This is a genomic window from Nocardioides jensenii JCM 1364 = NBRC 14755 (genome assembly GCF_001552535.1).
GTDB classification, from domain to species: Bacteria; Actinomycetota; Actinomycetes; order Propionibacteriales; family Nocardioidaceae; genus Nocardioides; species Nocardioides jensenii.
Genome location: NZ_BCRJ01000003.1, coordinates 1 through 54,025 on the forward strand (window position 1 = coordinate 1; position 54,025 = coordinate 54,025).

Annotated in this window: 61 protein-coding genes, 1 other RNA gene and 1 riboswitch (1 of these 63 cut by a window edge); of the genes, 21 read left to right on the forward strand and 41 right to left on the reverse strand. The window is 69.3% G+C overall.

The window, feature by feature from the left end:
* The 3 genes from NJ4_RS00670 to NJ4_RS00680 all read right to left on the reverse strand — a co-directional run.
* Positions 1-787 (reverse strand): SGNH/GDSL hydrolase family protein (locus NJ4_RS00670; protein ID WP_157550530.1); only part of this gene is annotated, 787 nt, incomplete at its 3' end.
* A gap of 154 nt (positions 788-941) precedes the next feature.
* The gene (locus NJ4_RS00675; protein WP_067428658.1) at positions 942-1,733 is read right to left on the reverse strand and encodes an ABC transporter permease; all 792 of its coding nucleotides are present in this window, start codon (positions 1,731-1,733) and stop codon (positions 942-944) included.
* Positions 1,730-2,635 carry an ABC transporter ATP-binding protein gene (locus tag NJ4_RS00680; RefSeq protein WP_067428661.1) on the reverse strand — a complete coding sequence of 302 codons (906 nt, stop codon included), beginning with the start codon at positions 2,633-2,635 and terminating at the stop codon, positions 1,730-1,732. Before NJ4_RS00680 ends, NJ4_RS00675 begins: the two co-directional genes overlap by 4 nt.
* A 130-nt stretch (positions 2,636-2,765) precedes the next feature.
* On the opposite strand from NJ4_RS00680, the gene NJ4_RS00685 reads away from it, so the two are divergent.
* Both NJ4_RS00685 and NJ4_RS00690 read left to right on the forward strand, forming a co-directional pair.
* Entirely contained in the window at positions 2,766-3,926 is a 1,161-nt protein-coding gene (locus tag NJ4_RS00685; RefSeq protein WP_067428664.1) for a sensor histidine kinase, read from the forward strand.
* Positions 3,923-4,573: a response regulator gene (locus NJ4_RS00690; RefSeq protein WP_217996705.1), complete on the forward strand. Its 651-nt coding sequence runs from the start codon at positions 3,923-3,925 to the stop codon at positions 4,571-4,573. The genes NJ4_RS00685 and NJ4_RS00690 overlap by 4 nt, the downstream gene beginning before the upstream one ends.
* A gap of 6 nt (positions 4,574-4,579) precedes the next feature.
* Here NJ4_RS00690 and NJ4_RS00695 read toward each other — a convergent pair whose 3' ends face one another.
* The gene (locus NJ4_RS00695) at positions 4,580-5,338 is read right to left on the reverse strand and encodes an MBL fold metallo-hydrolase (RefSeq protein ID WP_067428668.1); all 759 of its coding nucleotides are present in this window, start codon (positions 5,336-5,338) and stop codon (positions 4,580-4,582) included.
* Entirely contained in the window at positions 5,335-6,135 is an 801-nt protein-coding gene (murI, locus tag NJ4_RS00700) for a glutamate racemase (protein ID WP_067428671.1), read from the reverse strand. The genes NJ4_RS00695 and murI overlap by 4 nt, the downstream gene beginning before the upstream one ends.
* 93 nt (positions 6,136-6,228) lie before the next feature.
* Between murI and NJ4_RS00705 the strand changes: the two genes are divergently transcribed.
* Complete coding sequence (locus tag NJ4_RS00705; RefSeq protein ID WP_067428673.1) at positions 6,229-7,281, forward strand: alkaline phosphatase family protein; 1,053 nt, start codon at positions 6,229-6,231, stop codon at positions 7,279-7,281.
* 5 nt (positions 7,282-7,286) lie between these two features.
* On the opposite strand, the gene NJ4_RS00710 is transcribed toward NJ4_RS00705, so the two are convergent.
* The 3 genes from NJ4_RS00710 to NJ4_RS00720 are packed head-to-tail and all read right to left on the reverse strand — an operon-like array spanning position 7,287 to position 8,987.
* Entirely contained in the window at positions 7,287-8,249 is a 963-nt protein-coding gene (locus NJ4_RS00710; RefSeq protein ID WP_067428676.1) for a PLP-dependent cysteine synthase family protein, read from the reverse strand.
* On the reverse strand, positions 8,246-8,518 hold the full coding sequence (locus NJ4_RS00715) for a MoaD/ThiS family protein (protein ID WP_067428678.1): 273 nt from the start codon (positions 8,516-8,518) through the stop codon (positions 8,246-8,248). Before NJ4_RS00715 ends, NJ4_RS00710 begins: the two co-directional genes overlap by 4 nt.
* Before the next feature lie 16 nt (positions 8,519-8,534).
* The gene (locus NJ4_RS00720) at positions 8,535-8,987 is read right to left on the reverse strand and encodes a Mov34/MPN/PAD-1 family protein (RefSeq protein ID WP_067428681.1); all 453 of its coding nucleotides are present in this window, start codon (positions 8,985-8,987) and stop codon (positions 8,535-8,537) included.
* Positions 8,988-9,084: 97 nt separating this feature from the next.
* Between NJ4_RS00720 and gdhA the strand changes: the two genes are divergently transcribed.
* Positions 9,085-10,431: an NADP-specific glutamate dehydrogenase gene (gdhA, locus tag NJ4_RS00725; RefSeq protein WP_067428684.1), complete on the forward strand. Its 1,347-nt coding sequence runs from the start codon at positions 9,085-9,087 to the stop codon at positions 10,429-10,431.
* A 131-nt stretch (positions 10,432-10,562) separates the two neighbouring features.
* Here gdhA and NJ4_RS00730 read toward each other — a convergent pair whose 3' ends face one another.
* Together NJ4_RS00730 and clpS are read right to left on the reverse strand one after the other, a co-directional pair.
* Positions 10,563-11,147, reverse strand: coding sequence for a DUF2017 domain-containing protein (locus NJ4_RS00730; RefSeq protein ID WP_067428687.1), 585 nt, complete (start codon positions 11,145-11,147; stop codon positions 10,563-10,565).
* Positions 11,148-11,154: 7 nt separating this feature from the next.
* Positions 11,155-11,460, reverse strand: a complete 306-nt coding sequence (clpS, locus tag NJ4_RS00735) for an ATP-dependent Clp protease adapter ClpS (RefSeq protein WP_067428690.1) — start codon at positions 11,458-11,460, stop codon at positions 11,155-11,157.
* Between the two features lie 17 nt (positions 11,461-11,477).
* Between clpS and NJ4_RS00740 the strand changes: the two genes are divergently transcribed.
* Positions 11,478-12,797 carry a nicotinate phosphoribosyltransferase gene (locus tag NJ4_RS00740; protein WP_407668030.1) on the forward strand — a complete coding sequence of 440 codons (1,320 nt, stop codon included), beginning with the start codon at positions 11,478-11,480 and terminating at the stop codon, positions 12,795-12,797.
* Positions 12,798-12,930: 133 nt separating this feature from the next.
* On the forward strand, positions 12,931-16,674 hold the full coding sequence (locus tag NJ4_RS00745; protein WP_067428694.1) for a S8 family peptidase: 3,744 nt from the start codon (positions 12,931-12,933) through the stop codon (positions 16,672-16,674).
* Here the strand turns inward: NJ4_RS00745 and NJ4_RS00750 are convergent.
* On the reverse strand, positions 16,667-17,701 hold the full coding sequence (locus NJ4_RS00750; RefSeq protein WP_067428696.1) for a helix-turn-helix domain-containing protein: 1,035 nt from the start codon (positions 17,699-17,701) through the stop codon (positions 16,667-16,669). The genes NJ4_RS00745 and NJ4_RS00750 overlap by 8 nt on opposite strands.
* A gap of 73 nt (positions 17,702-17,774) precedes the next feature.
* On the opposite strand from NJ4_RS00750, the gene NJ4_RS00755 reads away from it, so the two are divergent.
* Positions 17,775-18,350: a nicotinamidase gene (locus NJ4_RS00755; protein ID WP_067429338.1), complete on the forward strand. Its 576-nt coding sequence runs from the start codon at positions 17,775-17,777 to the stop codon at positions 18,348-18,350.
* Here NJ4_RS00755 and NJ4_RS00760 read toward each other — a convergent pair whose 3' ends face one another.
* Entirely contained in the window at positions 18,351-19,145 is a 795-nt protein-coding gene (locus tag NJ4_RS00760) for an enoyl-CoA hydratase-related protein (RefSeq protein ID WP_157550531.1), read from the reverse strand.
* A 143-nt stretch (positions 19,146-19,288) separates the two neighbouring features.
* Here NJ4_RS00760 and NJ4_RS00765 point away from each other — a divergent pair, with 143 nt between their 5' ends.
* Both NJ4_RS00765 and NJ4_RS00770 read left to right on the forward strand, forming a co-directional pair.
* Entirely contained in the window at positions 19,289-19,816 is a 528-nt protein-coding gene (locus NJ4_RS00765) for an ArsR/SmtB family transcription factor (RefSeq protein WP_067428698.1), read from the forward strand.
* Positions 19,813-21,045, forward strand: a complete 1,233-nt coding sequence (locus NJ4_RS00770) for an MFS transporter (RefSeq protein WP_067428701.1) — start codon at positions 19,813-19,815, stop codon at positions 21,043-21,045. The genes NJ4_RS00765 and NJ4_RS00770 overlap by 4 nt, the downstream gene beginning before the upstream one ends.
* Here NJ4_RS00770 and NJ4_RS00775 read toward each other — a convergent pair.
* Together NJ4_RS00775 and NJ4_RS00780 are read right to left on the reverse strand one after the other, a co-directional pair.
* Positions 21,038-22,348 (reverse strand): calcium-binding protein, encoded by a 1,311-nt coding sequence (locus NJ4_RS00775; RefSeq protein WP_067428704.1) that lies wholly within the window; start codon positions 22,346-22,348, stop codon positions 21,038-21,040. The two genes, NJ4_RS00770 and NJ4_RS00775, sit on opposite strands and share 8 nt — an antisense overlap.
* Positions 22,349-22,433: 85 nt before the next feature.
* Positions 22,434-22,964 carry a DUF1697 domain-containing protein gene (locus NJ4_RS00780; RefSeq protein WP_067428708.1) on the reverse strand — a complete coding sequence of 177 codons (531 nt, stop codon included), beginning with the start codon at positions 22,962-22,964 and terminating at the stop codon, positions 22,434-22,436.
* A 28-nt stretch (positions 22,965-22,992) separates the two neighbouring features.
* Between NJ4_RS00780 and NJ4_RS00785 the strand changes: the two genes are divergently transcribed.
* Positions 22,993-23,760 carry a PI-PLC domain-containing protein gene (locus NJ4_RS00785; RefSeq protein WP_067428711.1) on the forward strand — a complete coding sequence of 256 codons (768 nt, stop codon included), beginning with the start codon at positions 22,993-22,995 and terminating at the stop codon, positions 23,758-23,760.
* Here NJ4_RS00785 and NJ4_RS00790 read toward each other — a convergent pair.
* Both NJ4_RS00790 and NJ4_RS00795 read right to left on the reverse strand, forming a co-directional pair.
* Complete coding sequence (locus tag NJ4_RS00790; protein ID WP_067428714.1) at positions 23,714-25,147, reverse strand: glycosyltransferase family 39 protein; 1,434 nt, start codon at positions 25,145-25,147, stop codon at positions 23,714-23,716. The genes NJ4_RS00785 and NJ4_RS00790 overlap by 47 nt on opposite strands.
* A 10-nt stretch (positions 25,148-25,157) precedes the next feature.
* Positions 25,158-26,051, reverse strand: coding sequence for an AurF N-oxygenase family protein (locus NJ4_RS00795; protein ID WP_067428718.1), 894 nt, complete (start codon positions 26,049-26,051; stop codon positions 25,158-25,160).
* A gap of 72 nt (positions 26,052-26,123) precedes the next feature.
* Between NJ4_RS00795 and NJ4_RS00800 the strand changes: the two genes are divergently transcribed.
* The 5 genes from NJ4_RS00800 (at position 26,124) to NJ4_RS00820 (ending at position 29,552) form a co-directional block, all read left to right on the forward strand.
* Positions 26,124-26,831, forward strand: a complete 708-nt coding sequence (locus tag NJ4_RS00800) for a TetR/AcrR family transcriptional regulator (RefSeq protein ID WP_067428721.1) — start codon at positions 26,124-26,126, stop codon at positions 26,829-26,831.
* Positions 26,828-27,127 carry a DUF4873 domain-containing protein gene (locus NJ4_RS00805; RefSeq protein WP_067428724.1) on the forward strand — a complete coding sequence of 100 codons (300 nt, stop codon included), beginning with the start codon at positions 26,828-26,830 and terminating at the stop codon, positions 27,125-27,127. The genes NJ4_RS00800 and NJ4_RS00805 overlap by 4 nt, the downstream gene beginning before the upstream one ends.
* A gap of 54 nt (positions 27,128-27,181) precedes the next feature.
* Positions 27,182-27,631 carry a MarR family winged helix-turn-helix transcriptional regulator gene (locus tag NJ4_RS00810; RefSeq protein ID WP_067428726.1) on the forward strand — a complete coding sequence of 150 codons (450 nt, stop codon included), beginning with the start codon at positions 27,182-27,184 and terminating at the stop codon, positions 27,629-27,631.
* A complete protein-coding gene (locus tag NJ4_RS00815; protein ID WP_082748049.1) occupies positions 27,628-28,875 on the forward strand; it encodes an MFS transporter in 1,248 nt (415 codons plus the stop codon). Before NJ4_RS00810 ends, NJ4_RS00815 begins: the two co-directional genes overlap by 4 nt.
* A 77-nt stretch (positions 28,876-28,952) precedes the next feature.
* Positions 28,953-29,552 carry an RDD family protein gene (locus NJ4_RS00820; RefSeq protein WP_067428728.1) on the forward strand — a complete coding sequence of 200 codons (600 nt, stop codon included), beginning with the start codon at positions 28,953-28,955 and terminating at the stop codon, positions 29,550-29,552.
* Here NJ4_RS00820 and NJ4_RS00825 read toward each other — a convergent pair.
* Complete coding sequence (locus tag NJ4_RS00825) at positions 29,461-30,693, reverse strand: multidrug effflux MFS transporter (RefSeq protein WP_217996707.1); 1,233 nt, start codon at positions 30,691-30,693, stop codon at positions 29,461-29,463. The genes NJ4_RS00820 and NJ4_RS00825 overlap by 92 nt on opposite strands.
* 37 nt (positions 30,694-30,730) lie before the next feature.
* Complete coding sequence (gene hppD / locus NJ4_RS00830) at positions 30,731-31,948, reverse strand: 4-hydroxyphenylpyruvate dioxygenase (RefSeq protein WP_067428731.1); 1,218 nt, start codon at positions 31,946-31,948, stop codon at positions 30,731-30,733.
* A gap of 80 nt (positions 31,949-32,028) precedes the next feature.
* Between hppD and NJ4_RS00835 the strand changes: the two genes are divergently transcribed.
* Positions 32,029-32,538, forward strand: coding sequence for an Lrp/AsnC family transcriptional regulator (locus NJ4_RS00835; protein ID WP_067428733.1), 510 nt, complete (start codon positions 32,029-32,031; stop codon positions 32,536-32,538).
* A 6-nt stretch (positions 32,539-32,544) separates the two neighbouring features.
* On the opposite strand, the gene NJ4_RS00840 is transcribed toward NJ4_RS00835, so the two are convergent.
* The 5 genes from NJ4_RS00840 to NJ4_RS00860 all read right to left on the reverse strand — a co-directional run bounded on the left by NJ4_RS00840 (position 32,545) and on the right by NJ4_RS00860 (position 36,549).
* A complete protein-coding gene (locus NJ4_RS00840; protein ID WP_067428735.1) occupies positions 32,545-33,180 on the reverse strand; it encodes an IclR family transcriptional regulator in 636 nt (211 codons plus the stop codon).
* A 74-nt stretch (positions 33,181-33,254) separates the two neighbouring features.
* On the reverse strand, positions 33,255-35,066 hold the full coding sequence (locus NJ4_RS00845; protein ID WP_067428739.1) for a DEAD/DEAH box helicase: 1,812 nt from the start codon (positions 35,064-35,066) through the stop codon (positions 33,255-33,257).
* Complete coding sequence (locus tag NJ4_RS00850; protein ID WP_067429353.1) at positions 35,063-35,311, reverse strand: DUF3039 domain-containing protein; 249 nt, start codon at positions 35,309-35,311, stop codon at positions 35,063-35,065. The genes NJ4_RS00845 and NJ4_RS00850 overlap by 4 nt, the downstream gene beginning before the upstream one ends.
* Positions 35,312-35,345: 34 nt before the next feature.
* Positions 35,346-35,900 (reverse strand): YqgE/AlgH family protein, encoded by a 555-nt coding sequence (locus NJ4_RS00855; RefSeq protein ID WP_067428742.1) that lies wholly within the window; start codon positions 35,898-35,900, stop codon positions 35,346-35,348.
* Between the two features lie 118 nt (positions 35,901-36,018).
* Entirely contained in the window at positions 36,019-36,549 is a 531-nt protein-coding gene (locus NJ4_RS00860) for a hypothetical protein (RefSeq protein WP_067428744.1), read from the reverse strand.
* 128 nt (positions 36,550-36,677) lie between these two features.
* Here NJ4_RS00860 and NJ4_RS00865 point away from each other — a divergent pair, with 128 nt between their 5' ends.
* On the forward strand, positions 36,678-37,394 hold the full coding sequence (locus tag NJ4_RS00865) for a TetR/AcrR family transcriptional regulator (RefSeq protein WP_067428747.1): 717 nt from the start codon (positions 36,678-36,680) through the stop codon (positions 37,392-37,394).
* A gap of 51 nt (positions 37,395-37,445) precedes the next feature.
* Here the strand turns inward: NJ4_RS00865 and NJ4_RS00870 are convergent, their stop codons facing one another.
* From NJ4_RS00870 to NJ4_RS00885, 4 genes are all read right to left on the reverse strand, one after another.
* Positions 37,446-38,468 carry a DUF3048 domain-containing protein gene (locus tag NJ4_RS00870; protein ID WP_067428750.1) on the reverse strand — a complete coding sequence of 341 codons (1,023 nt, stop codon included), beginning with the start codon at positions 38,466-38,468 and terminating at the stop codon, positions 37,446-37,448.
* Between the two features lie 101 nt (positions 38,469-38,569).
* Positions 38,570-39,073, reverse strand: a complete 504-nt coding sequence (locus NJ4_RS00875) for a C40 family peptidase (RefSeq protein ID WP_082748051.1) — start codon at positions 39,071-39,073, stop codon at positions 38,570-38,572.
* A 5-nt stretch (positions 39,074-39,078) separates the two neighbouring features.
* Positions 39,079-39,273: riboswitch (cyclic di-AMP (ydaO/yuaA leader) on the reverse strand.
* A 77-nt stretch (positions 39,274-39,350) separates the two neighbouring features.
* The gene (locus tag NJ4_RS00880) at positions 39,351-40,112 is read right to left on the reverse strand and encodes an SDR family NAD(P)-dependent oxidoreductase (RefSeq protein ID WP_067429356.1); all 762 of its coding nucleotides are present in this window, start codon (positions 40,110-40,112) and stop codon (positions 39,351-39,353) included.
* Between the two features lie 85 nt (positions 40,113-40,197).
* A complete protein-coding gene (locus NJ4_RS00885; protein WP_067428756.1) occupies positions 40,198-40,605 on the reverse strand; it encodes an HIT family protein in 408 nt (135 codons plus the stop codon).
* Positions 40,606-41,027: 422 nt separating this feature from the next.
* Here NJ4_RS00885 and NJ4_RS26840 point away from each other — a divergent pair, with 422 nt between their 5' ends.
* On the forward strand, positions 41,028-41,162 hold the full coding sequence (locus tag NJ4_RS26840; protein ID WP_281178223.1) for a hypothetical protein: 135 nt from the start codon (positions 41,028-41,030) through the stop codon (positions 41,160-41,162).
* A gap of 16 nt (positions 41,163-41,178) precedes the next feature.
* Positions 41,179-41,310, forward strand: a complete 132-nt coding sequence (locus NJ4_RS26285; protein ID WP_217996708.1) for a putative transporter small subunit — start codon at positions 41,179-41,181, stop codon at positions 41,308-41,310.
* 75 nt (positions 41,311-41,385) lie between these two features.
* On the opposite strand, the gene NJ4_RS00890 is transcribed toward NJ4_RS26285, so the two are convergent.
* The 9 genes from NJ4_RS00890 to NJ4_RS00930 form a co-directional block, all read right to left on the reverse strand.
* Positions 41,386-42,774 carry a M15 family metallopeptidase gene (locus tag NJ4_RS00890; RefSeq protein ID WP_067428760.1) on the reverse strand — a complete coding sequence of 463 codons (1,389 nt, stop codon included), beginning with the start codon at positions 42,772-42,774 and terminating at the stop codon, positions 41,386-41,388.
* A gap of 178 nt (positions 42,775-42,952) precedes the next feature.
* Positions 42,953-43,322: a transfer-messenger RNA gene (gene ssrA, locus NJ4_RS00895) on the reverse strand.
* Positions 43,323-43,399: 77 nt separating this feature from the next.
* Positions 43,400-43,909, reverse strand: a complete 510-nt coding sequence (locus tag NJ4_RS00900; RefSeq protein ID WP_067428763.1) for a hypothetical protein — start codon at positions 43,907-43,909, stop codon at positions 43,400-43,402.
* A gap of 29 nt (positions 43,910-43,938) precedes the next feature.
* Positions 43,939-44,814, reverse strand: coding sequence for an amidohydrolase family protein (locus NJ4_RS00905; RefSeq protein WP_067428766.1), 876 nt, complete (start codon positions 44,812-44,814; stop codon positions 43,939-43,941).
* Entirely contained in the window at positions 44,811-45,287 is a 477-nt protein-coding gene (gene smpB, locus NJ4_RS00910; RefSeq protein WP_067428768.1) for an SsrA-binding protein SmpB, read from the reverse strand. The genes NJ4_RS00905 and smpB overlap by 4 nt, the downstream gene beginning before the upstream one ends.
* A 44-nt stretch (positions 45,288-45,331) precedes the next feature.
* Positions 45,332-46,606 (reverse strand): M23 family metallopeptidase, encoded by a 1,275-nt coding sequence (locus NJ4_RS00915; RefSeq protein WP_067428770.1) that lies wholly within the window; start codon positions 46,604-46,606, stop codon positions 45,332-45,334.
* Positions 46,607-46,658: 52 nt separating this feature from the next.
* Positions 46,659-47,570: a permease-like cell division protein FtsX gene (ftsX, locus tag NJ4_RS00920; RefSeq protein ID WP_067428772.1), complete on the reverse strand. Its 912-nt coding sequence runs from the start codon at positions 47,568-47,570 to the stop codon at positions 46,659-46,661.
* A gap of 15 nt (positions 47,571-47,585) precedes the next feature.
* A complete protein-coding gene (ftsE, locus tag NJ4_RS00925; protein ID WP_067428774.1) occupies positions 47,586-48,275 on the reverse strand; it encodes a cell division ATP-binding protein FtsE in 690 nt (229 codons plus the stop codon).
* Between the two features lie 111 nt (positions 48,276-48,386).
* Positions 48,387-49,328 carry a zinc metalloprotease gene (locus NJ4_RS00930; RefSeq protein ID WP_067428776.1) on the reverse strand — a complete coding sequence of 314 codons (942 nt, stop codon included), beginning with the start codon at positions 49,326-49,328 and terminating at the stop codon, positions 48,387-48,389.
* Between the two features lie 103 nt (positions 49,329-49,431).
* Between NJ4_RS00930 and NJ4_RS00935 the strand changes: the two genes are divergently transcribed.
* The gene (locus tag NJ4_RS00935) at positions 49,432-50,052 is read left to right on the forward strand and encodes a hypothetical protein (protein WP_067428778.1); all 621 of its coding nucleotides are present in this window, start codon (positions 49,432-49,434) and stop codon (positions 50,050-50,052) included.
* Positions 50,053-50,092: 40 nt separating this feature from the next.
* Here the strand turns inward: NJ4_RS00935 and prfB are convergent, their stop codons facing one another.
* Entirely contained in the window at positions 50,093-51,211 is a 1,119-nt protein-coding gene (gene prfB, locus NJ4_RS00940; RefSeq protein ID WP_067428781.1) for a peptide chain release factor 2, read from the reverse strand.
* Between the two features lie 188 nt (positions 51,212-51,399).
* Between prfB and NJ4_RS00945 the strand changes: the two genes are divergently transcribed.
* The gene (locus NJ4_RS00945; RefSeq protein WP_067428784.1) at positions 51,400-52,212 is read left to right on the forward strand and encodes a M57 family metalloprotease; all 813 of its coding nucleotides are present in this window, start codon (positions 51,400-51,402) and stop codon (positions 52,210-52,212) included.
* Positions 52,213-52,269: 57 nt separating this feature from the next.
* On the opposite strand, the gene NJ4_RS00950 is transcribed toward NJ4_RS00945, so the two are convergent.
* The 4 genes in view from NJ4_RS00950 to NJ4_RS00965 are tightly spaced (at most 45 nt apart) and all read right to left on the reverse strand, a layout consistent with a single transcriptional unit that may run on beyond the window.
* A complete protein-coding gene (locus NJ4_RS00950) occupies positions 52,270-52,761 on the reverse strand; it encodes a CAP domain-containing protein (RefSeq protein WP_067428787.1) in 492 nt (163 codons plus the stop codon).
* A gap of 45 nt (positions 52,762-52,806) precedes the next feature.
* The gene (locus tag NJ4_RS00955; RefSeq protein ID WP_067428790.1) at positions 52,807-53,238 is read right to left on the reverse strand and encodes a pilus assembly protein TadG-related protein; all 432 of its coding nucleotides are present in this window, start codon (positions 53,236-53,238) and stop codon (positions 52,807-52,809) included.
* Positions 53,235-53,672 carry a hypothetical protein gene (locus NJ4_RS00960; RefSeq protein ID WP_067428792.1) on the reverse strand — a complete coding sequence of 146 codons (438 nt, stop codon included), beginning with the start codon at positions 53,670-53,672 and terminating at the stop codon, positions 53,235-53,237. Before NJ4_RS00960 ends, NJ4_RS00955 begins: the two co-directional genes overlap by 4 nt.
* Positions 53,669-54,025, reverse strand: the 3' portion of a protein-coding gene (locus NJ4_RS00965; RefSeq protein ID WP_067428794.1) for a TadE family protein. 33 nt of this gene lie beyond the right edge of the window; only the last 357 of its 390 coding nucleotides appear in the window; the start codon falls outside the window, past its right edge — the gene reads right to left on this strand; its stop codon occupies positions 53,669-53,671. Before NJ4_RS00965 ends, NJ4_RS00960 begins: the two co-directional genes overlap by 4 nt.

Here is a 54,025-nt window from a genome sequence, read left to right on the forward strand (position 1 = left end):
CCCCCGCCGGCACGGCGGGTGGTGCGGGTCGCTGCGCCCGGGGGTCGACCAGCGCCATGCGGACCGCCCACGGCCCGAGGTCACGCGCCCGTCGGCCCACCCAGGGGGCGCCCTCGGTGACCATCCACGCGAGGTCCGAGCGCCAGCTCGGCACGAACGTCCCGTCGCTGAGCGGGGACGGCAGCGCGAAGTCCAGCCCGTGCTCGAGCAGGCCCTCGCCGAAGGCGCGGGCCAGGGCCCGGTGGCCCAGCTCCGAGGGATGCAGGCGGTCGACCGACCAGAACGCCCGCTCGTGTGTCTGCGGCAGGGCTGCGAGGTCGACCCGCACCCCGCCGTACGTCGCGTGGATCTCGTCGTAGATCGCGTTGACCGCCTCGATCCGCCGCCACAGCGCGCGGCGCAGCACACCGGGCAGGCCGAAGATGGCGCCGTGGTCGTGGAAGCGTGCGGTCAGCAGCAGCGCTCCGGTGTCGCGCAAGGCCCCGGCGCACTCGAGCAGCTCGGCCCGCATGCGCGGTGGGTGCCAGGTCGAGCGCATCGTGTCGTTGATGCCGACCACCAGGGAGGCGACGTCCGGCTGGTGCGCCACCGCGGCGGCCAGCTGGCCCTCGCGTACGTCGGTCGCGGTCGCCCCCGAGACCGCGAGGTTGCAGAAGGAGACGTCGTGCCCGGAGTCCATGGCCTCGGTCAGCAGGCGGGCCCAGCCGCGCCAGCCACCGGGCACCGGGTCGCCGATGCCGTACGTGGTCGAGTCACCCAGCGCCGCGAACCGCACGTAGGACCGCATGCCTCCAGCGTGGAGTCCTCCGGTACGTCGACCCCGCGACGCCGTGTCGCGTCCGGCAACACTGCGTGAACAGCGCGGCCGTCGGTTCACCGAGACGACCGGAGCCGGTCTCCCCCCGTTTCGGGAGACCGGCTCCGGTCAGTTCGTGTGGCGCCTACTTGATCTCGGCGCGCAGGATGCGCCAGACCCCGATCGCCAGCGGCAGGGCCACCCAGAGGAGAACTCCGGTGCCGATCTGTGCCCACTCCTCGCCGGAGAGGCTGTCCGACTCGAAGAGCCGCGTCGACGAGGTCGACAGGTCGAACCACAGCAGCTTCTCCTGGGCGGAGGTCCAGATCGCGGTCACGATGCTGACCACCATCGGAACCGCGAAGTAGGACACGATCGCGAAGGCGCTGTTGAGCAGGGCGGCACCGAAGGCGTAGCCCCAGACCGCGCCGATGACGAGAGCCAGGATCGAGCGGGAGAGCCAGCCGACAGAGACGCCGTCCCAGCCGTCCGAGGCTCCGCTGATCGGAGTCAGCAGCGTGGCGATCAGCACAGCCACCGCGAAGGCGGCGAGCACGAACACGATCGCCGCAGCGAGCTTCGCGACCAGCACCCGGCCACGGTGCGGGACCAGGCTGAAGGTGACCAGTCCTGTGCGCTGGCCCCACTCCTGGGTGACCAGCAGCACCGCCAGCACGGGCAGCAGGATGCCCTGCGGCATGCCGGAGAACTGGAGGAAGTCGTTGAACGTGAGGTCGTCGGGTCCCCAGATCAGGAACGCGGCGTTGATGATCACCGTCACGGCGCCGATCACGATCAGCAGCCAGAGGCCGGCCTTGGTGTCGGTCATCTTGCGGATCTCGACGCCGACAAGACGCAGGAACGAGGGCCGGTGGCTCTCGGAGATGTCGATGTAGCCGGGGTCGCCGGCCTGGACGGGGGCGGTGGCCGTACTCACTTGTCGGCTCCTTCGGTGTAGGTCTCGCGCTGGGTCTCGGCAGTCAGCTCGAGGAAGAGGTCCTCGAGACCGCCGTCGGCCAGCTTCAGCTCGACGAGGGTGATCTGGCGCTCGGCCGCGACCTTGCCGACCTGCACGGGCTCGGCGTCGGTGCGGAAGCCGTCGGCGACCGGAGTCGCCTCGATGCCGTTCTCGGCCAGCGCCGTGACCAGCTGGTCGGCCTCGAGGGCGCGGAAGAAAGTGCCGCTGTCGCGCAGCAGCTCCTCCGGGGTGCCCTGGGCGACGATCTCGCCGCGACCGATCATGACCAGGTCATCGGCGATCATCTGCACTTCGTGCAGCAGGTGGCTGGAGAGCAGCACAGTGCCGCCGCGGTCGGCGTACCCCTTCAGCAGGCCGCGCATCCAGCGGATGCCGGCCGGGTCGAGGCCGTTGGCGGGCTCGTCGAGGATCAGCACCGACGGGTCGCCCATCAGCGCGTTCGCGATGCCGAGGCGCTGCCGCATGCCCAGGGAGTAGTTCTTCACCCGGCGCTTGGCCTCGTTGTCGGTGAGCGAGACCAGGTGGAGCATCTCGTCGACGCGCGAGGCGGGCAGGCCCATGGTCGCGGCGCTCAGGGCGAGGACCTCGCGCCCGGTGCGACCGGCGTGCTGCGCCGAGGCATCGAGCAGGACGCCGACGTGCTGCCCGGGGTTGGGGATGTCCATGTAGTTGTGACCACCGATGGTGACCGAGCCACGGTCGGCCTTGGTGAGGCCGACCATCATCCGCATGCTCGTGCTCTTGCCTGCACCGTTCGGGCCCAGGAAGCCAGTCACGCGTCCGGGTTGGGACACGAAACTGATGTCGTTGACGGCGGTGAAGTCGCCGTACTTCTTGGTGAGGTTCTCGACCTTGATCATGCCCACAAGTCAACCGGTGCCGGTCACTGCGCACATCGGCCCACGGGATGCATCCTCCGCGACGAAAGTAGGGGTCCGCGCCGACGCGGGACGGGTCCGCAGCACGCCCGTCTGCGCCTAGGGTTGACGAGTGCCCGCCTCCCCCGACCTCTACCAGCCGCCGTTGACCACGTGGTCGTCGATCTGGCGGTACGTCGGCGTGCTGGCGGTCAGTGCCTTGGCCTGGAGCCCGTACCTCGCCTTCCAGTGGCGCGAACAGCGGATCCTGTTCTGGGTCGACCTCGTCGTCGGCCTGGTCTCCTACCTGCTGTTGCACCTGCGGCGCAGGTACCCCCTGGCGATCGCCCTGGTCACCAATGCGCTCGCCTCCGTCTCCGGTGTGGCGGGCGGGCCGGCCACGCTGGCCACCGTGTCCATGGCCACCCGTCGTCGCCTGCGTGAGCTGGTGCCGGTGGCGGTCGTGGGCCTCGCTGCCGCTCAGTTCTACTCGGTGTCGCAGCCGTCGTACGACGACGACCCGTACTGGCTCAACCTCACCGTCAACACCGTGTTCGTCGCCGCCACGCTGGCGTGGGGCATGTTCATCGGCTCGCGCCGGGAGCTGTTGTGGACGCTGCGCGACCGCGTCGAGCGGGCCGAGGAGGAGCGCGACCTGCGCGTGGGCAAGGCGCGTGGCGACGAGCGTTCCCGCATCGCGCGCGAGATGCACGACGTGCTGGCACACCGCATCTCACAGGTCTCCATGCAGTCCGGTGCGCTGGCCTTCCGCACCGATCTCACCGCCGACGAGATGCGCGCCACCGCCTCGGTCGTCCAGGAGCAGGCCAACCAGGCGCTGGTCGACCTGCGCGCCGTGCTCGGGGTGCTGCGCGACCCCGGCACCGGCGACCTGCTCGACCGTCCACAACCGACGTACGACGACGTGGCCGAGCTGATCGAGGATGCCCGCGAGTCCGGCATGCACATCGAGTACGCCGCGCACGTGGACGACGGCGACGTGCCGATCGCGGCGGGCCGCACGATCTACCGGATCGTCCAGGAGGGACTGACCAACGCCCGCAAGCACGCACCGGGCACCACCGTGTTCGTCGACCTGGCCGGCACCCCCGACGAGGGCATCCACGTGCGCATCCGCAACCCGATCGGGTTCGGCACCCAGGCCGCGGCGCCCGGCGCGGGACTCGGCCTGGTCGGCCTGACCGAACGCGCCGAGCTCGGCGGCGGTCGGCTCGCGTTCCACAAGGACGGCTCGATGTTCCTGTTGCAGGCTTGGATACCGTGGTCCGCGTGATCCGGGTTCTCATCGTCGACGACGATCCGTTGGTGCGCTCCGCACTGACCCTGATGCTCGGCGGCCAGGCCGACATCGAGGTGATCGGCGAGGCCGAGAACGGTCGCCTCGGCGTCGCCGTGGCCCGGCGCGAACGCCCCGACGTGGTGCTGATGGACATCCGCATGCCGGTGCTGAGCGGGCTCGAGGCGACCCGCGAGCTGCACACCGACCCGTCGCCGCCGCGGGTGATCGTGCTGACCACGTTCGACGCCGACGACCACGTGGTGGGTGCCCTGGCCGCGGGCGCCGACGGCTTCGTGCTCAAGGACACCCCGCCTCCGGAGATCGTCGCCGCGATCCGCAAGGTGGCCGACGGAGAGCCGATGCTCTCCCCCTCGGCCACGGCGACCCTGATCCGCCAGGTGCGCTCCGAGGCCCCCGACGGCCGTGCCGAAGCGGCCCAGACCCGGATGACAACACTGACCGAACGCGAACGCGAGGTGGCGGTCGCCGTCGGTCGCGGGCTCAGCAACGCCGACATCGCCGGCGAGCTCTATCTCTCCGTCCCGACCGTCAAGGCCCACGTCTCCCGGCTCTTCGACAAGCTCGGTGCGACCAACCGGGTGCAGATCGCGATCTGCGTGCACGACGCCGGCCTGGCCTGAGCGCCGTCAGATCTCGTACGTCGCACCGGTGCGGGCCAGGTCGAGTGGACCGGACCACGTCGACTTCGCCTCGTCGTAGGCGATCTGTTTGTCGTGCCAGGGCGGGATGTGGGTCAGCACGAGATGACCGGCGCCGGCACGCGTGGCCAGCTCGGCGACCTCGACACCGGTGAGGTGCAGGTCTTCGGGGTTCTCGTCGCCGTCGCAGAACGCGGCCTCGGCCAGCAGCAGGTCGGCACCAGTGGCCGCGCGGTCGAGTCCGTCGCACGGTCCGCAGTCGCCGGTGTAGACCAGCAGGCGGTCGTTGCTGCTCACCCGCAGGGAGTACGCCGGCACAGGGTGCACGACCTCGACCGCCTCGACGGTGAACGGCCCGAAGTCGAACGACGTGGTGGGGTACTCGCGGAAGTCGAACTCCTCGTGCATGCCCGGGGCGAGCGGCAGGTCGTAGGAGACGGCCAGGCGGTCACCGGTGCCCGGTGGGCCCCAGACCGGGATCTGGGGCTGGGCACCGAGCGGGTGGTACTTGCGCAGCACGTAGTAGCCGCACAGGTCCATGAAGTGATCGGCGTGCAGGTGACTGAGAAGGACACCGTCGATGGTCAGCGGGTCGACGTGGTTGTGCAGCTCGCCGAGGGCGCCGTTGCCGAGGTCGAGCAGGATCCGCCAGGTGCGGCCCTCCCACTCCTCCTCCACGAGGTAGCAGCTGGCGGGCGAGTCGGGGCCGGGGTAGGAGCCCGAACAGCCGATGACGGTCAACCTCATCCACGCACCCCCACGAACTGACTGGCCACGTGCAGCTCCGGGCCGAGGAAGCGTCGGCCGATGCTCTCGAACTCCTCCGGGCTGCCCGTGGTCAGGAAACGGTACGACGGATCGCCGTCCAGGCGCATCAGGTCGTTGCGCACCAGCAGCTTGTAGACGTCCTTGGCGCACTCCTCGGCGCTGCTGACCAGGGTCACCTGGTCGCCCATCACGTAGGAGATGACGCCGGTCAACAACGGGTAGTGGGTGCAGCCCAGGATCAACGTGTCGATCCCCTCGGAGACCAGGGGGTCCAGGTAGTCGTGGGCGGCCGAGATGAGCTCGTCGCCGGCAGTGACCCCCTGCTCGACGAAGTCGACGAACCGCGGGCAGGCCCGGGTGAACAACTCGACGTGCGGCGCCGCGGTGAACGCGTCGTCGTAGGCCAGGGAGTCGGCCGTCGCCCGGGTGCAGATCACGCCGATGCGTCCGGTGCGGCTGGCGGCAACGGCTCGACGGGCAGCGGGATAGATCACCTCGATCACCGGGACGTCGTACCGCTCACGGGCGTCACGCAGCATGGCCGCGCTGGCGCTGTTGCAGGCGATGACCAGCGCCTTGACCCCTTGGTCGACGAGATGGTCGAGGCACTCGAGGGCGTATTCACGCACTTCACCGATCGGCTTGGGGCCGTAGGGCTGACGTGCCGTGTCACCGACGTAGAGGATGGATTCGTGTGGCAACTGGTCGATGACCGAGCGGGCAACGGTCAGTCCGCCGAAGCCCGAGTCGAAGATGCCTATGGGTCGCTCAACCATGATCGAACAATCTAGACGTCTCACCGGCCGAATGCTGCCAATGGCGACCCACGTCACCCCATGGCGCGGGTCACGTGACGCTAGGCTCGTCGTGTGGATGTCTCGAGGACCACGCGTTCCGCGCTCGCTGCTGCCCTGCTCCTGCTGCTCCCCCTCGCCGGGTGCGCCGGCCACGATTCGTCGTCACCGCCGGGCGCGGCGGAGCTGAGCTCGACCCGGACTCACACCCAGAGTCGGGAGAACAACGCGACCCGCTACGTGCTGGCGATCTCGGTGGACGCCCTCAATGCGCACGCCCTCGACAGGCTCGGGCGTTCGGGCGCACCGAACTTCCACCGGCTGATGACGCAGGGGGCCGACACCCTCAACGCCCGCACCGAGCTCGAGCGCACGCTCACCCTGCCCAACCACACCGGGATGCTGACCGGCCGCAGGGTCTCGAAGGCGTCCGGTGGGCACGGCGTCGACTTCAACCACGACAACCACCGCACGGTGCAGCAGAATGCCGGGCACCCGGTGGCGTCCGTCTTCCAGGTGGTGCACAAGCGCGACCGGTCCACGGCCCTGTTCGCCTCCAAGTCGAAGTTCGCCATGTTCCAGCGGTCCTGGCCACGCTCGATCGACCGGTTCATGATCGCCACCGACAACCGGAGACTGGTCACGGCGGTGCGCGGCGACCTGGTCCGTCACCGCCGTGCGTTCACCTTCGTGCACCTGTCCCACCCTGACGACGTCGGCCACGCCAAGGGGTTCATGACCACGCCCTACCTGCGCGCGGTCCGGGACACCGACCGCCGCCTGGGTGAGCTGCTCCGGACCGCCGACAGGCATCCGGTCCTGCGTGACCACCTCACGATCGTGCTCACCTCCGACCACGGCGGCGCCGGCCGAGGGCACGGTGATGCCAGCGACTTCACCAACTACCGGGTGCCGTTCATCGTCTGGGGCGCGGGCGTGCGCCCGGGCGCTCGCCTCTACGACCTCAACGACGACTTCGCGTCACCCGGCTTCTCACGGCCGACGTACCGACCGGTGAGGCAGCCGATCCGCAACGGCGACGTGGCGAACCTCTCGCTCTCGCTGCTGCGGATGCCCGCCGTCCCGGGCAGCGAGCACGACCGCTCGCAGACCTTGGTCGTGCGCTGACGGGCTCAGGCCCAGAGCTGGCCCTCGAGGCGGTCCTCGGCCTCGTCGATGGTGCCCTCGTAGGCCCCGGTGGAGAGATACTTCCAGCCCGCGTCGGCCACCACGAACGCGATGTCGGCCGACTCACCGGCCTTGACCGCCTTGGCCGCCTGGCCCATCGCGGCGTGCAGGATGGCGCCCGTCGAGATGCCGGCGAAGATGCCCTCGAGCTCGAGCAGCTCTCGCACCCGGCGTACGGCGTCACGCGGGCCGACCGAGAACCGGGAGTCGATCAACGAGGCGTCGTACAGCTCGGGGACGAAGCCCTCGTCGAGGTTGCGCAGACCGTAGACCAGCTCGCCGTAGCGCGGCTCGGCGGCGACGATCCTCACCTCGGGCTTGGCGCCGCGGAAGAACCGGCTGACCCCCATCAGCGTGCCCGTGGTGCCCAGACCCGCGACGAAGTGCGTGATCTCGGGGAGGTCGGCCAGGATCTCGGGGCCGGTGCCCTCCTCGTGGGCCAGGGCGTTCGCGGCGTTGCCGTACTGGTAGAGCATCACCCAGTCGGGGTGCTCCTCGGCGACCTTCTTGGCGACCCGGACGGCCTCGTTGGAGCCACCGGCGGCCGGCGAGGAGACGATCTCGGCGCCCCACATGCGCAGCAGGAGTCGCCGCTCCTCGGAGGTGTTCTCGGGCATCACGCAGACCAGGCGATAGCCCTTGAGCTTCGCGGCCATGGCCAGCGAGATGCCGGTGTTGCCGGACGTCGGCTCCAGGATCGTGCAGCCGGGGCGGAGCAGTCCGTCCTGCTCGGCCTGCTCGATCATCCGCATGGCCGGACGATCCTTGATCGAGCCGGTCGGGTTGCGGTCCTCGAGCTTGGCCCAGATGCGCACCTCGGTACCGTTCGGCTGCGCTCCCGGGGACAGCCGAGGAAGCCCGATCAGCGGCGTGCCGCCGACCGAGGCCAGGAGGTTGTCGAACCTCATCCGCCTGCGACTGCAGGCAGGACGACGACCTGGTCGCCGTCGTTCAGCGCGGCCTCCAGGCCGCCGATGAAGCGGACGTCCTCGTCGTTGACGTAGACGTTGACGAAGCGGCGCAGGTCACCGTCGTCGAGCAGACGATCGCCGATGCCGGGGTGGTTGGCCTCGAGGTCGGCGATCAGCGCGGAGAGCGTGGCACCCTCGGCGTTCACGGCCTTCTCGCCGTTGGTGTAGGTGCGCAGGATGGTCGGGATCCGTACTTCGATGGCCATCAGCCAAGTCTCCTCATCAGGCGGGATGCCTTGTCTCGGTGGGGGTGACGGTGACCTCTTCCTCGGTCACCTCACCGTCGATGATTCTGTAGGACCTGAACTCCACGGGGCCGTCGTTATTCCCGTCGGCCGTGAAGCAGTCACGGGTCGAGACCAGCACGTAATGGGCGTTCGGCTCACTGGCCAGGCCGATGTCGGTGCGACTCGGGTAGGCCTCGGTGGCGGTGTGGGAGTGGTAGACGACCACGGGCTCCTCGTCGTTGTCCCACATCTGCTTGTAGAGCGCGAGCAGCTCGGTGGAGTCGAACTCGTAGAACGTGGGACTCCCGGCGGCGTTGACCATCTCGACATGGCGGACCGGGCGATCACTGCCCTCGGGGCCGGCGACGATGCCACATGCCTCGTCGGGGTGGTCCCGTTTCGCGTGGGCGACGATCGCGTCGTACGTCGCCTGGTCGATGGTCAACACGCACCCAAGCCTAGGTGAGGCCTCGGCGGCGGGCACCGGCCGCCCAGTCCCCGGGACGCGTTCTCACAATCTCACAACGGCACGTAGCCTGCGGGGCATGAACGCTCTCGACCCGGCGCTGCAATGCGTGTTCCAGACCGTCCTCGACCGCAATCCCGGTGAGGCCGAGTTCCACCAAGCCGTCCGTGAGGTGCTCGAGTCCCTCAACGCGGTGGTGGCCCGCCACCCCGAGTACGTCGACGGCTCGGTCATCGAGCGTCTCTGCGAGCCGGAGCGACAGCTGATGTTCCGGGTGCCGTGGACCGACGACGCCGGCAACATCCACATCAACCGTGGCTTCCGGGTCGAGTTCAACTCGGCGCTGGGTCCGTTCAAGGGCGGCCTGCGCTTCCACCCGACGGTGAACCTGGGCATCGTGAAGTTCCTCGGCTTCGAGCAGATCTTCAAGAACGCCCTGACCGGGCTGCCGATCGGCGGCGGCAAGGGCGGCTCCGACTTCGACCCGAAGGGCCGCAGCGACGCCGAGGTGATGCGGTTCTGCCAGTCGCTGATGACCGAGCTCTACCGTCACATCGGCGAGTACACCGACGTGCCGGCCGGCGACATCGGCGTGGGCGGGCGCGAGATCGGCTACCTCTTCGGGCAGTACAAGCGGATCACCAACCGCTACGAGTCCGGCGTCCTCACCGGCAAGGGCCTGGCGTACGGCGGCTCACAGGTGCGCACCGAGGCCACCGGCTACGGCACCGTGATCTTCGCCCGGGAGATGCTGGCCACCAAGGGGCTCGAACTCGCCGGCCGGCGGGTCGTGGTCTCCGGCTCGGGCAACGTGGCGATCTATGCCGCCCAGAAGGCCGAGCAGCTCGGCGCCAAGGTGGTGGCATGCTCCGACTCCGGCGGCTACGTCGTCGACGAGGACGGCCTCGACATCGCCCTGCTCCGGCAGGTCAAGGAGGTCCAGCGCGGCCGCCTCACCGACTACGCCGCGCAGCGCCCCCACGCCACGCACCACGCCGACGGCTCGGTGTGGCAGGTGCCGTGCGAGATCGCACTCCCCTGCGCCACCCAGAACGAGCTGACCGGAGACGACGCCAAGGCACTGGTCGCGTCCGGCGTGCTCGCCGTCGCCGAGGGCGCCAACATGCCGTGCACTCCGGACGCCGTGGCGATCCTCACCGAGAACAGCGTCCTGTTCGCGCCCGGCAAGGCCGCCAACGCCGGCGGTGTGGCCACCAGCGCCCTCGAGATGCAGCAGAACGCCTCCCGGGACTCGTGGCACTTCGACCACACCGAGAAGCGCCTCGAGCAGATCATGGTCGACGTTCACGCGCGGTGCGCCGAGGCGGCCGAGGTCTACGGGCAGCCGGGCAACTACGTGGCCGGCGCCAACATCTCGAGCTTCATCCAGGTCGCCGACGCGATGCTGGCCCACGGCGTCATCTGAGGCTTCCCACGAGTTGTTGATTCTCGTGCGTTGACTCGTTGACTTTCGTCGCGCGCGTGTACGACGACCCGACTCAACCGACGAAACTCGCCAACTCGACGCACCAGAATCAACGACTCGCGGCAGGCGGGTCAGTCGGTGAGGGCTTCGACCAGCGTCTCCTGCAGGTAGCCGACCCACTCGTAGATGTCGTGGGCCTGGGCCTCGGGCTCGTCGTCGGCCAGGCTGTGCCAGTAGTCCTCGTCGCCGTCCTCGACACCCAGCCGGGTGGCCAGGGCGAGGCGCAGGTCGGTGAACGAGCGCATCCAGGTCTCGGCGGTCGGCTCGTCCAGCTCGACGTCGAAGTGCAGGCCGTCCTCGGTCAGCTCCTGCGGCAGGCCGGCGTCCTCGAGACCGTCGATGATCGCGATCGCGGCCGTGGACTTGCCGTCACGCAACGCGCCCTCGGTGAACCGCCGGAACTCCGAGGAGGCCTCCTCGTCGTCGGCGTACGCCGAGGGGAACAGCCGTGCCAGCACGGGGTCCTCGGGCTCGTTGGTCGGGCCGGAGAAGTCCATCATCGCCTCGAAGGGGTCGGTCGCCTCCGAGGGCACCGCCGCCTCGTTGCGCAACAGCTCGACCAGCTGGGCGGCCAGCGACCGCAGCAGCTCCGCCTCGAAGCCGGTGAAGTTCGCGATGATGCTGCGGCTGGTGCGATGCCGGGCGAACCCGCTCACTGGGACCTCACTGCTTCTCCATCGTGGCCCACAGGCCGTACTCGTGCATCGCCTGCACGTCGCGCTCCATCTCCTCGCGGGTGCCTGTGGAGACGACCGACCGGCCGTCCTCGTGCACCTCGAGCATGAGCTTCTCGGCCTTCTTCCGGTCGTAGCCGAAGTACTTGCCGAAGACGTAGGTCACATAGGACATCAGGTTGACCGGGTCGTTCCACACGATCGTCACCCACGGCTTGGCCAGGAAGGTGATCTCGTCGGGGGTGACCGTCTCCTCGACGTCGGGATCCGCGTGTGCGGGGCTCGCTGTTGACACGGCTCCATCGTGGCACAGTGTCTTCCGTGAGCGACCCAACCGGCACCACTTCGACGGCCCTGCTGACCGATCACTACGAGTTGACGATGCTCGAGGCCGCCCTGGCCGCCGGCACCGCCGACCGCCGCTCGGTCTTCGAGCTGTTCCCGCGGCGACTGCCCGAGGGCCGTCGGTACGGCGTGGTGGCCGGGGTCGGCCGGGCGCTCGACGCGATCGAGCGGTTCCGCTTCGACGAGCAGGTGCTCTCGGTGCTGCGGGAGGGAGACGTGGTCGACTCGACCACCCTCGACTGGCTCGCCGACTACCGCTTCTCCGGCGACATCTGGGGCTACGCCGAGGGTGAGGCGTACTTCCCCTACTCGCCCCTGGTGGTCGTGGAGTCGTCGTTCGCGGAGGCGGTCGTCCTCGAGACGCTGCTGCTCTCGATCTACAACCACGACAGCGCGATCGCCAGCGCTGCCTCACGCATGACGATGGCCGCCGGCGAGCGGCCCTGCATCGAGATGGGCTCGCGTCGTACCCACGAGGAGGCGGCGGTGGCGGCGGCACGGGCGGCGTACATCACCGGCTTCGCGACCACCTCCAACCTGGCCGCGCGTCAGCGGTACGGCGTGCCCACGGCCGGCACGTCGGCGCACAGCTTCACGTTGCTGCACGACACCGAGGAAGACGCCTTCCGCGCCCAGATCGCCTCCCTCGGCAAGGGCACGTCGCTGCTGGTCGACACCTACGACGTGACCGAGGCGGTGCGGCTCGGCGTCGAGCTGGCCGGCCCGGAACTGGGGGCCGTGCGTCTCGACTCCGGCGACCTCGGGGTGCTGGCCCACCAGGTCCGCAAGCAGCTCGACGACCTCGGTGCCACCACCACGCGCATCATCGTCACCAGCGACCTCGACGAGTATGCGATCGCGGGACTCGCCGCGGCACCCGTCGACGGGTACGGCGTGGGCACGCAGCTCGTGACCGGCAGCGGACACCCCACCTGTGGCTTCGTCTTCAAGCTGGTCGCCCGTGAGGGTGAGGACGGCGAGATGGTGTCGGTGGCGAAGAAGAGCAAGGACAAGATCTCGATCGGTGGCCGCAAGTTCGCGCTGCGCCGCCTCGGCCCCGACGGCCGGGCCCAGGCCGAGATCGTCGGCATCGGCGAACCGCCCGAGAACGACGGCAACGACCGACCACTCCTGGTCCCGCTCGTCGCCGGGGGCCAGATCGTCGGTCGCGAGACCCTGGAGCGGGCCCGCGAGCGTCACGTCGCATCGCGCGCAGAGCTGCCTCTGCCCGCGCAGATGCTCAGCAAGGGCCAACCCGTCATCGAGACGCAGCACGTCGGCGGCTGAGCCCGCGCGCACTGTCGCGGTTGTGCCATGTCGCAACTGCGGCATCGGTGATCGCTGACAACCGCCCCGCCGCACGGGAAGAGTGCTGCCAGACGAGCTCCCCGAGCTCCCTGGTAGCGAAGGACCCCTTGGCATGTCGCAGCGCCGTTCATCCTCCACCCGTGCCCGACGGCTGGCCGCCCTCACCGGAGTCGGCGTACTCGTCGCCGGGCTCTCGGCCGGCCTGACCACCGGGCCTGCCACCGGGTCACCCGGAGGCTCGGCCCGGGGCCCGGCCACGGCCGCCGCAGGTTCGGGAGATCACCCGGGAGCCGCGGTCACGCTGGTCACCGGCGACCGCGTGCTGGTCCGCGACGAGACCGGCGGACACCGATCGGTCCAGCTCGAGCCGGCCGACGGCCGGGACCACGTCGACTTCCACCAGCTGGAGATCGACGGCGAGCTGCACGTGCTTCCCGCCGACGCCGTCCCACTGGTCGCCGCCGGCCGGCTGGACGACGACCTGTTCAACATCGACCTGCTGCTCGCGGACGGCTACGACGACGAAGCCACCGAGACCCTGCCGTTGATCGCGACCACGTCGGGGAGCCTGCGCTCGCTCTCCACGCTGGCCGGTGCCGACCAGGGCGCCACGCTCCCGAGCGTCGGCGGCCGGGCGATGGAGGTGCGCAAGGACGAGGCCGCCGACTTCTGGGCCTCGTTGTCCCGCCCCGGAACCGAACGGATGGCGGCCGGCGTCCGGAAGCTCTGGCTGGACGGCCGGGTCCGCGCCGACCTGGACCGCAGCGTCGCGCAGATCGGCGCTCCGACCGCGTGGGAGGCCGGCTTCGACGGCGACGGCGTCACGGTGGCCGTGCTCGACACGGGAGTCGACTCGGCCCACCCCGACCTGGCCGGGCGCGTGAGCGAGTCACGCAACTTCTCCGACAGCTCCGATGCCGCCGACCACTTCGGCCACGGCACCCACGTCGCCGCGACGATCGGCGGCAGCGGCAACGGTTCGGACGGGCTGCGCAAGGGTGTCGCCCCCGGTTCGGACATCCTGTCCGGGAAGGTCCTCGACGACACCGGCAACGGCTACGAGTCCGACATCATCGAGGCGATGGAGTGGGCGGTGGCCGCCGATGCCGACGTCGTCAACATGAGCCTGGGCGGCGGTCCCACCGATGGCACCGACCCGCTCAGTCAGGCCGTCAACGAGCTCAGCGCCACCAGTGACTCCCTCTTCGTGGTCTCCGCGGGCAACGACGGCCCCGGGGCCTCCACGATCGGCACTCCCGGAAGCGCCGACGCATCGCTCACCGTCGGAGCCGTGGACCGCGACGAGTCGCTGGCCGACTTCTCCAGCCGCGGCCCGCGACTCGGTGACCTGGCGATCAAGCCCGACCTCACCGCTCCCGGCGTCGACATCGTCGCCGCACGCGCGTCCGGCACCACCATGGGCACCCCGGTCGACGCGCTCTACACGAGTGCCAGCGGCACCTCGATGGCTGCGCCGCACGTCTCCGGAGCCGCCGTCCTGCTCGCCCAGCAACACCCGGACTGGACCGGCGAGCAGCTCAAGGATGCACTGATCAGCACCGCCCTGCCCGGCGACCTCACCGAGCACGAGCAGGGTGGCGGCCGGGTCGACGTGGCCCGCGCGGTCACCCAGCCCGTGCACGGCACCGGCACCGTGAACCTCGGCGACGTCGTCGACGGCGAGACCGATCCCGTCACCAGCCAGATCACCTGGACCAACACCGGTGAGGCGGAGGTGACCCTCGACCTCGAGCTCGACGTCACCGAACTGGGCGGTGCCGCACCCGCGGCCGGCGCGCTCACCCTGGACGCCGACACCGTGGTGGTCCCTGCCGGGTCGACCGCATCGGTGACCCTCACGCTCGACCCCACGAAGCTGGAGCACGGGCGGTACGCCGGCCAGCTGCTCGCGACCGCCGACGGCGTCGTCACCCACACCACGATCGGCGCGGTGAAGGCCGCACCGACCCACAAGGTGACCTTCCGGGCCGTGGACTTCAACGGCGAGTCGATCACCGCCACCCCGGTCGTGCTCACCGGTGAGGACCCGCGCTTCGACACGCTCGTCCACGTCTGGAAGGGCGAGACCGAGACCGTCGAGGTCGGCGAGGGCGACTACTTCCTCAGCGCGATGGTCACCCCGGACGTCGACGACGAGAACTCCGGGGTCGCGATCATCGACCCCGACCTGGAGGTGACCCGCGACATGGACGTCGTCCTCGACGCCGGCAAGGCCACCCGGGTGCAGGTGCGCACCCCACGGCCGACCACACCGCGCGGCAACCTCGGATACACGACCTACCGCAAGATCGCCGGACGAACGATCACGCACAGTGTGCAGAAGTTCGACGACACCCGCTCCATCTGGGTGACCCCGACCGAGGCCGCCAAGGGCGGCGAGTTCGAGTTCACCTCGCGCTGGCAGCTGGCCGAGCCGATGGTCACCGCGACCACCAGCGGCCGCAGGCCGCTGGAGCTGCTGCCCGCGCTGGAGCGCTACTCCCCGACCGTCCCGGGGACCAGAAGGCTCGAGGTCGTCGAGGCCGGAGCGGGCAAGGCCGCCGACTACGCCGGTCTCGACGCGAAGGGCACGATCGCCCTGGTCCACCCGGCCAGCAAGGGCGGGCAGGACGTCAAGGCCGCCGTCGACGCGGGCGTCGCGATGCTGCTGATCGCGCCTCCGGAGGGCACTCAGTGGTGGACCAAGTTCACCGGCCGCGGCACCCGGTCGGCGCTGCCCGTGCTCGTGCTGTCACCGAAGGAGCGCGACCTGCTCACCGCACGGATGGCGCAGGGGCGGGTGGATCTGCGGATCTCCGGCATCGAGGACAGCCGCTACACCTACGACGTGGTGCAGGTCTCCCAGGGGCGCGTCCCCGAACAAGTCGTCCACGAGGTGACCCGGAGGAACAGCGCGACGGTCACGGCCCGCTACCACGAGATGGGCGGGGAGCCCTGGGCCAAGGAGCAACGGTTCGCCTGGCGCCCGTGGCAGGACCACACGATCGTCGAGTCCCAGCGCGAGCTGCACACCCCGCAGCAGCGCACCGAGACGATCTCGAGCGGCGCCGCCGACACCCTGTGGCGCCAGCACGTCCTGCACCTCTACAGCTGGGACACGATGAACCCGATCACGACCGGGGCGGTCCACGGAATCCGCACCTACCGGCCCGGGGAGAAGGTCACCTACGACTGGTTCGGCCCGGTCGTCCGCCCCGCGGTGCCGGCGGGGACGGTGCCCACGCGCACGAACGACACCCTGAAGCTGAACGTCGCCGAACTGGCCGGTGACGGTGGCTCCACCTACGACCGGGCCAGCGCGGCGGAGACCACGATGCGACTGTTCGAGAACGGCGAGCTGATCGTCTCGGGCGACCGGGCCTGGGGAACGTACCCGGCCGGCAGCCCGGAGGCGGACTACCGCCTCGACCTGGAGGTCGAGCGAAGCAAGGACGCCAACTGGGAGTTCTCCACCCACACCGAGACGAGCTGGCGCTTCCACTCGGGTCGGCCCCGCACCGGAACGGCCGACCTCCCCCTGCTTCAGGTCGACTACGACGTCCCGGCCGGGCTGGACCACGCGGTCCGACCCGGCAGCATCCGGCCGCTCGGGTTCAAGGTCGGCCTGCTCGGCAGCGCGCACGGTGCCCCCGTCACGAACGTCCGGGCCTGGGTGTCGTTCGACGACGGCGACTCGTGGCAGCGACTGGCCCTGGTTCGGTGGGGCAGGAGCGGTTGGCGCACGTTGCTGCGTCACCCACGCGACGCCGGCCACGTCTCGCTGCGCGTGCACGCCGAGGATCGTGAAGGCAACAGCATCGACCAGACGGTCGTGCGGGCCTACGGGATCAGCTGAACGGACCCACGTCCCCGGGCCCGGTGCCCTCCAGCCAGCCACGGCGCGACACCTGCCAGGCGAGCTGCATCCGGGTCTGGGCGTGGGTCAGCGCCATCACCTCACTGATCCGGCGCTGCACCGTGCGCACGCTCATCCCGAGTCGGGTGGCGATCGCCTTGTCGCTGACGCCGGCGACAAGCAGCGACAGCAGGGCTCGGGTCTCATCGGCCAGCGGGTCGGTCGGTGAGCCCTCGACCAGCGCCGTGCCGTGCGGGTCAGGAGGCGCCAGCAGCGGCGAGGACCCCGACCAGTAGCTGTCGAAGAGGGCCAGCAGCGCGGTCAACAGGTTGCTGTCGCGCACCAGGGCAGCGGTCGGCTCGCTGATCCCGTCGCGGCCCGGCACCAACGGGCACAACGCGATCGAGCGGTCGGAGATCGCCATCCGCACCGGCAGCGACGGCGCGGCGCGCGCCACCTCCCCGGCCCGCACACCCTGCGCGAGGCTGTCGATCATCCCCGGCTCCTCGAGCAGCTCCTGCTCGTAGATCACCCGGTAGCTGACCCCTCGGGCCAGCATCGCGAACTCCTCGTCGTTGTCGGCCGAGGGCATCGCCACCACGCCGGCCCGGCAGAACCACAGCATCTCCGAACGGGTGGAGAGCTGCAGGTTGCGCAGTTGCTGGCGGATCGCCTCGGTGCCGCTGATCACCTCCACCAGCTGGTTGGCGTCCCTGCGGCGGATCGAGGCCCGGTGCTCGTCGGTCAGCTCGTTGACGGTGATGCGAGCGCGGTCCAGGGCCTCCACACCCTGCCGCAGCAGGGGCGCGAATCCCACGTCCGGCGGCGTCGGGGCGTAGCGCCGTGGCCCACTGCCGAGCGTGGTGACCAGCCCGACCGCCTGCAGGTCGGCGAGCAGCCGTCGTACGTCGTCCTCGGGCAGGCCGAGGACCTCCGCAACGTGCTCGGCCGGCGCCTCACCGACTCGGACCAGCAGTCGATAGACGTTCTCCTGCGCGGGCCCGAGACCCGCCGCTTCCAACGACATCACCCCATTGTCACCGATGGCGATCGCGACCCGGCTGGTGGCCGGAGTCGGGCGGTCCCACTACCCTCGAGCCATGAAGCGCGCACTGATCGTCGTCGACGTCCAGAACGACTTCTGCGAGGGCGGCTCGCTGGCCGTGGCCGGTGGCGCCCAGGTCGCCCATGACCTGGCCGAGCTGCTGCACCTGTGGTCCTCGCAGGCACCTGACGCCCCCGACTACGCCCACGTCGTGGCCACCAAGGACCACCACATCGACCCCGGTGCGCACTGGTCCGACGACCCCGACTTCGTCGACTCGTGGCCGGTGCACTGCAAGGTCGGCACCGACGGCGAGGCGTTCCACCCCAACCTCGACCCGCAGCCGTTCGACGCGATCTTCCTCAAGGGCGAGTACGTCGCGGCGTACTCCGGCTTCGAGGGTCGCGACGCGAACGGCCACGGGCTGGCCGGTTGGCTGCGTGAGCACGAGGTGACCGAGGTCGACGTCTGCGGCCTGGCGACCGATCACTGCGTGCGCGCCACGGCTCTCGACGCGGCGTCCGAGGGGTTCACCGTGCGGCTGCTCCCCGACCTGTGTGCCGGCGTCGCTCCGGAGTCGACCGAGCGAGCGCTCGCCGAGATGCGCGCCGCAGGGGTCAGGGTCGCCTGATCACTCCCCGCGGAATCGCGGGTGCCGCTTCTCCGCGAACGCCCGCATGCCCTCGGCCACGTCGCCCGTGCGCAACAGCATCGTCTGGGTGGTGCGCTCGTTCTCCAACGCAGGTTCGAGACCGGCGAGCGCGGCGGCGTTGATCGCCCGCTTCGTCGCGGCCTGCGCCAACGGGGCACCGTGCCGCAACCGTTTGACGATGCCGGCCAGCCCGTCGACGTACTCGTCGTCGGCGAAGACGTGGGAGACCAGCCCGGCGTCGTACGCCTCCCGGCCCGGGAGCGGCTCGGCGAGCAGGGCCAGCCGCATGGCGCGTGCCCGCCCGATCGACGCGGCCACGGTGGCGGAGGCACCTCCGTCCGGCATCAGGCCGACCCGCGCGAAAGCGAGCAGGAACGCTGCGGACTCCGCACAGACCGCCAGGTCGCTGGCCAGGGCCACGGAGAGCCCGACCCCGGCGGCGACGCCGTTGACCCCGGCGACGACGGGCTTGTCGCACTGCACCACGGCGCGGATCAGCAGGTTGGCGACGTCGAGGGCACGGACGTCGAAACCTTCGTGCGCGGCCTCCCCCGCGATGTCCGCCCCGGTGCTGAACGCCGCACCGGTGCCGGTCAGCACCACCACCCGTACGTCGTCACGCACGCTCGCCTCGTTGAGCAGCCCGGCCGTGCCGACCGCCATCTCGCCGGTGAACGCGTTGAGCGCGTCGGGCCGGTTGAACCGTATCGTCAGCACGCTGTCGGCGCGGGTGATCGCCAGTCCCGGAATCGTCTCGTCCACCTGATCGTCCATCCCCGCAACCTAGCCGCACGAGTTGTTGATCTTCGACCGTCGAGTCGTTGACTTTCGCCACCTCGACAACTCCCCAATAATTGCTTGACAGTTGGGGCCCCTGCACGACACACTCCCCAAGAACCCTTGGAGAGTTGAGGAAGATGTCCAACGAACCCACCCCCGTCTCAGCGTTGCGTGCCGTGGCCCACCCCCTGCGCCTGCAGATCCTCTCCCTGCTCACCGGAGCGGAGATGAGCGCCGCCGAGGTGGCCCGCGAGCTGGCCGTCACCCACGCCAACGCCAGCTATCACCTCCGCGTGCTGCTCGACGCGGGCGAGCTCGTCGTCGCCGGTGAGGAGAAGATCCGTGGCGGCATCGCCAAGCGCTATCGCCACCCCTGGGAGCAGCAACAGGCACCGCCGGCGCCGGCCACCGATGAGGACCACCGCCTCTACATCCGGGCCGTCGCCGAAGAGCTGGTACGCCGGTTCGACCAGCGTCGTCGCGCGTCGAAGGCGTTGCTCTCCGACGCCGAGATGTGGGTCGATCCCGAGACCTGGCAACAGGTTCTCGAGCTGACGCAGGAGGCAGCGCGACTCATCCACGACTCCGCACAGCCGCCGCGCACCGACGGAACCGTGCACGTCAACCTCACCACACTCGCGTTCGAGATGACCGAACCGCGATGAGCTGGGCAGACTCCTTCGCACCACTGCGTGAACGCAACTTCCGGTGGTTCTTCGCGGCCCGCTTCATCAGCACCACCGGCTCGATGATGGCCCCGATCGCCCTGGCCTTCGCCGTCCTCGACGTCAGCAACACCGCCAGCGCACTCGGCCAGGTGCTGGCCGCGCGAAGCATTCCCCTCGTGTTGTTCCTGCTGATCGGCGGAGTCATCGCCGACCGTATCGACCGGGCCCTGGTCATGCAGGTCTCCAACCTGCTCGCCGCTCTGACCCAGGGCATCGTGGCTTGGCTCGTGATCTCCGGCAACGCCGAGCTGTGGCAGCTGATCGTGCTCGAGGCGATCAACGGAACGGTGTCGGCGGCGAGCTTCCCGGCGATGTCCAGCGTCGTGCCGCAACTTGTCCCGAGGTCCCAGCTGCAACCGGCCAATGTGCTGCTGTCGATGACCCGCGGCGGTCTGGCCATCATCGGCCCGTCGGCCGCCGCCATCCTGGTCGTGACGGTCGGTTCCGGTTGGGCACTGGCGGTCGACGCCTGCACCTGGCTGATCGCCGCCCTGTGCCTGACCCGGGTGCAGATCCCCCGGCGTGACCGCTCCGGCGACCCCGCCCCGAACATGATCCGCGAGCTGAAGGAAGGCTGGTCGGTCTTCACCGGCCACACGTGGCTGTGGGTGATCGTGCTCGCCTTCGGCATCCTCAACGCGATCCACGCCGGCGCGTGGTTCACCCTCGGACCCGTCGTCGCCAAGGCAACGATCGGCGAGAAGGGCTGGGGCTACGCGGTCTCGGCCGAGGCCGTCGGGCTGCTCCTGATGACCGTGATCATGCTGCGACTCTCGTTCAGGTTCCCCTTGCGGGCCGGCATGTTGGGGATGGCCTGTTTCGCCGTACCGCTCCTGATGCTCGGCGTCGACCCGCACCTGCTGCCGCTGATCGGCGCGACCTTCCTCGCCGGGGCAGGCGTCGAGATCTTCTCGATCGGCTGGAGCCTGGCCATGCAGGAGAACATCGACGAGTCCGTCCTCTCGCGTGCCTACTCGTACGACGCCCTCGGGTCGTTCGTCGCCATGCCCTTGGGGCAGCTGATCTACGGACCGCTGGGCGAGTGGTTCGGCTACCGCGACGTGCTCATGGTGAGTGCCGTCGTGTACGCCGCGGTAGCCCTGGTCACGCTGACCTCACGGTCGGTGCGCGATCTCGAACGCGTGCAGCTGGAGAAGGTCAGCTGACGTTCTCGCACTGCCGATAGCGGTTGATCTCCACCGACACGCAGGTGTCCGTCCCGTCCCCGCCGTAGGTCTCGTCGCGACCTGCGCCCCCGTTGATCACGTCGTTGAGTGGGCCACCCCAGAACAGGTCGTTGCCGCCGGCTCCGTGGGCGACGAGCCGGGTCCTCGTCACCTCGAACTCCTCGTTGGCGCCGGTGCCGGTGACGGTCCAGGTGCCGCGCGCCATCGCATTCGCCCAGGACGAGGGCACCCCCGTCATGTGGATCCGCTGCACGCCGCGCGTCACGATAGACCGGGTGTGGCCGGCGAAGCGACTGCTCCCGGCGACGAGATCGGTGATCAGGTGGGACCTCACCGGCTGTCCGGCGGGTGCGGGCGTCCAGTCGAAGTTCCAGAGGTTGCGGCCGGTCCCGCCGTCGATCACCTGGTTCGTCGAGCGGGTGAGGATGTCCTCGAGGAAGTCATTTCCCGGGCCGCCGCGCAGGATGTCCGCCGTACGACCGGTGTCCTCGAGGGTGTCGCGGCCGTCGCCGCCGACGAGGACGTCGGCACCTCCGCGCGCCATCAGGTTGTCGTTGCCGCCCTGACCGTCCAGGAAGTCGTCGCCACTGCCGGCGCCGTCGACGAGCGTGTCGTTCCCGTCGCGACCACGGATGATGTCGTCCCCGGCCGCGCCGAAGATGGTGTCGTGGTGGCGCCCACCGGTGATCACGTCGTCGAACCGGGTGCCGTTGAGGATGAACTGGCTGCTGCCCCACAGACCCTTGCCGGTCGGAACGCGGTCGGTGCCCTCTCCGACGATGACGCCCTTGCCGAGGTTCGCGCGGATCCCCCGGGTCGCGGTGTCGTACATGATCCGGTTCGGGACCTGCGTAGGGGTCTGCGCCCCGGGAAAGAGCCGGTCGTTGCCGGGGCCGCCACGCAGTGTGTCGTTGGGCAACGGCCCTTCCTCCTCGAGGATCGGGTCGACCATTCCTTCGCCGCCGTACACGCGGTCGTGGCCGGGCCCGCCGTTGAGCACGTCGCCACCGCGGTTGCCGCAGATGACGTCGTTGCCGCCACGACCGTCGATGAAGTCGTTGCCGACGCGCCCGACGATCACGTCGCGGCCGGCGGTGCCGATGATCCGGTCGGGCCCGGTGGTGCCGACGATCGTGGCCCGCAGGCCGGCACAGGTGTACGCCGGTGCGCCGGCGGGCTCAGCGCCGGCGGGCTCAGCGGTCAGCGGAACGAGCAGCGCCGCCAGGAGCGTGACTCCTCCGACGGTGGCGGCACGGGTGGACAGGTGACGGGCGATGTTCATGGGTTTCTCCCCCGGATGGATGGGCGCCTTGTCTGCTAGGACGCCCCTCCGCAGGGAAAAGTTCGGACGCTGCTGAACTTCGCGATCAGCACCACTTCTCGGCCAGCGTGGTGACCACGTTGAAGTTGCGGTTCGTGGCGACGCCGAGGTGCTTGGCCGCGTTGAGCGGATCGACCGTGCCCTCCCGGTAGCCCTCACCCAGCAGCAGGTGGCAGGCACGCCCACGGACGACGGCCCGATGACCGTTCGCGGCTCGCGCGCCCAGTGCCGTGACGGCCTCGGCGTCCGGCTCCTGCTTGAGCAGATAGACGTAGTGACGGCTCAGGTCGGGCGTGTTCAGTTCATGCGCGTCGCGTGCGACCTGCGCCAGCTCGGCGGCACTGAACACGATGGTGGGAACCTCGAACCCACGATCGGCCAGGAACGCCGCCTCCAAGGCAGCCTCGATCTTCGCGCGGGACCGCATCGACGTCGTCAGTCGCACATTGCCGGTGTTGATGTAGGTCTCGACCTCGGTGAAGCCGGCGCCCTCGACCACCGCACGGATCGCGTCCTTGGGGAACTTCCGGTTCGCGCCCAGGTTGATGGCGCGCAGGAAGGCGACGTACGACGGCATGTGCCCAAGGCTAGCTACTCTGCGTGTCATGCCGGACGCCGTGCAGATCGGGTCGCCACTGCGACGCGCCTTCGCCCACAACGACTACGCCCGCGAGCGACCCTTGTACGACGCCCTCGAGCACGGGTTCACCGCGATCGAGGTCGACGTGTTCCTCGAGGAGGGCCAGCTCCTGGTCGGCCACGGCACGCGGGACCTTCTCCCCCATCGCACCTTCGAGAGCCTCTACCTCGACCCGCTGGCGGAACTCGTCGAGAGCCGTGGACACGTCTGGGACGACTGGCCACTCACCCTGTTGATCGATGTCAAGAGTGAGGCGCGGTCGTCGTACGTTGCCATCCACGACGCGCTGGCTCGGCGCGACGACATGCTGACCCAACACCGCCACGACGGGCGCCTGACCGGTCCGGTGACCGCGGTGGTCAGTGGGCACACCGACGCGGGCCTGATGGCCCGGCAGCAGGTGCGCTATGCGACACGGGACGGACGGCCGGGTGACCTGGTCGACGGGCTCAGCGCGGTGACCACGACCATCAGCGCGAAGTTCGGCAAGCTCTTCGACTGGGACGGGCGCGGACGCATGCCGACCGACCAACGTGAGGGCCTGCGTCGCCTCGTCGGCGAGATCCACCGCACCGGGCGTGGAGCGCGTTTCTGGGGCACCACCCAGGACATGTGGCCCGAGCTCCTCACGGCCGGGGTGGACCAGATCATCGCCGACGACCTGCCTGCGCTGCGCGAGCTCCTGATCAGTCGAGGTGGCGGAACTCCAACCACAGGTCGCGCCACGGAGTGAGTGGCCCGGTGCAGATCGCGATCGGCTCGCCCTGCTCCTCGTTGTCGACACCGTCTCCGTTGTCGAGTCGCGCGACGATGTCGCAGGTCGCGAAGTGGATCGCGACCGACTCGACCTGGGCGCCGACCATCACGACCGTGTCCGCGTCGTCGGGCGGTCGGGCGACGTACCAGAGCTCGTTCTGCCCGCTGTACGGCGTGGGCAGCCCATCCCCGAACCGGTCGATCGCCCCGGCCTCCCCGTAGTTCGAGGTGATGATCGGGACGTCCCCGCCACCGGCCTGCTCATGAACGCGGGCGACCTGGTCGACGTACTCCGGCCAGCCGACGGTGTCGCCGAGCAACGGGCTGATGTCGGGGATCGGGGTGTCCCCCACCGTCTCGACCGGGACCACGGGCAGCGCGAGCACCAGCGCCACGGCGCCGTTCAGCGCCACGCCGGCTGCCACCAGGGCCGTGCGGCCGCGGTGCCACACGGTCCAGTCCGCGACCGGCACGCACCCGGCGGCGTACATCACCGGCAGCAGCCCCATCAGGTAGTGCACCTGGGCCCCACTGACCCAGGTGAAGCCGACGAGGACCACGAAGGCGACCGCCAACCACCGGTGGTCGGACCAGTCGGGACGGCGCACCAGCGACACGAACCCGGCCACCCAGATCGGCAGCAGCGGCACGCCGAGCAGCAGCGCCAGCATCGGCCATACCTGAGTTCGCACCTCGGCCGCGTTGCTGTCGGCCAGCGCCTCACCCATCGCCAGCTGCGGCCAGTCGTGGCTGGCCTGGAAGACCAGGTTCGGTGCGGCCACCAGCAGCGCCAGACCCACCCCGCCCCAGATCTCCGGGCGGCGCCAGACCCGACGTGGTCCGACCAGCGCGAGTCCGAGCGCCAGACCCGCGGCCAGCACCACCACCAACCAGCGGTTGTACGTCGACAGCCCGCCGAGCACTCCGGCGGCGAGCCACCACCTCGGCGAACGCATCGCCCTCAGCACCAGCCACACCAGGGCCGGCCACACCAGCAGGTCGACGGTGGAGGTGATCAGGAGGTGCCCCATCATCAGGTTTGCGGCGGCGAATCCGTAGCCCCACGCGGCGAGCGCCTGCGCCCGCCGACTGCCGCCGAGCTCGCGGGTGATCGCCGCGATCACGAGCACCGAGGCAGCCACGCACAGGGTCGCGGGGATGCGCAGCGCCCACTGCTCGTCGGCGACCAGGTCGCGGGTCGCCCGAGCCAGGAACGGGGTGAGTGGCGGCTGGTCGACGTACCCGATGTCCGCGGGCAGCATCCGGAAGTACAGCTCGTCGCGGTGATAGCCGTAGCCACCGCTGAACACGGACAGCACGAGCGCAACGGCGCCCGCGGCGTACCAGTCCCCGCGCAGGCGCATGCCGATCAGGCTAGCCCAGCAGGAACGACGCCCTCCATGCCTTGCGGTTCGCGCCGCCGCCGACCATGCCCTGCTCCTCGAGGTAGGGCATGACCTTCTCGCCCATCCACGCGATCGTGGCGCGGTAGTTCGGGTTGCCCAGTGCCGTACGCCGTCCGACCTGCGGGTCGATGCCGACCGCCTTGTAGACGTCGGGATGCACCAGCGAGCGCATCATGATGAACGCCCCCTGGGCGGTGAGGGTCTGCGACCAGAGGCGCTCGGCGCGCGACATCCTCGCGACCGACTTCTCCAGCTCCGCGCGGGCAAAGGTGACGTGGCGGGCCTCTTCGAGAACGTGGATGCGCGAGACCATGCGGACCAGCGGCTGGATGCGCTCGTCCTTCATCATGTCGCGCTGCCAGCGGTCGACCGGCTCCTCACCGATCAGGATCGAGGCGTACGCCGCGGCGCCGCGCGCGATCGGCGGGAAGATGCGGGCCAGCTTGTGGATGTGCGGCCTCGGGCCGTACGCCGGGGCGCCGAAGGTGCCGATCGCCTTGCCGAACATGGTGGAGTGACGGCACTCGTCGGCGATCTCGGTCAACGCGTAGTGCGTGCGGTCGGTGCGCGGGTCGTTGCGATAGACGTCGCGGAGCAGGATCTCCATCAACAGGATCTCGAACCACAGCCCCACGCTGGCGATCGAGGCCACCTCGTGCTTGGTCAGCTCGACCTGTTGCGCCGGCGTGAGCCCCTCCCACAGGTCGGTGCCGTAGAGCGAGGTGCGCTCGGGCTGCATCCAGTAGAGCCCGTCGACCGGCGGCGCCCCCCAGTCGATGTCGACGTCCGGGTCGTAGGACTGTCGCGCCGACGACTTGAGAAGCCGATCCGGGAGCGGGTCCCTGAGCTGCGCCTGGGTCATGGGTGCGTCCTCTCGAGACGTGGCCGACTTTAAATGTTACTTGGAGTAACGGTTACCGCTACAGTGGCTCACATGGCACGCAACGTCAAGGGACCCACCGACGGTCGCACCACCCGCTGGGACGACCACCGCGACCAGCGGCGCACCGAGTTCGTCAACGCCGCCGTCGCAGCGATCGACCGGCACGGACCGGACGCCGGCATCGCCGAGATCGCCACCGAGGCCGGGGTCAGCAAGCCGGTGCTCTATCGCTACTTCGCCGACAAGGCCGAGCTGCACGCCGAGGTCGGCGCCTGGGGCGCCCGCCAGGTGCTCGACCGCGTGATCCCCGAGCTGCTCACGGGGGCGCCGATCCGCGACAAGGTCGAGCACGCTGTCGACGCCTACCTGGCCACCATTGCCGAGCACCCCCAGGTGTTCCTTCTGCTGGTGCGCCATCGCGCCGACGGCGCCGACCCGCTGGCCGACGGCAAGCAGCGCATCGCCACGACGTTCGCGCGAATCCTCGGCGACACCCTTCGCGGGCTCGGCGTCGACTCCGCCGGCGCCGAGCCCTGGTCGCACGGGCTCGTGGGGCTCGGGCTCAGCACCGGGGAGTGGTGGCTGAGTCGTCAGACCATGTCCCGCGAGGCCGCGGCCCGCTATCTCTCCGCGTTCGTGCGGCACGCCTTCGAGGGCATCTCCGAGGAGTACGGCGTCCCCCTGACCGAGCTCGACGCGCACCGTCCGCCTCGGGCTGACGACCAACCGACGCCGATCACGAAGGGGCGTCGGCAATGAGCGCACCCCCTCTCGAGGTCGCGCCGAGGGCGGACGAGTACGACGGCGCGGCGCGCCTGTCCACCGGCGAGTTGCGGATCGAGGTTCGGGTGACCCTGCGCAGCGTCTTCGAGCCGATCGACGGGCACCTCCACTGGTACGGCCGCATCGCCACGAACCAGACACTGACCGACTCCTGCACGTCCGGCACCTCGGTCGCGCTGACCATCGGCACGTCGTCGGCGACGGGCCGCATCACCGATGTCGACCCGTGGGGACGCTTCCGCATCTCGGGCACAGGAAGACCCCCGTTCTGACTCCTGCGTCACATCGGATCGCATTGCATAGGCTTCCTATGTAAACTTGTCTGCATGGCACAACCATCCGAGCGGCTCCTCACCTCCGGGGGCGACCTCGTCACCTACGCTGCTCGCCTGGTTCGTGCCTCACGCCAGCACGTGCACCACACCCCACCGGCCGGCGTACGCGTCCTGTCGTTGCTCGATGAGCACGGGCCCAGCGGCATCAGCCAACTCGCGACGTACGACCGCACCTCCCAGCCCACGATGTCCGGCGCCGTCGCGGGTCTCGTGGAGCGTGGCTGGGTCTCCAAGACCCCCGATCCGAAAGATGCCCGCGCATCCCTGGTGCGACTGACCGACGCCGGGCGCGATGCCCTGGGCGTCGTACGCCGCCGCAACGCCGAGGCCGTCGCCGAGGCCATCGACTCGCACCCCACCCTGACCCCCGACGACCTCGCCACGGCGGTCGCCGTGCTGCGCGGGGTCCTCGAGAGCACCTCCTTGAAAGGCACGCAGTGACCACCCCAGCAACCACCGACCGGTTCAGCGACACCTTCCGCCAGCCCCGCGCAGTCTGGGCCGTCGCGTTCGCCTCCGTGATCGCCTTCATGGGGATCGGCCTCGTCGACCCGATCCTCAAGCAGATCGCCGAGAAGCTCGAGGCCTCGCCCAGCCAGGTCTCGCTGCTGTTCACCAGCTACATGGCCGTGATGGGCGTGGCCATGCTGATCACCGGCGTGGTCTCCAGCCGGATCGGCCCCAAGAGAACCCTGCTCAGCGGACTGGTCCTGATCATCGTGTTCGCCGGACTGGCCGGTGCCTCGGGCTCGGTCAGCGCGGTGATCGCCTTCCGCGCCGGCTGGGGCCTGGGCAACGCGCTGTTCGTCGCGACCGCACTGGCCACGATCGTGCAGGCCTCGAAGGGATCGGTGGCCCAGGCGATCATCCTGTTCGAGGCCGCACTCGGTCTCGGCATCGCCTCCGGCCCGCTCCTGGGCGGGCTGCTCGGTGAGCACTCGTGGCGCGCCCCGTTCTTCGGTGTCTCGACGCTGATGACGATCGCGCTGGTGGCGACCGCGGTCTTCCTTCCGGCCACTCCCCCGACCGGGCGACGCACGTCGCTCGCCGACCCGTTCCGAGCCCTCGCCCACCCGGCGCTGCTTCTGCTCGCCCTGACCGCGATCTTCTACAACCTCGGCTTCTTCACCATCCTGGCCGCCGGGCCGTTCGCCCTGCCGAGTGCCGGGATCATGCAGATCGGCTGGATCTTCTTCGGGTGGGGCGTCCTGCTGGCCTTCACCTCCGTGGTTGTCGCGCCGGTGCTGCAGCGCCGCTTCGGCACCATGCCCACGATGATCGCCTGCCTGATCCTCTTCGGGTGCGACCTGCTGGTGATGGCGCTGTTCACCCAGCACGAGATCGTCATCGTGGTCGGCATCATCGTGGCCGGCGCATTCCTCGGCGTGAACAACACTCTGGTCACCGAGGCCGTGATGGGGGCCGCGCCGGTCGAGCGGCCGGTGGCGTCGTCGGCCTATTCCTTCGTGCGGTTCGCCGGGGGCGCGGTCGGTCCCTACGTCGCCCTCAAGCTGGGCGAGAAGGTCAGCATCCATGCCCCCTTCTGGTTCGGAGCAGTGGCGATCTTCATCGGCGTGGCGATCGTCGTCGCCGGAACGCCGACCATCCGCCGGGCCCTGCACGGCACCCCCGCGACGCACAGCACCGACGAGGCCGAGGCGGTGCTGGTCGGCGACCTGGACTGACCCCCGTCGTACGACGACCCGGCCGGGGCTGTGGACAACTTCTGCGGGCCCGGCCGGTTCCGTTCTAGCGTCCTGGCATGACCCAGATCTCGGCCGAACCCATGACTCACTACGTCATCGCGAGGTTCTCGACACGCATGTGGCTCTACGTTCTCGACACCGTGCTCCTGGTGCCGTTGAACCTGGTCCTGCTTCTCGCCACGTGGTTCCTGCCCACACCACTCGCGATGATCATCGGCCTCCTGGCCCTGCCCGTCTGGTTCGCACTGTGGTGGCGGGGGCTCTCCGCGACCCCGGCGAAGCTGCTGTGCCGTCTCTCGATCCAACCGGCCACCGGGCCGGGCAGTTTGACCTGGTCACTGATCCTTCGTCGACTCGGCGTCCAGGAGGGCGTCGTCATCCTGATCGGCGTCCTGGCGCTGCTCCCCGCGTCCACCGAGGACACCGAAGGAGGATCGGGCTGGCTGCTCGTCGCCTTGCTCGGCACCTGGGGCTGGATCCTGGTGGACTGCTTGTGGGCGCTGGGCAACCCCCGACGCCAGGCCCTGCACGACAAGGCCGCCGGGACCGTCGTGGCCCAGCGGGTCACACCAGCTGTGGCACCGTTCCCCGGGCCAGTGCCCGGCGGTGCCATGCCCAGCACAGCGCCCCGAGCACCACGAGGGCCAACGCAGTGAGCGAGAAACCCAGTGCCGAGCTGCCGACGTACGGCGTGACTGCCACGGCCACCATCGCGTTGAAGACGAGCGTCACGAACGTGGCACCCGACATCATCGCTCCGCGGCGCATGGGCAGCAGGTCGAGCATCATCAGCTGCAGGATCGGATAGCCGAGTCCGTTGCCGAAGGCCAACGCGGTCACACCGACGACGGCCCACGGCAACTCGTTGCCCAGGCCGGTCAGCGACACCGCGACTCCCACCGAGGCACCGACGAGGGCGACAGCGAATCCGAGGGTGACCAGTCGCACCGGCTCCACGATCCCCGCGGTCCGGCCACTCACCCATGAGCCGAGCACCATCGCGCCGATCATCGGGACGAAGAGCTTCCAGAAGTCGAGCTCACCCTCGCCCAGGACGTCGACCACGAAGATCGCAGCGCCGCCGATGTAGAGGAACTGGGCACCGAAGACGAAGGTGCTGGCCCACGCGACCCGGTGGAAGGCCGGCTGGCGCACGACTTCGCCGATGCCGCGCAGGATCTCCCCCACCCGCAGCGGGACCCGAGCCGAGGGCGGATGCGTCTCGGGGAGCACGAAGAGCGTCGCGGCGACCAGCACGAGGCCGAGCACCCCCATGAACCAGAAGACGAGATGCCACGGCCCCAGTTGCAGCAGGCCTCCGCCGACGATCGGCGCGATCGCGGGCGCCAGCCCGAAGATCATCGCCACCCGGCTCATCAGCCGCTGCGCCTGAGGGCCGTCGAACACGTCGCGGATCACGGTGCGACTGACGATCGTGGAGCCGCCCGCCGAGAGTCCTTGAACGGCTCGGCCGACCAACAGCCAGCCCAGCGACGGCGCGAGGGCACACCCGACGGACGCGACGACGTACACGCTGACCGACCCGATGATCACCGGGCGCCGGCCCAGAGCATCGGAGAGCGGGCCGTGGAAGATGCTCATCGCCGCGAACGAGAGCATGTAGACGGTGACCACCAGCTGCAACTGGCCGGCCTCGACCTCGAACTCGTCGCGCATCTGGTCGAACGCCGGGAAGGGCGTGTCGATGCTGAACGGGCCGATCATGCTGAGCATGGCCAGCACGATCGGCAGCACCACCAGGACTCGCGCGGAACGGGGATCGAGGGCTGGCGTCACTCCCGAAGTATCCCCGGCCCGGCTTCCCAGGGCGGAGTCAGAGGTTGCCGCGGGCGTCCTGCTCACGCTCGATGGCCTCGAAGAGCGCCTTGAAGTTGCCCTTGCCGAAGCCCAGCGAGCCGTGCCGCTCGATGAATTCGTAGAACACCGTCGGCCGGTCGCCCATCGGCTTGGTGAAGATCTGGAGCAGGTAGCCGTCCTCGTCGCGGTCGACCAGGATCTTGCGCTTCTTCAGCTCCTCGATCGGCACCCGCACCTCACCGATGCGGGCGCGCAGCTCGGGGTCGTCGTAGTAGGAGTCAGGCGTGTCGAGGAACTCGATGCCGTTGTCGCGCAGGATGTCGACGCTGCGAAGGATGTCGTTGGTGGCCAGCGCGATGTGCTGGCAGCCCGCGCCGTCGTAGAACTCGAGGTACTCGTCGATCTGCGACTTCTTCTGCGCGATCGCCGGCTCGTTGAGCGGGAACTTCACCCGGTGGTTGCCGCTGGCCACGACCTTGGACATCAGCGCGGAGTAGTCGGTGGCGATGTCGTCGCCGATGAACTCGGCCATGTTCGTGAAGCCCATGACCTTGTTGTAGAAGGTGACCCACTCGTCCATCCGGCCCAGCTCGACGTTGCCGACGCAGTGGTCGACGGCCTGGAAGAGCCGCTTCGGGTGGCCCTCACGACGGGTCACGGTGGTGGAGCGGGCGACGTACCCCGGCAGGTAGGGGCCGTCGTACTTCGACCGGTCGACCAGGGTGTGCCGGGTCTCGCCGTACGTCGCGATGGCGGCGCTGCGGACGGTGCCGTGCTCGTCGGTCTCGTCGTGCGGCTCGACCAGGATCGTGGCGCCCTGGGAGCGCGCGTGCTCGATGCACTTGTCGACGTCGGGCACCTCGATGGCGAGGTCGACGACGCCGTCGCCGTGGTGCCGGTGGTGGTCGAGGACCGGACTGTCGGGCGTGACGCCGCCGGTGAACACGAAGCGCGCCGAGCCGGAGCGCAGCACGTAGGACTTGGAGTCGCGACAGCCGTTCTCGGGGCCGCGGTAGGCCTCCAGCTCCATGCCGAGCGCCAGCTGGTAGAAGGTCGCGGTCTGGGTCGCGTTGCCCACCACGAAGCACACCGCGTCCTGGGCGATCACCGGGAACGGGTCGCTGCTGGCGTCGTACTCCACGAGCCCGACGAGCTGCTTGAGCTGGTCGAGGGTCAGGTCGGCCTTGAGTTCGTCAGCGGTCAGTGCGCCACCGGAGGATGCGGTCGTCGTCATGCGTTCAGCCTGTCGACCGGCGACAAGGTGTGCAACAGTACGTCGAAACACTGTGCACATTGCTCAATCTGAGGAGTGAGATGGACGCGCTGGATGTCACATTGCTCGACCTCTTCGCGAACGAGCCGCGGGTCGGCGTGCTCGAGGCCTCTCGCCGACTCGGCGTGGCCCGCGGAACGGTGCAGGCCCGGCTGGACAAGCTGGCCGCCACGGGGGTGGTCACCGGGTGGGGGCCCGACCTCGAGCCCGCGGCCCTGGGCTACCCGGTCACTGCGTTCCTGACCCTCGAGATCCGCCAGGACTCGGCCGACCTCGGGGGTCACGACAGCGTGGCCCGCAAGCTCGAGGAGATCGCCGAGGTGCTCGAGGCCCACACGATCACCGGTGCCGGCGACATGTGGGTGCGCGTGGTGGCCCGCTCCAACGCCGACCTGCAGCGGGTGATCGACCGGGTGCTGGCCGACCCCGCGATCGTCCGCTCCACCACGGTGATCGCGCTCGCCGAGCAGATCCCGTTCCGGGTGCTCCCGCTGACCCGGGTCGACGACAGTCAACAACTCGAGCGACGAAAACCCACAACTCGCGGCTAGGCTCAGCTAGGCGAGGCGGGTGGCGACCTCGGCGGCCGCCGCGGCGACACGGGGGCCCACCTTCTCCACGTCCAGGGCGCCCAGGGTGACGATGCCGACCGACGCTTCGAGCCCGTCGACCCCGCGGACGGCGGCGGCGATGCCCTTGGCACCGGCCTGCAGCTCCCCCGCGGTCACCGCATAGCGATGCGCGCTGGCCTCGCGGCCGAGCAGGATCGCCTTGCCCGCCGCGCCCTGCGAGAGCGGGTGCCGGGCTCCGACCCGGTAGGCCACGTGGAAGTCGGTCCACGAGGGCTCGACAACGGCCAGGGCCAGCGCCTCCTCACCGTCGGCGACGGTCAGGTGCGCCGTGCAGCCCGTGGACTCCGCGAGCTGGCGCAGCACGGGGACACTGATGTCGCGCAGCACCGGCTGCACGGCCGACGCCAGGTGCAGCACACCCAGCCCGACGTGCAGGCGGCCCCGGGCGTCACGGCGCACCAGCGCATGCTGCTCGAGAGTGGCCACCAGTCGGTAGACCACGGTGCGGTTGACCTCGAGGCGCGCTGCGAGCTCGGTGACAGTGAGCCCGGACTGGGTGCCGGCCAGCACGCGCAAGACGTGGAGTCCTCGATCGAGGGTCTGCGACGTCTCGGTGGCCATGGGACGACCCTAGCGTTCTTCGTCGGTCGCGCAGGCCGTGCAGCGCGCCGATTTTCGTGACCCGCCGGCCCGGATCAGGAGGTCTTGCGGACGGCCCACTCGCGCAACGTGTCGATGCGCTTGTGCAGCAGGTCGGCGGTGGCCACGGCCGCCGCCGGCCCCCCGGTCTCCTTGCGGAGTGCGGCGTGCGTGACGCCGTGCGGCTGCCCGGTGCGGTGAAACCAGGCCGCCACCAGTCCGTTGAGCTCGCGACGGAGGATCGCCAGCTGCTCGTGGGTGGAGACCCGCGCGACGGAGTCGCCCTCGGCCGGCTTCGGCTTCTTGGTCTTGGCGGCCCGCTCGGACTGGCGGGTGCGCAACAGGTCGCGCACCTGGTCGGGCTCGAGCAGCCCCGGTATGCCGAGGAAGTCCATCTCCTCCTCGGAGCCCACACTGACCTCGCCCTCATGGCCGAACTCGCCGCCGTCGTAGAGCACCCGGTCGAAGGTCGCCTGCGAGCCGAGGGCCTCCCACGGGCCCAGCGCCTCGTCGCCCGAGGCGGACTCGGTGGCGTTGGCCTGGTTCATCAGGTCGTCCTCGGCGGCGAAGATGTCGTCCTCGTCGGTGACCTTGCGGCCCAGCACGTGATCGCGCTCGACCTCCATCTCGGAGGCGTGCACCAGCAGGTTGGGCGCCGAGGGCAGGAACACCGACGCGGTCTCACCACGGCGACGGGCACGCACGAAGCGCCCCACGGCCTGGGCGAAGAACAGCGGGGTCGAGATCATCGTGGCGTAGACCCCGACGGCCAGGCGTGGCACGTCGACGCCCTCGGAGACCATCCGCACCGCGACCATCCAGCGGTCCTCGGAGTCGGTGAACGCGGCGATCTTCTTCGACGCGGCCTTCTCGTCGGAGAGTACGACGGTGGGCGACTCGCCGCTGATCGCCTTGAGCAGCTTGGCGTAGGAGCGCGCGGAGTCCTGGTCGTTGGCAATCACCAGCCCTCCGGCGTCGGGCACGTGGCGGCGCACCTCGGAGAGCCGCCGGTCGGCCGCCTGCAGCACCGAGGGCATCCATGACCCGGCCGGATCGAGTGCCGTGCGCAGCGCCTGGGCGTTCTGGTCCTTGGTCAGCGGCTCGCCGAGTCGCGCGGAGATCTCGTCACCGGCCCGGGTGCGCCACTGCATCTCGCCGGAGTAGGCCATGAACAGCACCGGCCTGACCACGTGGTCGGCCAGCGCCTGGCCGTAGCCGTAGGTGTAGTCGGCCACCGAGACCATCGCGCCGGGGCCGAGCTCGGGCGCGGGCACATAGGTGACGAACGGGATCGGGTTCGTGTCGGAGCGGAACGGCGTGCCGGTCAGGGCCAGGCGACGGTGCGCCGGCTCGAACGCCTCGCGCACACCGTCACCCCAGGAGAGGGCGTCACCGGCGTGGTGCACCTCGTCGAGGATCACCAGGGTCTTGAAGCGCTCGGTGCGGATGCGGTGCGCCAGCGGGTTGACCGCGACCCCGGCGTAGGTGATCGCGATGCCGACGTAGTCCTTGGAGGTCTTGCCCTGCCCGGCCGAGTAGTTCGGGTCGATCGGGATCCCGGCCCGCGCGGCCGCCTCGGCCCACTGCGTCTTGAGGTGCTCGGTCGGCGCGATGATCGTGATCCGGTCGATGACGCGACGGCCGAGCAGCTCGGCGGCCACGGTCAGCGCGAACGTGGTCTTGCCGGCACCGGGTGTGGCCACGGCCAGGAAGTCGCGCGGGTTGCGGCTGAAGTACTGCTCGAGCGCCGCGGTCTGCCAGGCGCGCAGCGACTGCGCGGTCCCCCAGGCGGCATGGTGGGGCCACGCGGGTGTGAGCGGAACGGAGGCTGCGATGTCGGACGGGTGGGCGGGTGGGGTTCCCGTCACTCGGAGTCTCCCCCGTTGTGCGGCAGGCTCTCCCAGATCTCCTTGCACTCCGGGCACACCGGGAACTTCTCCGGCGACCGGCTCGGCACCCAGGTCTTGCCGCACAGCGCGGTCACCGGCGTGCCCATGACCATGGCCTCCATGACCTTGTCCTTGGGCGCATAGTGCGAGAACCGCTCGTGGTCACCCTCGTCGGTCGGGACCGTACGACGGTCCTCGAGAACGTCTGTCTGGTTGAATCCGATGGGCTGGCTCACGCGCACCACTCTATGTCAGAAGTCAGTTCTGCATGGGGTCGGCCGGACGTGTCGATACCCACGCCAGCTCTCCGGGCTGGCGCCTCAGCACGTCGCGCCGCAGGGTGGTGGTGTCCTCACGGAACAGGTCGGCGGTCAGGGCAGGGACGACGTACCAGCTGCCCTCGGCGATCTCTGCCTCCAGCTGGCCGGCACCCCAGCCGGCGTAGCCGGCGAACACCCGCACCTCGCAGACACTGCCGTCGACCAGCTCGACCGGCGAGTCCAGGTCGATCAGACCCACGTCGGCGAACGAGGTCCGGAAACCCACGGGCTCGTCTTCGGGGTCGGCGAGACGGGCCACCGCCAGGGCGCCGTCGGTGGCCACCGGGCCCCCGACGAAGAGGACCTCGGGCTCGGTCACCACGTCGGCCCACGGGCGCAGGACGTCGGCGACCAGCAGCATCGAGGGACGGTTGAGCACGACGCCCAGTGCGCCGTCCTGGTCCGCATCGAGGAGCAGGACCACGGAGCCGCCGAAGTTGGGATCACTGAGCTCGGCGGCAGCGACCAACAAGGTGCCCGCGCTCGGTTCCATGACTCCAGCATGCCGCAAACAACGACGGACCCCGGGGCCGACGCGGGGAGGGAGGGAGGTGCGGAGGGAGAGTCCGCGGGTGCGTCGACACCGGGGTCGGTCGGTTCAGGGTTCGCCGTCAGGCGGCGAGGGCCGCCCGTAGGCGGTCGAGGAAACGAACGTTTCCGGGGCCCGGAGCGGGTGCAGGCAGCTGATAGCCAGCACGAGCAGCGGCTTCGATCTCGGCACCCACGCGGGCACCGTGCGCGTCGACCTCCAGCGCGGAGACCCGACCCGCCATCACGGCGAGCAGCTGGCGCTCCTTGGCGGCGGCCCTGGCCATCGCATCGGCCATCGGTGCGTCGACGGGCGCGGCCCGGTAGGTGTCCTGGATCTCGCGGATCCCGGGCAGCTCGTCCGCGGTGGCACGCCAGGCGGCGATCACCGCCGCCTCGAGGTCCATCGGCTGATGGGACAGTTCACGCTCGATCTTGCCGCTCAGACGACTGGACCAGCGGAGCTGGAGGGCGCCGAGGAGATCGAGCTCGTCACGGAAGGTCTCGGCGACACCCGGCACGTCCATCGGGAGGGTTCCGTCCCGGCGCGTGCGGACTTCGTCGAAGACACGGCGGAGGACATCTCCGCGGTGGTGAAAGGCTTCCCAGGTCATGGTGCAGCTCCTTTCGATTTCACGTACCGGCGGTACGTACTAAGAGTATGTACCCGACCGACAGCACGCAAACCGCCGCCGCGTGACCTCGACCACAGGTCCGCGCGCGGTCGCTCTATGCTGAGGCAATGAGCAAGTCCGCAGCGAAGCGTCTGATTCCCAGCCTCCCGACACTTCCGGACCTGCCCGGCGCCACCCGGCGCCAGCAGTACTCCTCCAGCACGAAGCGGGCCCTGGTCGAGGCCGCCAGCGAGCTGTTCACCGAGCACGGGTACGCCGCCACGTCGCTCGACTCGATCGTCGCAGCGGCCCAGGTGACCAAGGGCGCGCTCTACCATCACTACAGCGGCAAGCAGGCGGTCTTCGAGGCAGTCTTCGAACGCATCGAGACGGAGGCCGCGGCGAGCATCGCCAAAGCAGTCAAGGGCGTCAAGGACCCCTGGCGGAAGGCGTCGGCCGGACTGCGCGCCTTCCTCGATGTCGTCCAGGACCCCACCTACCGGCGGGTGGTCATCCAGGAGGGCCCGGCGGTCCTCGGCTACGAACGCTTCCGCGAACAAGAGGAACGTTCCTCGTTCGCGATCGTGCTCGAGGTCGTCAACAACGTGCTCTCGGCGGGCCCGTGGGAGTTGGATCAGCCGATGATCGACACCTTCAGCCGGATCTTCTTCGGCGCGCTCAGCAGCGCCGGGGAAGGCGTCGCCGCGTCCGACGACCCCGAAGCGGCGAGCGCCCGGGTCGAGGCCGCCATCGGCTTCATGCTGATGGGCCTGCGCAGCCTCGTCGACCAGGGAATCGAGTTCGTCGACCCGGTCACGGGAAACAGCAGCGCCCTGGCGGAGTGACCCGAGAGGGACCCTCGACCAGGGCGCCGGTCAGCCGTCAGGCTGGGGGCCTCACTTGAAGGTGACGCCGCCCCCGTCGGTGGGCACCAGCTCGATCCACACGTGACCGGCGGGGATCTTCAGCTCCCCACCCTTGGTCTTCAGCTGGATCGCGCTCTCTGCCTTCTTCTTGCTCCAGGTGCCGCGCACGGCCCTGCCCTGGTGGAACACGGTGGCCTCGCCCGTGCCGTGGAACTTGGTCTCGGGCACGAAGTTGCCGGCCGGGTCCTTGTAGCCGGCGTCGCCGACCTGCACCTTGAGCACGAGCACCGTGTCGGCGTCGAACTCGTCGCCGTCGGCGGCGTGGGTGTTCTGGTTGTGGTACGTGCCGCCCTCGAAGGCCCAGTCGGTGGAGTGGCCTCCCGAGAAGGACGCCGTCACCGAGGTCGCGGGCTGGCCCTTCGGCAGGTCCTTGGCCTCACCCCAGGGCAGGTAGTCCTCGGGACGCTTCTCCTCCCCCTTCGATCCGGCCTTGGCCAGCTTGGCCAGGTCGACGAAGAGGTTGTAGGGAGCCGAGCGGCCCGAGTCGCGGTAGAACCCGGTCGCACCCTCCTGGTGGAACTTGATGCCGGCACCGGTGATCCGGCTGATGGTCACCCCGGCGGCGCCGCTGGTCACCATCTCACCGTCGACCGGCGCCACGATGCCGATGTCGGAGGCGCGCATCGAGCGCACCGGCCCGGAGTTGGTGGGAATCTTCGAGTAGAAGAACGCGGCCAGTCGGGTGCTGCCACCCTCGACCAGCTCCTCGACGACCATGTCGGCCGACCCGAGTCCGATCTGCGGCGCGCTGCTGCCGGTGTTGTCGATCTTGACCACGTAGACCGGGTGGTTCTTGGCCGACGAGTCGTCGCCCTTGACGTCTTCGCCGGTGAGCGGCCAGGTGCCCTCGAGCACCTCGGCGTTGGCGGTGCCCTTCGGATCGTTGCCGGCCTTGTCGTCCTTGTCGTCTCCGCCACAGGCGGTCAGCGTGAGGCTCAGGGCCAGGGCAGCAGCGAGGCCGGCAGCCAGGGAAGAGGGATGGACACGGCGCACGAAGTTCTCCGATCGTCTACAACATTGATTCAGTTTCAAAGTGTGAGGGCGCGTCCCCCGATTGTGGGGAGGCGCGCCCTCGGGCAATTCAGATCAGGCGGTCACCGGCCACGCAGGGTGCCGGCGTAGAAAGAAGGTGTCCAGGCGAACTCACGGCGAACCCGCGTGCCGCTGCGGGGCGCGTGCAGGATCACCACGCGACCGCTCTTGCGGCCCACGTAGATCGCCGCGTGGTAGACCCGGCCGCCGCTGTGGAAGAAGACCAGGTCGCCCTGGCGCAGGTTCCGCTTCCTGATGTGGCGGGTGAAGCGGTACTGCGCGCTCGACGTACGCGGCATGGCCCGGAAGCCCGCCTTGCGGAAGCTGTAGTGGATCAACCCGGAGCAGTCGAAGGCACCCGGCCCGGCGGCGCCGTACCTGTAGGGGTCCCCGATCTGCCGGGTGGCCACGTTGTAGGCCAGGTGGATGCGCTGGGCCCGGGAGAGCGCCTGGGCTTCGGCGGTGGGCGGCTCGGCCATGGTGCCGGCCACAAGCAGCGAGAGGACCATCAACGGCAGCACCAGAAGTGCGCGCAGGCGTGCGGGCATGCGAGGGGTCGCAGGCATGGAGGGGTTCCTTTCCCACGCCTGTGAGGTGAGCTGTCGGGTTGGGACTGGAAGGTGTCCTGCCATCGCACGATGACTTCACCCCGAGCGGGACGGCCTCTCGACCGGCCCCGCGTGGAACCTGTGGGTCCCCCACTCCTGCCCCCATGTCTGAGTCACGGGACGCTCACGGACGGGGCAGGACTCGGCGTTGTCCGGGAGCGGTGTGTGGAGTTGTGCGCGTTGAGACTAAGCGCCACCGCCCCCGGAAATCACCGAAGTGTGACGAAGACCGAGATCAGCCGAGCTTGGCGCCCCCGTCGACGTACAGCGTCTGGCCGGTGATGTACGACGCCTCGTCACTGGCCAGGAAGGCGGCCGCGGCGGCGATGTCCTCGGGGAATCCGACCCGGCGCACCGGGTTCGCCTCGGCGTTGAGCTTGCGGAACTCCTCGACGTCCATCTTGAGGCGGGCGGCGGTGGCGTCGGTCATCTCGGTCGCGATGAATCCGGGGGCGATCGCATTGGCGTTGATGCCGAACGGGCCGAGCTCGATGCCCAGGGTGCGGGTGAAGCCCTGCACGCCCATCTTGGCGGCCGAGTAGTTCGCCTGGCCGCGGTTGCCCAGCGCGGAGACGCTGGAGAGGTTCACGATCTTGCCGTACTTCTGCTCGACGAAGTGTTTCTGCGCGGCCTTGGTCATCAGGAACGCGCCCTTGAGGTGCACCCCCATGACCAGGTCCCAGTCCTGCTCGGTCATCTTGAACAGCAGGTTGTCGCGGGTGATGCCGGCGTTGTTGACCAGGATGTGGATGCCACCGAGCTCGGTGACGACGCGCTCCACGGCGGCGTCGACGGAGGCTGCGTCACTGACGTCGGCACCGATCCCGACCGACTTCACGCCATCGCCGAGCTTGCCGGCAGCCTCACTGGCGGCTGCCTCGTCGAGGTCGATGATGGCGACGGCGGCACCCTCGTCGGCGAATCGCTTCGCGGTGGCGAAACCGATGCCGCGGGCAGCCCCGGTGACCACTGCCACTCGTCCGTCAAAGCGCGCCATGCCTACTCCTCGTTCGTGGTGGTCGAGCCTGTCGACCGTGGTGTTCGATGTGTCGACCTCGGTGGTCGAGCCTGGTGAGACCACCTTAGGACAGCGCCCGGCGCAGCCGTTCGGCGTACTCCCCGGCCTCACCGTCGGCGTAGGTCGTGCGCGGCCAGAAGAAGCCACGGAGCCCGTCGCCCTTGGTGCGGGGCACGACGTGGAGGTGCAGATGCGGGACCGACTGGGACACCACGTTGTTCATCGCGACGAAGCTGCCCTGAGCGGCGAGGGCGTCCACGGCCGCGGTGGCCAGGCGCTGACCGGCCTCGAGGAACGGATCCCGCAAGGCTGCCGGGAGATCGGGCAGGGTGACCACGTGCTCCTTCGGCACCAGCAGCACGTGGCCCTTGAAGACCGGCCGCCGGTCGAGGAAGGCCAGAAGTGTGGGGGTCTCGAGCACCACGTGGGCGGGGGTCTCCCCCGCCACGATCGCGCAGAACACGCAGCTCATCAGTGACTGACTCCTCCCGGGTCGCCATCAGGCTCATGCATGCCTCGTGCCTCCATCGCAACGTTCCACAAGATGACGTGCCTCCTCCGTTCGAGTACCCCGATGCTACGGTGCTTGCCGTCTACAGCCATCAGGCTGGACCGGACCCTCCGTGACCTGACTCGTCACCGAGCCGGACCGGTTTTCCCACGCGATCGATCGATCCAGGCTCGCGCCGACCGTTTCCCGGTCTGCGCTAACGAGAGCGCGCACTCGCGCTCCGGGCACACATCTGAACAGCGACAAGGCGACGTCATGGACGGGTTCGACTCAGCCCAGTTCAGCATCCCCCTCATCATCTTCCTGCTGGTCTTCTTCCCGACTACGCCACCCTGAGCGGCTCCCTGGTCGCGTACGCCGTCAGCACCATCGTGTGCTGGGCGATGTCCCGGTCCGCGGACACGGAGTTCGACTTCGCCGACATCGACCGCCTGGTCGGCGACTTCGACCCCTCAGGTGCACCGGGGGCCGACGTCGCGCCCGCTGCGCACGACGACGACCTCGACCCGACCCACTGAGACCAAGGAGGACCCCATGGAAAGCATTCTGTTGACCGTCTACGTGCTCGTCTGGCCCCTGCTTGCGGGCATCGTGCTGTTCGTGATCACCGCGGGCTTCGTCAAGGAGTGGCGTGAGGCACGACGCGAGGGCCGCGACCTGATCTGAGCGTGGACTCGACCGCAAGCGGTGGGCGTGCGGCCCAGCCCACCGCTTGCGGCCCCACGCCACCATCGCCTCAACCTAGTGGCACTCGCCCACACAACGAGGTGCGATCAGGATCCGCGCGGCCCCGGCGGTGGCATCGAAGTGCTGGGTGTCGCCGTTGCCGTAGGTCCACCGCAGACCGTGGCGGCGCATCAGCTGGACCACGGGGTGACTGGTGCTGCGCCAGGAGACGCGGTACGACGGGTGGTAGTGCCACCACGAGTTCGGGACCAGGCCGGTGCGGGAGCGGTAGGGATTCTCCCAGGTGTTGACGTCGACGGCGGTGCCCCACGAGTGGGGCGACTTCACCCCGGGGCTGTTGACGACGTTGCGGCAGTTGAACGCCGAGGTGTTCCCGGCGGCCATCGAGCGATAGTCGTTGCCGCCGTGCAGGACGCTGCTCCACCCGAAGCGGTCCACCCGGTACATGGCCCGGATCGGGTGGCGGCCGTCGTACATCGCCTTCAGGGCGCCGGCCACGTTTCCGGCGACCCGTGCGTTGACGACCATCTCGCCGCGTCGGCGATAGCCGTCGTAGGCCCAGTAGTTGACCCTGATCAGGCGCAGGCCGGACCGGCCGACCGGGCAGCCGGAGTGCCAGGAGCGGCCGACCATCTGCCGCCAGATCGGATGGGAGATCGGGCTGACCGTGACCGCGGCACCCGGCTGCGTGGCCCGCGGCTGGGCGGGCAGCTTGATCCGCGGGCTGGGTGCGCCGCGGGGCATCCGGAAGGGCACGCCGGGCGGTCGGTTGTCGACGGTGCGGGTGCCACTGATGGCGCCCTTCGCCCACGAGCCGGCGATGCCGACGGCACGCCAGCGGCTGTCGGAGCGGACCTTGTAGTTCCAGGTGGCGCGCCCCGCGGCGTCGGTGTTCATCGTCCTGCGGGCCACCCACCGCTTGCCGACCAGTTGCTGGATGCGGACCTCGCCGTGCACCGGGATCCCGCCCGGCGTCCGCCACAGCACCTTGAAGACTGCGTACGTCTCGTCGACGACACGTAGGGGCGCGGAGAATCCCATGCGCGTGGCACGGCGCAGCAAGGTGATCGTGCGGACCGCGGACACCGACGCGGCGTGCGTCTGGTCGCCGGCGTACCGGGCCCGGAAGGTGTTGTCCGAGGCCACCCGGCTCATCGTCGCCGGGATGGCGACATGGCCGTTCGCGCCCGTCGTGGCATCGGCGACCGGCCGCCAGACGCCTCCCAGGCGACGCTCGAGCGTGACCGCGGCCCCGGCGAGCGGAGTGCTGTCGGCCGCGACCACCCCCACGTCGAGGTTGACGGTCTGGCCCTCGTAGCGGGCGGGACCGGTGATGGTCGTGGTGGTGGCGATCAGAGCGGACTCGTCGGCATTGGCCGAGAGCGGCGCCGAGAACAAGCCGATGACCATGCCGAACAGTGCGACCAGGCTGGCGATGCGCATGGATCTCCCCGTGTCAGAACGTGCCGAGCAGTGCGGGCCCGACCATTGTGGCCGAGGCCTCACTCCTCCAGACGGAAGTGGGCGGCGATCCGTTGCATTCAGCGAGCAGAAAGATGCACGACGTGGTGGCCACCCCCAGGAGCGGGTGGCCACCACGTCGTGACTTCAAGAGGTGATCGTGTGGAGCTGGCGGGAATCGAACCCGCGTCCTCGAGCGCCGAACCAGGTCTTCTCCGGGTGCAGTCAGTGCTGGCGTTTTCTCGGCCCCGGCGCTCCCACAGACACGTCGCCGACAGGCTCAGTCAGGAAAAAGTCCCGATCAACCCTCCTGACAGGTGTTGATCAGCAAGCCTTCTTGATGAGGCCAGGTTCCGGGACGAAGGCAGATGCCCGGTCTGACCCTTCGATCACTGCTCAGGCAGCGAGAGCGAAGTCGTTGCGGTTTGAGTTGGCAACTATGGTTTTCCAGCGATCGTTTACGAGATGACGCTGGCTTCTCGACCCGCTTCCCCTGGAACTAACGTCCCAAGTCGAAACCGATCAGCCCCTCTTGAGTTGTACTGCGGTAACCATATCGAGTGGCGGATCATTCCCCAAAGGGGTTAGCCCCTTGGTCGGACCGGGGTCACGACCATCGCGCACCGTTGGCGACCAGCGCGTCGGCGAATGCCCGCGCATGTCGGCCCTCACGCAGGGACTTGAGGGAGTTCCGGGTGACGCGGTTGATGTGCTCCACGCTGACGTCGCACCTGACCTCGCCCATCGGCCCGGTCAGGGTCAGAGCGGCCGGAGCCATCGCGCCGCGGAACCGGACTGCGAGCTGGGGGCACGGAACGGTCCAGTCCGGGGCATCGGCTCCGTCCGGGACGAAGGCGAGGGTGCCCTCATCGAGGTGGAACGTGCCGAACCTCGCGTTCAGGGTCCCGCCCATGGCGCCGATCAGGCCACCACCGAGCACCTGGGCGTTCCAGACACCGCGACCAGCCGGTCCCGCGTACGACCCGTGCAGCGGTGGCGCAGGTTGCCAACCAGGTTGTCGTGCGCGGCCTGTGCGGGTGATTGCGAACACCGTGAGCCCGATGACGACTGCGAGGGTCACCGGCACCAGGAGGGCCACGAGCACGAACCAGATCATGCGCAGATCATGCCCGGGCCGGGACCGGTTCACGCACGGGCGTCGAAGAGCTCGTGGCCGTTGCTCCACAGGACTCGGCGCAGCCAGGCGTCGTCCAGGCCGGCGTGGCGCTGCGCGAGGAGCTCGATCGAGTCGATCTGGTGCTCATAGGGATAGGGAATGTTCGGGAAGTCGGAGCCGAGCAGCACCTTGTCTCCCAGGGCGGCCAGACGCGGAAGCAGCTCCGCGGGGTAGCGCCCGCCCATCTCCTCGAAGAACTCGGTGAAGGCCATCGTCGTGTCGAGGCGCACGTTGACGAAACGCTCGGCCATGGAGAGGAACTCGGCGTACTCCGGCGCGCCCATGTGGGCCATCACCAGGGCCAGCCGCGGGTGCCGGCCCAGCAGATCCTCGACCGGGCCGGGGCCGGTGAACGCGGTCGGTACCGGGCCGGAGCCGGCGTGCAGGACGATGGGGGTGCCGGCCTCGGCCAGCACTCCCCAGGCATCGTCGAGGAGCGGATCGGTGACGTGGAAGGCCCCCACCTGGACGTGCACCTTGAACAGCTCGACGCCGGCCTCGATGCGCTTCCTGACGTAGTCGGCCGCCCCCGGCTCCGGGTAGAACGTGCCGCAGCGCAGGGCCTCGGGATGCCGATCGGCGAACCCGGCCGACCATTCGTTGAGGAACTCGGCCATGTCCGGCTTGTGCGCGTAGGCCAGCGCCGAGAACCGGCGTACGCCGAACGAGCGAAGCGTCTCGACGAGGACGTCGTCCTCATCGCGATAGGTCAGCGGCCACTCACGCCCGATCAACGGTCCGGCCGAGTCGAAGACCGCGCGCACCTTCGCCATCACCGTGGGCGGCAGGAAGTGCGTGTGGACGTCGAAGAACCCGGGGATGCCGAGCCTGGTGAAGACATTCATCCCATGCCCTTGAGCCGACGACCGACCTCGATCTCCTTCTCGCGCGTGGCCTGGCGCTCGGCGATGGTGTGCCGTTTGTCCCAGGTCTTCTTGCCCTTGGCCAGCGCGATCTCGACCTTGGCCCGTCCGTCCTTGAAGTAGATCGACAGCGGCACGAGAGTGAAGCCCTTCTCGTTGACCCGGCGCTCGATCTTGTCGATCTCGCCCCGGTTGAGCAGCAGCTTGCGCTTGCGTCGCGCGGCATGGTTGGTCCAGGTGCCCTGGGAGTACTCGGGGATGTGCACGTTGTGCAACCACACCTCGCCGCCGTCAACCTCGCAGAAGCCGTCGACCAGGGACGCGCGCCCCAGGCGCAACGACTTCACCTCGGTGCCGACGAGGACCATGCCGGCCTCGTACGTCGTGTCGATGTGGTAGTCGTGACGCGCCTTCTTGTTCTGCGCGACCGGCTTCGTGCCCTGCTCCTTGACCATGGGGACAGTCTCTCAACCGCTGGCAAGCCGTTTGGTCGGCAGGGTCACAGCCAGTTCATCGGGTCAGTCGGTGCACCGTTCACCATCACCGTGAAGTGCAGGTGACAGCCGGTCGACCAGCCGGTGGTGCCGACGTACCCGATCACCTGTCCACGCTTCACGTGCGAGCCGACGCCCACCGTGTAGGACGTGGCGTGGTTGTAGATCGTGGCCAGGCCGACACCGCGCACGTGCCCGTTGTCGACGATCAGGCGGTTGCCCCACGCGGTCTGGTAGTAGCTCTCGATCACCGTGCCGTCGGCCGCGGCGTAGAGCGGCTGGCCGCAGCCGGCGCCGAAGTCGGTGCCGTCGTGGAGCGAGTAGTAGCCGTAGATCGGGTGGACCCGGTAACCGTAGGACGAGGTGACCGGACCACTGACCGGGTAGCTCAGGTAGCCGCCCGAAGGCCCGGGCTTGCTGGGACCGCCGGCCTTCTTCGCTGCGGCCGCGGCACGCGCCCGCAGCATCGACTCGATGCGGCTCTGCTCCTTCTTCAGCTTGGCCAGCTCGGCGGCGTCACGCTGCTTGACCCTGGCCGCTGAGGCGCGGGCGCTCGAACGCGCGCCGACCAGGCGGCGCACGGAGGCGGCCTGGCTCTCGGCCTGTGCCTCGAGCGTCTCCATCAGGTCGAGCCGCTCGGCGGCCTCCTGGCGCTTCTGCTTCACGGCGTCGCGCTTGTCGGCCAGGTTGTCCTTCTTGACCTGGAGCAGCACCTCGGCGACCTCGAGGTCGGTGAGCTGGGTGTTCTCCTCGTCGACCACGGCATTGGTGGTCTCCAGGGTGCGGCTCACTTCGTCCAGGTCTTCGGCACCGAGGATCGAGGACACCTGCTGGAGCTGCGGGTCGCCGTACTCGTAGACGTCGGCGATGCGGTCGGCGACGACGACGCGCTGCCCCTTGACGGCCTGCTGGCCCTCGTCCAGCTCGGCACGGGCGGTGTTCAGCTGGGCCACGGCCAGCTCCAGCGCCGCCTGGGCCTGCCGGTCGCGGACACGGGCCGTGGTCAACCTGCCACGGGTCTCGGTCAGCTCGTTGCGGGCCGTCGTCAACTCAGCACGCGCGTTGGTCAGCCGGGCCACGGCCTTGCGCAGTGCAGCGCTCGACTCGTCGAGGTCCTCGTGCGCGGCACTGATGTCCTGCTTGACCTTGTGCTTCTTGCGCTTGAGGTCCTTGTCGTCCGCGTGCGCCAGGGGCGCGCAGATCATGCCGATCACCATCAAGGTTGCGGCCACGAGGACCACCAAGCGGTGTCGGTCGTCGCTGGGGAAGGAGCGAGCCACCGTAAAAGCCTTCGTTCGGGGAAGTGAACGCCTTGACGTTAGACGACGAACCTCAGACTTTGAGGTATTTGCGGGTCAGTAGGAGAGTCGGAACCACGGTGAGCAGTGGTCCGATGATCGCGATCCACCCCAGGGCCTCCACATAGTCGGGCCATCCGATCCATGGAAGGAACTGGATCTGCTCGCTGATCCGCTCCTTGATGCCGAACTGCATGAACGCGGCCAGCGTGCCTCCCGCCAGCACCACACCGAACAACGCGGTCACCAAGGCCTCGAGGAGGAACGGCAGCGAGATGTAGAGGCTGGAGGCACCGACCAGTCGCATGATGCCGATCTCGCGGCGACGCGCGAACGCGGCCAGACGGATCGTGTTCGCCACCAGCAGCAGGGCGGCGAAGATCAGGAACCCGGCGATGAAGTAGGCGCCGATGCGGAAGGTGTCGAGGGTCTTGAAGACCGGCTCGACGATCTTGCGGTTGTCGCGAACGCTGTAGACGCCGTCGAGCCCGCCCACCTCGCTGGCGATGCCCTTGAACTCGTCGCGCTCCTTCAGGTCGATCCAGACCGACTCGCGCAGCGACTCGGGGCCCAGGCCCTTGAGCAGCTTGGCCAGGTAGTCGTCACTGAAGAGCTCCTGCGCCTTGTCGTAGGCCTGCTCCTGGGTCTCGACCCGGTAGCCGGAAACCTCGGGGTTCTCGTCGACGACCTTGAGGATGGCCTCCCGCTGGGCGTCGGTCACCTCTCCCGAGCACTGCGGGGTGCGGGAGTTCTCGTTGCACAGCGAGACGATGATCTGGTTCAGGTCACCGAAACGCTGCTCGGCCTTGTCGGCCTCGGAGTTGAGCAGCAGCCCGAGACCCACCAGGGTCAGGGAGACGAAGAGCGTGAGGACCACGGCGATGTGCATGGTCAGGTTGCGGCGGAGCCCCTGGACGAGCTCGGAGAAGACATGGCGAAGCTGCATGAGTGTGAGCCCCTCTCAGTTCTGGTAGCCGTAGATGCCGCGGGCCTGGTCGCGGACGACGCGGCCGTCCTCGAGCTCGATGACCCGCTTGCGCATCTGGTCGACGATGCCGGCGTCGTGGGTGGCCATCAGGACCGTCGTACCGGTACGGTTGATCCGGTCGAGCAGCTTCATGATGCCGATCGAGGTGTTCGGGTCGAGGTTGCCGGTGGGCTCGTCGGCGATCAGGATCATCGGCCGGTTCACGAACGCGCGCGCGATCGCCACCCGCTGCTGCTCACCACCCGAGAGCTCGTCGGGGAGGCGGTCCTCCTTGCCGTCGAGGCCGACCAGCTCGAGGGTCTCGGGCACCAGCTCGTTGATCTGGGAGCGCGACTTGCCGATCACCTGGAGCGCGAAGGCGACGTTCTCGGCGACCGTCTTGTTCTGCAGCAGACGGAAGTCCTGGAAGACCGTGCCGATCTGGCGGCGCAGCCGGGGCACCTTCCAGCCGGCGAGGCGGCTGATCTCCTTGCCGGCGACGTAGACACGCCCTTCGGAGGCGCGGTACTCGCGGAGGATGAGGCGCAGGAAGGTCGACTTGCCGGAGCCGGACTGGCCGACGAGGAAGACGAACTCACCCTTCTCGATGTCGACGGACACCTGTTCAAGGGCTGCGCGGGCCTGGCCCGGGTAGGTCTTGGAGACCTTTTCGAAGCGAATCACTGGACGGAGTCTAGGTGACAGACCAAGCAGAACCGGTAAGTCGGGCTCGCCGTTGTGTCGGCGTACGGGCCGGGCCCGGTCGTGGGCCCGGCCGCAGGGCCGGTCAGGGGCTCAGCCGTTGCCCCCGGCCCGGAAGGCGATCCAGGCGTCGTTCATGCGCTCGACCTGACCGGGCGTGAACATGTTCATGCAGGAGTCCTGCGTGTAGTCCATGAAGTTGTGGATCGGGTCGAGGCCCGGCGCCGAGCAGGTGTCGGCGCCCTCGGGGCAGTCGAACTGCGGGATCGCCTCACGCGGTGTGTCCGCAACGCCGTCACCGCTGGCCGAGCAGGCGCCGGCGAAGGTGTGCTCGAGCATCATCCAGTGGCCGACCTCGTGGGTGAGCGTGTCGCCGAGTGCGTACTTGCCGGCAGTGCCCCCGGGCATCGACTCGTCGAGCATCACCACGCCGTCGACGTAGTCACGACCGTTGTTGTAGTCCTTGGGGAAGTAGGCCCAGCCGAGCAGTCCCCCGCCGATGTCGGCGACGTAGACGTTGAGCGTCTCGGAGTCACCCTGGTGCAGGGCCTTCTTCATGTCGCGCTCGGTCTTGCCCGGCGCGACGTGTGCCCAGGCGGCGTTGACCGTCCAGGTGGTGTCCGTGAGGGCGAAACGGAACGGAGAGTCCGCGGCATCCGGGGAGGTCGCGCCGCTGTAGGAGACGTTGAGCACGTCGACCTGGTCGGCGATCATCGTCTCGAGCCGCGACCGCTGGGCGTCGTCCGGCGCGGTCTCGGAGATCACGTGGAAGACCGTGTCGATGGTGACCGACCCGTCGGGCATGCGGGGCGAGTCCTTGATCACGCCGTACTTCTTCGCGTCCTTCGCGGCGTAGAGGGCCGGCTCCTTCGCCGTTGCTCCTTCCTTGACCCGGGCCAGGTCGGGGTGCTCCTCACAGGCCTGCACACCCGGGGAGGCCATGCTCGCGGGGCTGGTCGCGACCGCGCCACCGCCGAACAGCGCCGAACTCGCCGCGACCGCAGCAATTGCCAGGAACGTTCTCTTCGCCCGCATGATTTCCTCCCGATCAGAATGTGACGGACTGAACGTACAACGCAGGTCGGGACGCTGACCACAGGTGCGCGGCACTGATTCTCCGTCGGGCTAACGTGACCTCATGCGAACCGTGTCGAGCCACGTCGTGGCCGTGGCGACGACAGTCCTCCTCCTGGCGGGCTTGATCTCCTGCAGCTCCGACAACGATCCCGGGACCGAGCCCACTGTCGCCGCCACCCCGATCTCCGAGTACGACGCGACCGGCGTGACCGTGGCACGCGCCGACTTCTGCGACCGCATCCCCGACGGCGCGGTGGAGGCGGCGGTCGGCGAGGTCGAGGACACCGGCCACTACGGGAACGGCGAGTCGGCCAGCATCACCGACGAGGTCGAGGACGTCGCCCATGAGTTCAACTGCACCTTCACCGGGACGTCGGGCGCGGTGGCCCGGGTCTGGGTGTTCGTGCCACAGGTCACCAGGGCGCGGGCGCAGGCCCTGGTCAAGCAGGTCGGTCAGGAGCGCGGTTGCCGCCTCGTCGACGGACAGGGCTTCGGCACACCGTCGACCGGGGCACTGTGCCGGTCGAAGTCCGGCGCCGAGGCGTCCTACCGGGGCCTGTTCGTGGACTCCTGGCTGGCCTGCTCGCTCACCGACCCTGACCGCAAGGCGCCAGCCGAACCGGCCCTCGAGAAGGCCGGCAACTGGTGCGTGCAGGCCGCCTCGGCTGCCGCCACCGAGTAGCAGTCGCCCGACCCGGCCGCGGATCAGGTTTGACTCGGGCTCAGTTCGCGTCGGCCTTGTCGGCGCCGCGGCGCCAGCGGATGCCGGCCTCGAGGAAACCGTCGATGTCACCGTCGAAGACCGCCGACGGGTTGCCGGACTCGTACGTCGTCCGCAGGTCCTTGACCACCTGGTAGGGGTTGAGCACGTAGTTGCGCATCTGGTCGCCCCACGAGGCCTGGACGTCGCCCTTGAGCTCGTCGAGGTGCGCCTTCTCCTCGGCCTTCTTCAACGCCAGCAGCTTCGCCTTGAGCACGACCATCGCGCTGGCCTTGTTCTGCAGCTGCGACTTCTCGTTCTGACAGCTGACCACCGTGCCGGTGGGGATGTGGGTCAGACGGACGGCGGAGTCGGTGGTGTTGACCGACTGGCCGCCGGGGCCGCCGGAGCGGTAGACGTCGACCCGGACCTCTTCGTCGGGCACGTCGATCTCGTCGGTCTGCTCGAGCACGGGCACGACCTCGACCGCGGCGAAGCTGGTCTGGCGCCGGCCCTGGTTGTCGAAGGGGCTGATCCGGACGAGTCGGTGGGTGCCGGCCTCGACGCTGAGCGTGCCGTAGGCGTAGGGCGCGTGCACCGCGAAGGTGGCGGACTTGAGCCCGGCCTCTTCCGCGTAGGACGTGTCGAAGACCTCGACCGGGTAGTTGTGCTGCTCGGCCCAGCGGACATACATGCGCATCAGCTTCTCCGCGAAGTCAGCCGCATCGACCCCGCCCGCCCCGGAACGGATGGTGATCAGCGCCTCGCGGGCGTCGTACTCGTCGGAGAGCAGGGTGCGGACCTCGAGCATCTCGACGGACTTCTTGATCCGCTCGAGCTCGCGCTCGGAGTCGGCCAGGGTGTCGGCGTCGCCCTCGTCCTGGGCCATCTCGACCATCAGGTCGAGGTCCTCGATGCGGCCGTGCAGCGAGGTGAACCGCTCCATCTCACCGGTGAGCGTCGACAGCCGCCCGGTCACGCGCTGGGCGTTCTCCTGGTCGTCCCACAGGTCGGGTGCGGCCACCTGCTGCTCGAGGTCGTCGATCTCGGCGCGCATCGCCTCCAGGTTGAGCACCTGCTCGATGGTGTGCATCGTCGCCTGGAGCTGCTTGATCTCTGCTTCATAGTCTCGGCCTGCCACAAGAGGCAAGACTACGGCACCACTGAGAACCACCCGAGTCACGGGAGCACCTTCGGCACGTGGTGAATGAAACCGGCGAACTTACGGCAACAGTGCCGAAAAAAACAAGACTGCCCCGTGAGCCGAGATTCGCCTACGGTTCCGCAAGGGATGGCACTCGGGGGCCGACACCAACGCAAGGGAACGTCATGAGAATCAGCAAGACACGTGTTCTGGCCGCCGGAGCAGCCGCGGTCCTGGCTTCCTCACTCGGGGTGGCCGCGGCAACGGCCGGCTCGGACGAGACACCGCCCAGCTTCCAGGAGTTCTCCGCCTCGACGTTCCGTGACGCGGACGGCACCTGGATCGTGAACGGCGACGAGCCGGTGCAGAGCAAGGGCGGGCTGCGACAGTTCTACGACGGCATGGTCTCCGCGCCCAAGAAGGTGTCCGAAGAGGGCCTGATCATCAACACGGTCAACGGAAAGGACGACCGGTGGTCGCAGGCGGCCGTCGGCAACCTCACCTACTGCGTGAGCACGAAGTTCGGCGCCGACTACTCGCGCGTGGTCTCGGCGATGAACAGCGGCGCCGGCCAGTGGGAGGCGGCCTCATCGGCAGTCGACTTCATCCACGTCTCCGGCGCGGACAGCAGCTGCAACACCCGCAACAAGACCGTCGTCTTCTCCGTGGAGCCGACCAGGACCAACCAGTACATCGCCCGGGCGTTCTTCCCGAGCACCAGCTCCAAGAACATCCTGGTGAACGCCAAGTCGCTCTACAACTCGGGATCGTGGACGCCGTCCAACATCTTGGCCCACGAGCTCGGCCACACCCTGGGCTTCCGGCACGAGCACACGCGCCCCGAGTCCGGCACCTGCTTCGAGGACAACAACTGGCGTCCGCTGACGCCGTACGACTCGGCCTCGATCATGCACTACCCGCAGTGCAACGGAAGCTCCGACGACCTGAGCATGACCAACACCGACCGCGCAGGCATCCAGGCGGTCTACGGCAACTGACCCGGCTGCCTGACGAGAGGGTCCGGTCGCTCCGTGCGGCCGGGCCCTCGCTCGAGGTCAGGACCGGCCGAGCACCTGGGCGACGTACCACCGGCCGCCGGCCCTGCGGGCTGCCAGACCGATGAGGCGGTACTCCCGGCGCAGGATGTTGGCCCGGTGTCCGGGTGAGTGCATCCAGCCCTGGTTCACCACCGAGCGACCGGTCGGGTAGCCGTAGGCGACGTTCTCGCCGACCATGCTCATCCCGCACTGGCGCAGCACCGGGCCCAGGTTCTGGTGGAACATCCGGCGCTGCCGGGCCATCCGGTTGGCCTGCTCGGTCGCCTTGCGCTGGAGGCACGCCTGCTTGCGCAGCCTCACCAGGTCGCGCCGGGCACGTTGGGCGTTGGTCGCCGCGATGGCGGTGCGGGAGTACGTCGCAGCTGGCGTCTCACGCGCACTCGGCGCGACGGCACGTTCGGCGGTCGCCTGTCCGGTGGCCACTCCCCCGACCAGCAGGCCGGAGGCCATCAAGACCGCGATCACCGACGTGAGGACTCTGCGCATCATGCGGTCACGCTGCCACAGCAGCTCGGTGTCAACAACGGTTTCCGGCTATTCGGTGACGTCCACGATCGCCGACCCGCGTGACCCGACCCGGGCATCGCTCAGCGAACCGACGGTGATCGGCAGGTCGAGGCCGGCACTGACCTCCACGACCACGGCGTTGTCCCGGATGCGGACGGCGTACGTCAGCTCCGGGTAGTCGGCGTACGCATCGATGCCGCGCAGGTAGGCGCCCACGGCGGCATGGACGGCGCGCTTGTCGAGGGGCGCCCGGTCTCCCTTGAGCCCGCCGTCGTAGACCTTCGACCCACGCACCTCGTCCGCACCCGCAAGGGCCGCGCCGTCCGCGACGTTGTCGAGGCCCTGGCGTCGGAGGTAGGCGGCGGACGCGTCGACGACCAGGCCCACGGCGAGGAGCAGGACGATGGCGAACCCGACGATGAGCACCGTCACCTGACCCTGGTCGTCGCGGCGGGTCACCTGCGGTCCTCGACGTAGCGACCGAACGGGACCCGGTGCACCGACTCGAGGCGGAAGCTGGGCGCTCCCCCGCCCAGCGCGGCGGGTGCCAAGGGCAGACGCACGTGGGTGCGGACGACGACGGTGATCACCGATCCCGGCACCAGGCAGTGGCCACGCCCCATCGAGCAGGTGATGTCGAGGTCAAGCCCCTGGTCGGCCAGGCCCTGGTCGTCGAGCGCCAGCCTCGCCGCCGCTTCGGCCCGGCGCCGCCCCTCGGCCTCGGAGTCGGCGAGGGAGAAGGCGCGACCGGCGGCACGACTGGCCGCGGTCACCCCGAACGCGCCGCGTTGCACGTCGAAGACCGCGATCATCACGTAGACCAGGGGCACCAGCAGCAGGATCGCCAACCAGGTGACCTCGATCAGTGCACTGCCCTCGTCATCGCGTCTCACTGGTCCTCCTCGGTGGCGTGGCCGTGGACCACGAGCTCCACCGAAGGGCCCCACAGCCCCAGGGCTGGAACCTCGGCGCGCACCGTCACCTCGACCGTCGCCGACCCGTGGTCCCGGGTCTCGCGGGCCGTGACGCCCTCGGCGAAGCTGCCGGCGACGATGTCGCCGATCTGGCGTCGGGTGTACGCCGCCCCGTCGGCGGGTCCGCGGTCGGCGGTCGCCCCGTGCCGGGCACCTTCCGAGGCCGCCGCGGTCAACGTGTTGCGCACGTGCAGGACCAGCGCCAGCTGGAGGATCCCGAGCACCAGCGGGATCAGGATGACCAGCACGAGGACGAAGTCGACGACCGCCGA

What these genes read in the sequence shown, in the direction of transcription:
- NJ4_RS00780 (WP_067428708.1), bottom strand. Translation starts at nt 22,964, where the DNA reads ATGCCGTCGTACGTCGCCTTCCTGCGCGCCATCAACCTGGGCGCGAAC.
- NJ4_RS00820 (WP_067428728.1), top strand. Translation starts at nt 28,953, where the DNA reads ATGACCCAGATCTCGGCCGAACCCATGACTCACTACGTCATCGCGAGG.
- NJ4_RS00890 (WP_067428760.1), bottom strand. Translation starts at nt 42,774, where the DNA reads ATGCGCATCGCCAGCCTGGTCGCACTGTTCGGCATGGTCATCGGCTTG.
- smpB (WP_067428768.1), bottom strand. Translation starts at nt 45,287, where the DNA reads ATGGTCAAGGAGCAGGGCACGAAGCCGGTCGCGCAGAACAAGAAGGCG.
- NJ4_RS00875 (WP_082748051.1), bottom strand. Translation starts at nt 39,073, where the DNA reads ATGCCTGCGACCCCTCGCATGCCCGCACGCCTGCGCGCACTTCTGGTG.
- NJ4_RS00805 (WP_067428724.1), top strand. Translation starts at nt 26,828, where the DNA reads ATGAGCGCACCCCCTCTCGAGGTCGCGCCGAGGGCGGACGAGTACGAC.
- NJ4_RS00835 (WP_067428733.1), top strand. Translation starts at nt 32,029, where the DNA reads ATGGACGCGCTGGATGTCACATTGCTCGACCTCTTCGCGAACGAGCCG.
- NJ4_RS00745 (WP_067428694.1), top strand. Translation starts at nt 12,931, where the DNA reads ATGTCGCAGCGCCGTTCATCCTCCACCCGTGCCCGACGGCTGGCCGCC.
- NJ4_RS00770 (WP_067428701.1), top strand. Translation starts at nt 19,813, where the DNA reads ATGAGCTGGGCAGACTCCTTCGCACCACTGCGTGAACGCAACTTCCGG.
- NJ4_RS00950 (WP_067428787.1), bottom strand. Translation starts at nt 52,761, where the DNA reads ATGATGCGCAGAGTCCTCACGTCGGTGATCGCGGTCTTGATGGCCTCC.
- NJ4_RS00695 (WP_067428668.1), bottom strand. Translation starts at nt 5,338, where the DNA reads ATGAGGTTGACCGTCATCGGCTGTTCGGGCTCCTACCCCGGCCCCGAC.
- NJ4_RS00800 (WP_067428721.1), top strand. Translation starts at nt 26,124, where the DNA reads ATGGCACGCAACGTCAAGGGACCCACCGACGGTCGCACCACCCGCTGG.
- NJ4_RS00710 (WP_067428676.1), bottom strand. Translation starts at nt 8,249, where the DNA reads ATGAGGTTCGACAACCTCCTGGCCTCGGTCGGCGGCACGCCGCTGATC.
- NJ4_RS00785 (WP_067428711.1), top strand. Translation starts at nt 22,993, where the DNA reads ATGCCGGACGCCGTGCAGATCGGGTCGCCACTGCGACGCGCCTTCGCC.
- NJ4_RS00860 (WP_067428744.1), bottom strand. Translation starts at nt 36,549, where the DNA reads ATGACCTGGGAAGCCTTTCACCACCGCGGAGATGTCCTCCGCCGTGTC.
- NJ4_RS00935 (WP_067428778.1), top strand. Translation starts at nt 49,432, where the DNA reads ATGCGAACCGTGTCGAGCCACGTCGTGGCCGTGGCGACGACAGTCCTC.
- gdhA (WP_067428684.1), top strand. Translation starts at nt 9,085, where the DNA reads ATGAACGCTCTCGACCCGGCGCTGCAATGCGTGTTCCAGACCGTCCTC.
- NJ4_RS00905 (WP_067428766.1), bottom strand. Translation starts at nt 44,814, where the DNA reads ATGAATGTCTTCACCAGGCTCGGCATCCCCGGGTTCTTCGACGTCCAC.
- NJ4_RS00715 (WP_067428678.1), bottom strand. Translation starts at nt 8,518, where the DNA reads ATGGCCATCGAAGTACGGATCCCGACCATCCTGCGCACCTACACCAAC.
- murI (WP_067428671.1), bottom strand. Translation starts at nt 6,135, where the DNA reads ATGGTTGAGCGACCCATAGGCATCTTCGACTCGGGCTTCGGCGGACTG.
- NJ4_RS00810 (WP_067428726.1), top strand. Translation starts at nt 27,182, where the DNA reads ATGGCACAACCATCCGAGCGGCTCCTCACCTCCGGGGGCGACCTCGTC.
- NJ4_RS00865 (WP_067428747.1), top strand. Translation starts at nt 36,678, where the DNA reads ATGAGCAAGTCCGCAGCGAAGCGTCTGATTCCCAGCCTCCCGACACTT.
- hppD (WP_067428731.1), bottom strand. Translation starts at nt 31,948, where the DNA reads ATGACGACGACCGCATCCTCCGGTGGCGCACTGACCGCTGACGAACTC.
- NJ4_RS00765 (WP_067428698.1), top strand. Translation starts at nt 19,289, where the DNA reads ATGTCCAACGAACCCACCCCCGTCTCAGCGTTGCGTGCCGTGGCCCAC.
- ftsX (WP_067428772.1), bottom strand. Translation starts at nt 47,570, where the DNA reads ATGCAGCTTCGCCATGTCTTCTCCGAGCTCGTCCAGGGGCTCCGCCGC.
- NJ4_RS26840 (WP_281178223.1), top strand. Translation starts at nt 41,028, where the DNA reads ATGTCCCGGTCCGCGGACACGGAGTTCGACTTCGCCGACATCGACCGC.
- NJ4_RS00680 (WP_067428661.1), bottom strand. Translation starts at nt 2,635, where the DNA reads ATGATCAAGGTCGAGAACCTCACCAAGAAGTACGGCGACTTCACCGCC.
- NJ4_RS00750 (WP_067428696.1), bottom strand. Translation starts at nt 17,701, where the DNA reads ATGTCGTTGGAAGCGGCGGGTCTCGGGCCCGCGCAGGAGAACGTCTAT.
- NJ4_RS00885 (WP_067428756.1), bottom strand. Translation starts at nt 40,605, where the DNA reads ATGAGCTGCGTGTTCTGCGCGATCGTGGCGGGGGAGACCCCCGCCCAC.
- NJ4_RS00795 (WP_067428718.1), bottom strand. Translation starts at nt 26,051, where the DNA reads ATGACCCAGGCGCAGCTCAGGGACCCGCTCCCGGATCGGCTTCTCAAG.
- NJ4_RS00755 (WP_067429338.1), top strand. Translation starts at nt 17,775, where the DNA reads ATGAAGCGCGCACTGATCGTCGTCGACGTCCAGAACGACTTCTGCGAG.
- NJ4_RS00880 (WP_067429356.1), bottom strand. Translation starts at nt 40,112, where the DNA reads ATGGCGCGCTTTGACGGACGAGTGGCAGTGGTCACCGGGGCTGCCCGC.
- NJ4_RS26285 (WP_217996708.1), top strand. Translation starts at nt 41,179, where the DNA reads ATGGAAAGCATTCTGTTGACCGTCTACGTGCTCGTCTGGCCCCTGCTT.
- NJ4_RS00945 (WP_067428784.1), top strand. Translation starts at nt 51,400, where the DNA reads ATGAGAATCAGCAAGACACGTGTTCTGGCCGCCGGAGCAGCCGCGGTC.
- NJ4_RS00840 (WP_067428735.1), bottom strand. Translation starts at nt 33,180, where the DNA reads ATGGCCACCGAGACGTCGCAGACCCTCGATCGAGGACTCCACGTCTTG.
- NJ4_RS00760 (WP_157550531.1), bottom strand. Translation starts at nt 19,145, where the DNA reads ATGGACGATCAGGTGGACGAGACGATTCCGGGACTGGCGATCACCCGC.
- NJ4_RS00790 (WP_067428714.1), bottom strand. Translation starts at nt 25,147, where the DNA reads ATGCGCCTGCGCGGGGACTGGTACGCCGCGGGCGCCGTTGCGCTCGTG.
- NJ4_RS00900 (WP_067428763.1), bottom strand. Translation starts at nt 43,909, where the DNA reads ATGATCTGGTTCGTGCTCGTGGCCCTCCTGGTGCCGGTGACCCTCGCA.
- NJ4_RS00775 (WP_067428704.1), bottom strand. Translation starts at nt 22,348, where the DNA reads ATGAACATCGCCCGTCACCTGTCCACCCGTGCCGCCACCGTCGGAGGA.
- NJ4_RS00855 (WP_067428742.1), bottom strand. Translation starts at nt 35,900, where the DNA reads ATGGAACCGAGCGCGGGCACCTTGTTGGTCGCTGCCGCCGAGCTCAGT.
- NJ4_RS00930 (WP_067428776.1), bottom strand. Translation starts at nt 49,328, where the DNA reads ATGCGGGCGAAGAGAACGTTCCTGGCAATTGCTGCGGTCGCGGCGAGT.